The organism is Streptomyces sp. NPDC048565 (assembly GCF_040650935.1).
In the GTDB taxonomy this organism is placed as follows: Bacteria; Actinomycetota; Actinomycetes; order Streptomycetales; family Streptomycetaceae; genus Streptomyces.
Map to the genome: position 1 here is coordinate 228,970 of NZ_JBEZIH010000003.1, position 56,927 is coordinate 285,896.

Genomic DNA, 56,927 nt, shown 5'->3' on the forward strand with positions numbered 1-56,927 from the left:
TCCGCGCTGAGCGACCAGGGCACCGCGGCCGCCGCGTTCATCAACACACAACTGGGCGCGGCGGGCGCCATGGTCACCTGGCCGCTGGTCGAGAAGTGGCGCACCGGCAGGGTGACCACCCTGGGCGTCGTCTCGTCCGCCGTCGCGGGCATGGTCGCCATCACGCCCGCCTGCGGTGAGATCAACACCCTGGGCGCCGTCGTCACCGGGCTCGTCGTGGGCGCGGTCTGCGCCTTCGCGATCACGCTCAAGTACCGCTTCGGGGTGGACGACACGCTCGACGTGGTCGGTGTGCACGGTGTCGGCGGGTTCATCGGACTGATCATGGTCGGCCTCTTCGCCACCGCGCGGATCAGCGGCAAGAAGGGGCTCTTCGAGGGCGGCGGCTGGGCCCTGCTCGGCAAACAGCTCGTCGCGATCGTGTCCGTCATCGCGTTCTCCTTCATCCTGACCTGGATCATCGCGAAGGTCGTCGACATGACCGTCGGCTTCCGCGCGAAGGACGCCTACGACAAGGTGCCCGGCGACGAGCAGGAACGGGCCTACGACTTCCGGACCGCCGACGAGGTCGACGCACTCGTGTCGGGCACCCCGGCGGCCGGTACGTCCGTGAAGAACGACGAGGAAGTCCTCCGGAAGATCACCGAGCTGCTGCGGGCCAGGGGCACACGGCGCTGACCGTACTCGGGGCCGACCGTACGCGGGGTGATGATGGACGGGTGCGATTCGAACCGATCACCTGGGAACGGCTGGCCGAAGCCCTGGCCGAGCACGCCGACGGAACGGCACCGGCCGACGGCGGGCCGTGGCTCAGGATCGGCATCGACGGCGCTCCGGCCGCCCGGCCCGAAGATCCGGCCGGGCACCTCGCCGAGGAGTTGCGGGCCCGCGGGCGCCCGGTGCTCACCGTCTCCACGGGCGGTTTCCTGCGCCCGGCCAGCCTGCGCTACGAATACGGCAAGGAGGACCCGGACTCCTACGCCGACAGCTGGTTCGACACCGGCGCGCTGTGGCGGGAGGTGTTCCGCCCGCTGGAACCCGGCGGCAACGGCCGGGTCCTGCCCGATCTCTGGAACCCCGTGACGGACCGGGCGACCCGAAGCCCGTACCAGGTGCTGCCCGAGGGCGGCGTGCTCATCCTGCACGGTCCGCTGCTCCTCGGGCAGTGGTTCCCGTTCGACCTCGGAGTGCATCTGAGCCTCTCGCCGGGCGCTCTGCGGCGGCGTACGGCGGAGAGCGAGCGGTGGACGCTGCCCGCCTTCGCGCGGTACGAGGACGAGGTCACCCCGGCCGAACGCGCGGACGCGGTCGTACGGGCCGACGACCCTCACCACCCGGCCTGGACCGGGCTCCGCGGCCGGACCGGTCAGGGCACCCAGGGCAGCTAGTGCCAACGCGCCCTAGGGGCGTGTCGCGAAAGTCTGCTTTTCTCTCGGCAGCGCGTTGTCCAGGAGGATCTCCGCCGCTGTCCGCGCATGCCGGCCGTAGTCCGAGTCGCCCAGCACCATGGCGCGGCTGGCGGCACCGTCCGCGAGGGTCACCAGCTGCTCGGCGAGGACCGAGGGCTCGCGACAGCCCAGTTCCGCCACCAGCTCGGCAACCAGCCGCACCATCAGCAGTTTGCTTTCGCGGGCATAGGAGTGAACCGCGTTCTGCGGGTCGGGAAACTCCACGGCGGCATCGATGAACGGGCATCCGCGCACCGGATCCGTGCCGGCCGGGGGCGGGTCGAACAGTGTGAGGATTCGCTCCCTGAGAGGGATGTCCTTCTGCGTCAGCGCGCCTTCCAGCGTGCGCCCCGTCGAGGCGAGGTCCTTGAGGTGGGCGAGGACCAGCTCGTCCTTGGTCCGGAAGTGCGCGTAGAGGGTGCGCTTGGACACCGGCGCCCGCGCCGCGATCTGCTCCATGCCGGTCGCGTTGATCCCCTGAACTGCGAACAGTCCAGCAGCGGCGGCCAGGATGCGCTCCCGTCCTCCGCGCCCCTGCCGTCGAGACGCCGTCGTCACAGTGGTCATGACGTAAGTATACGTTCTCGTTTACTTCGGAGGGGGCCTGGCTGTAGTGTGATTCCAGGTAAACGGTTCCGTTTACTTTGATGAATCCAGGGAGAGTTCCATGAGCGGACCGGTTTTCACTCGGACGCGCACGAACGAGGCGCCGGCCACCGGCGGAACACGGACGGGCGGGACACGGACGTGGGAGTACGCCGAGCAGCTGATACGAGGGCGCCACGCGACCCGCGCCTTCCGCCCCGACCCGGTACCCCAGGAGACTCTGCGCAGGATCTTCTCCCTGGCCGGCGCCGCGCCGTCCAACTCCAACGCGCAGCCGTGGCGGGTCGAGGTCGTCGGCGGCGCGCGGCGAGACCGACTGGCCGACGCCCTGCGAACGGCCCACGCCGAGCGACGCGTCACGGCCGACTACCCGTACTCCGAGGACATGTACGCCCCCGTCCACCAGGAACGGCGGGCCGCCTTCGGCGCCGACCTGTACGGAGCGCTGGGCATCGGCCCCGACGACCACACGGCCCGCGCGGCGTACGACGCGGAGAGTCTGGGCTTCTACGGGGCGCCCCACGCCGCGTTCCTGTTCGTCGCCGGCGATGGCGGGCCGCGACTGGCCGCCGACGCCGGCGCCTACCTGCAGACGCTGCTGCTGGCCATGACCGCCTACGGCGTGGCCAGTTGCCCGCAGGGCCTGCTCAGCTTCCACGCCGACACCGTCCGCGATCAACTCGGAGTGGACCAGGGGAAGCTGCTCGTGGGGGTCTCCTTCGGCTACGCCGACGAGAACGCGCCGGTAAACCGGGTCGCGACCGGCCGGGCGGCTCTGGAGGCAACCACCACATTCCACATCTAGGCTGGTCGCGAAAGTGTCGGTCACAGCCACTCGTTGAGGCCCGCAACCAGCACGGTCGCCTCGTATCGGACGGCGAGTTTGTCGCATCTCGTGGCCACTGCGCGGTGTCGTTTCAGCCGGATGATCCCGCACTCCACCGCGTGGCGTTCCTTGTGGCCGTCCTTGCCGGAGGCCTGTGGCCGACCGCCCCGGGACCCGAGCTTCTCGCGGTCGCGGACCTGGTCGGCCTTCTCCGGGACGGTGCACCCGATCCTGCGCCTGCGCAGGTGTGAGCGGTCCGAACGGGATCCATGGGCTTTGTCGGCTAGAACAGCGGCTGCGGGAGTATCCCCTCGATCGCCAGCAGCTGCCGCTTCGTCTCAAGACCGCCGCCGAACCCGCCCAGCTCTCCGTCGCTCTCCACCACCCGGTGGCACGGGACCACCACCGGCAGCGGGTTGGAGCCCATGGCAGCCCCCACGGCCTGGGCGCCGCCCGGCCTGCCGACCCGGCTCGCCAGGTCCCCGTAGCCCACGACCGTCCCGTACGGCACGCCGGAGGCCAGCTCGCGCAGCACCTCACGGTGGAAGCCGGAGCTCAGCGACCAGTCGAGAGCGAGCGAGAAGTCCCGCAGCTCGCCGGCGAAATACGCGGCGAGCTGACGTATCGGCTCGGCCAGCAGCGCGGAGTCCGGGGCCTCCACCGGCTCCGCGCCGAGCCGCGTCCGCAGCTGCCCGAGCACCTTGTCCCGGACCGCCGGGCGGGCGTGGAAGGCCACGGTCACCAGGCCGGTCCGGGTCGCGGCCAGCAGGAGCGGGCCGATGCCGCTCGGCACGACGGACCACTCCAGAACCTGCTCACTGCTCTCCATGTGGCCCACCGTACGGCCGGCCACTGACAACGCCGGGCGGTCAGCCGCTCAGCGGGTGGCGTCCCTGACGACATCGGGGTTGTTGGTGATGATGCCGTCCACACCGAAGCCGGCCACCTCCACGGCCTTGGCCGCGTCGTTCACCGTCCAGGTGTTCACCTGGAGCGGCTTGCCGTGGGCGCCCTTGAGCTTCTGGACCGCCGCGACGTAGTCCGCGCCGATGTCGGCGTACGCCGGATTGATCTGGTCGGTGAACGCCGCGTACGACGGAAGATCGGCCACCGCCGGGGTGCCGAGGAAGCCTGTCACGACGTCAGGACGCTGCGCGTGGACAGTTTTCACACTCTCTGCACCGAAGCTCTGGACGATCAGCCTGTCCTTGACGTGACCACGATCGAGCCACCCCTGCTGGCGCAGGACGCGCAGGGTCTCCTTCTCGATGCCGGGGTAGATCTCGGGGCTCTTGATCTCCAGGAGCAGGTTCTGGTGGTTGCGCTCGATGCGGCGCAGGTACTCCTTGAACGTCGGCACCCGGGCGCCCGCGAAGTCCTCGCCGAACCAGCTGCCCGCGTCCAGCTTCGCGATCTCCGCCGCGGTGAAGTCCTTGACCGCCCAGGGCGCACGGTCGGGGAAGACCTCCTCGGCGTCGGTGGTCCTGCTGAGACTGGTGTCGTGCACGACGACCAGCACTCCGTCCTTGGTGAGCTGGACGTCGTTCTCCACCCAGTCGATGCCCAGGTCGTCGGCCGCGTCCACGGCGGCCAGGGTGTTCTCCGGGGCGTAGGCCGAGGCGCCCCGGTGGGCGTAGACGACCGGGCTGTCCTGGGCGTCCGATGCCTGGGCCTGGGTGGCGGGCAGCAGGACGCAGGTTCCGAGCAGAGCGGCGACGGCGCCGGAGGTGGTTGCTGTGCGTACGGACACGTGTACTCCTCGCGTCGGGATGCGGACAGCCAGAGAATCGCATCCGATACCCAACGGACGGGAGGGGGATGATGGCCATGTTGTGAACGCCGTGGTGGAAGGCGGATCGCCGGACCGCCCAGAGGCGGATAAAATGCCGCTCTTATGTTTGCTTGCCGGGCCTTGCCCTTTAGGGTCACCCCGAACCCGGGCACACCGCGAAGGGCATACCAGCATGCAGGGCACAGTCGACGGATTCACCTACGGCCTCGTGACGCCCGTCACGGCATTCCTCATGGCGTGCCTCGGCGCCGCGCTCGGTCTTCGGTGCACCACGCGCTCCCTGCGCACACGAGGCGCTTCCAGAGCCGGCTGGCTGGCCCTCGGGGCGACCTCCATCGGGTCGGGTATCTGGACGATGCACTTCATCGCGATGCTGGGCTTCTCCGTCAGGGAGGCGCCGATGAGCTACGACCGGCCCTTGACCTTCGCCAGCCTCGCCGTGGCCATCGTGATGGTCGGGGTCGGCATATTCCTCGTCGGCTACCGGGGCGCCACCCCGATGGCGCTGGTCACCGGCGGGACGATCACCGGCCTCGGGGTGGCCTCCATGCACTACCTCGGCATGGCCGGAGTGAACTTCGCGGGACTGTTCGAATATCAGACGCTCACCGTCGCGCTCTCCGTCGTCATCGCCGTGGTGGCCTCCATCGTGGCGCTGTGGGCGGCCGTCAACATCCACGGCTTCCTCCCCAGCCTGGGCGCGAGTGTGGTCATGGGCGTGGCCGTGAGCGGGATGCACTACACGGGCATGGCCGCGCTCCAGGTGCACCTGCACCCCGACGCGGCACCGGCGGGGCCGGGGGAGGCCCCCACCTCGCTGCTCCTGCCGATGATGATCGGACCCGGCTGCTTCCTGCTGCTCGCCGCGGTGATCGTGATGGTCGACCCCCTGGTGGTGACCGGTGCGCCCCGGGGGACCGGCCCGCTGCCGGGTACCGCGGCCCGGTGCGGTGGGGCGATGAGCTCGATCCCCGCCCAGCGGCGCCCCGCCAGGCCCTACGAGACGGCCTCGCGCAGGGCGTACCGTCAGCCGCGGAGCCGCTGATCCACCGCCGTTGTCAGTGGGGCGCCGTACGGTGGTTGTATGCGGCCAGTCTCGAAGATCGAACGTTCGGTGGCGCCTTTCGAGGTCGTCAGTCCCTACCAGCCCAGCGGTGACCAGCCGGCGGCCATCGCCGAGCTGGAGCGGCGTGTCCGCGCAGGTGAGAAGGATGTCGTCCTGCTCGGCGCGACCGGCACGGGCAAGTCGGCGACGACCGCCTGGATGATCGAGAAGCTGCAGCGGCCCACCCTGGTGATGGCGCCGAACAAGACGCTGGCGGCCCAGCTGGCCAACGAGTTCCGCGAGCTCCTCCCGAACAACGCCGTGGAGTACTTCGTCTCGTACTACGACTACTACCAGCCCGAGGCGTACGTCCCGCAGTCGGACACCTACATCGAGAAGGACTCCTCGATCAACGAGGAGGTCGAGCGGCTGCGGCACTCCGCCACGAATTCGCTGCTCACCCGGCGCGATGTCGTCGTCGTCGCGTCCGTCTCCTGCATCTACGGCCTGGGCACCCCGCAGGAGTACGTGGACCGCATGGTCCAGCTCAAGGTCGGCGACGAGATCGACCGGGACCAGCTGCTGCGCCGCTTCGTGGAGATCCAGTACACCCGCAACGACCTCGCGTTCACCCGCGGCACCTTCCGGGTGCGCGGCGACACCATCGAGATCTTCCCGGTGTACGAGGAGCTCGCCGTCCGCATCGAGATGTTCGGCGACGAGATCGAGGCACTCTCGACCCTCCACCCGCTCACCGGCGAGGTCATCAGCGAGGACACCTCGGTCCACGTCTTCCCGGCCAGCCACTACGTGGCGGGTCCCGAGCGCATGGAGAAGGCGATCGGCGGCATCGAGCAGGAGCTGGAGCAGCGCCTCGCCGAGATGGAGAAGCAGGGCAAGATGCTGGAGGCCCAGCGCCTGCGCATGCGCACCACGTACGACATCGAGATGCTCCGGCAGATCGGCACCTGCTCCGGCGTCGAGAACTACTCCATGCACTTCGACGGCCGCTCGCCCGGTACCGCCCCCAACACCCTCCTCGACTACTTCCCCGAGGACTTCCTCCTCGTCCTGGACGAGTCGCACGTCACCGTCCCGCAGATCGGCGCGATGTACGAGGGCGACGCCTCCCGCAAGCGGACCCTCGTCGACCACGGCTTCAGGCTGCCGTCCGCCCTGGACAACCGCCCGCTGAAGTGGGAGGAGTTCCTGGGTCGTATCGATCAGACGGTCTACCTCTCCGCGACCCCGGGGAAGTACGAGATGTCCCGGGGCGACGGGTACGTCGAGCAGATCATCCGGCCCACCGGGCTCGTCGACCCCGAGGTCGTCGTCAAGCCCACCGAGGGCCAGATCGACGACCTGGTCCACGAGATCCGCAAGCGGACCGAGAAGGACGAGCGCGTCCTGGTCACCACCCTCACCAAGAAGATGTCCGAGGACCTCACGGACTACTTCCTGGAGCTGGGCATCCAGGTCCGCTACCTCCACAGCGACGTCGACACGCTGCGCCGCATCGAGCTGCTGCGCGAGCTGCGCTCCGGTGAGTACGACGTCCTGGTCGGCATCAACCTCCTGCGTGAGGGGCTCGACCTGCCCGAGGTGTCGCTCGTGGCCATCCTTGACGCGGACAAGCAGGGCTTCCTGCGCTCCGGCACGTCGCTGATCCAGACCATCGGACGTGCCGCCCGCAACGTCTCGGGGCAGGTCCATATGTACGCCGACAAGATCACCCCGGCGATGGCGCAGGCCATCGACGAGACCAACCGCCGCCGCGAGAAGCAGATCGCCTACAACACCGAGCGTGGGGTCGACCCGCAGCCGCTCCGTAAGAAGATCAACGACATCGTCGCCTCCATCGCCCGCGAGGAGGTCGACACCGAGCAGCTGCTCGGTACGGGCTACCGGCAGGCCAAGGAGACCAAGACCGCGGTTCCCTCACTGGGCGGCAAGGCGGGCGCCGGAGGCAAGGCGAAGAAGGACGGCGCTGTGGTCACCGACCGGCCGGCGTCGGAGCTCGCGGGGATCATCGAGGAGATGACCGACCGCATGCGGGCCGCCGCCGCCGACCTGCAGTTCGAGGTGGCCGCCCGGCTGCGCGACGAGGTGGGGGAGCTGAAGAAGGAGCTGCGTCAGATGAGGGAGGCGGGGCTGGCCTGACCCCGTGGGGCCCCGGTGTTCCCGGGGACCCCGCAGTGTTGCAGGACCGACACAAAAACGGCCCATGACTCCTTTCCGCCTCCCGGGACTGCGTAGGGTTCGGGGAAACCGCAGACCGACGGCTGCGGGGCAAGCGGAGAGGGGACAGCGCGTGACGGTCAACATGACCAAGGGCCAGGCCATCAGCCTGCAGAAGAGCGACGGGGGGACCCTGACCGCGGTACGGATGGGGCTCGGCTGGCAGGCGGCCCCGCGCCGCGGGCTGTTCGGCTCGCGCACCCGGGAGATCGACCTGGACGCCTCGGCGGTGCTCTTCGCCGACAAGCAGCCCGTGGACGTCGTGTTCTTCCGCCACCTCGTCAGCGACGACGGCTCGGTCACGCACACCGGCGACAACCTGGTCGGCGGCGCGGGCTCCGGAGGCGACGACGAGGCGATCCTGGTCGATCTGCAGCGTGTCCCGGTCCACATCGACCAGATCGTCTTCACGGTGAACTCGTTCACCGGCCAGACGTTCCAGGAGGTGCAGAATGCCTTCTGTCGCATCGTCGACGAGACCAACGGTCAGGAGCTCGCCCGCTACACGCTGGACGGCGGCGGCCAGTACACGGCGCAGATCATGGCCAAGGTGCACCGCGCGGGCGCCGGATGGCAGATGACCGCCCTCGGCAACCCGGCCAACGGCCGCACGTTCCAGGACCTGATGCCGGCGATCCTGCCGCATCTGTAGACACCGCGGGGGGCCGCACCCGGCCCGCGATCCGTACGAGCAGCTCCCGGAGGCACCCGCCGCCGGGAGCTGCGCCCATGGCAGGGCACTCCACCGAACGTCGAGGGGACAGGGCGATGACGGCCGAGCTGGTCCGGGGGCAGAACCACGCCTTGCCCCAGACCCGTCTGGAGATCAGGGTGTCGGCGGGCTCACCCGTCGTGGCCGGGGCCACGCTCGGGGACGAGCGGGGCGTCGTCCGGGGCGCGGAGTGGGTGGCCCACCCCGCGGCGCACCGGGTGTCAGGACTTGAGGTGTCCCGGCAGGCGGCGGCCGACCACCGGCTGGCCGTGGACCTGGACGCCCTGCCCGACGCGGTGCACCGCGTGACCGTGCTCCTCGCCCTTCCCGCGGGGGCCGGGCAGCCGGGCAGATTCGGCGCGGTGGCCGCCCCCTTCGTCGCCGTCACCGGGCTCGACGGCACCGAGATCGCCACGTTCACCCTCACCGGCCTCGACACCGAGTCCGCCGTCTCGGCCCTCGAGCTCTACCGCCGCCAGGGCGCCTGGAAGGTCCGCGCCGTCGGCCAGGGCTATGCCACGGGGCTCGCGGGGATGCTCGCCGACCAGGGGGTGGCCGAGGCGGCGCAGCTGGCCGACTCCATCCAGGAGGCTGTCGCCTCCGGGCTGGCCCGGTCCGTGCCGCCGCCCCGTACCCCCGACGGCGAGCGGGTGCGCCACCCCACAGGTCCCGCGCCCTCCGGAGGCAGCGGGGCGCCGCCTGCCTCAGCGCCGCCCACCTCAGCGCCGCCTGCCTCAGCGCCGGCCGCCACGCCGTCCGGAGAACCCGCGCCCCCGCACCCGGACTCCCCGGGCGGACGCGTCGACTACGCGCATCCGCGCCGGCAGGCCTCGGCGCCGCCCTCTCCTCCGCCGACGGCCCCGCCCGCATCCCCGGGACAGCCCGCGCAGCCCGTCGCGGGTGACGCCACCGGCTGGTCCATGGACGAGCGGCTCCACAACCAGATCTGGGGCATGTTCGAGGACCTGGCCCGCGCGGTCGCCGCCTACCGGAGCGCCGTCGACTTCGCCGGGTCCCGGATGGACCGGGAGCTCGACCAGGCCCTCTCCGACCCGCGCGCCCGCATCGGCGGTGCGGGCGAACGCGCCCGTGACGCGGCCAGGGCCAAGCACGACGAACTCACCGGCCGGGCACGTGAGGCGCTCGACCGTGGTCTCGCCCAGCTCGCCGCCGAGTCCGCCGTCGTGGAACCGGCCCTCCCCGCCGCGTACGCCGGCTGGGACAACCCTGTCTGGCACGGCTACCGCGTCCCGATGGAGAACCCGATGGCCCTGCGCATCGGCGACCTCCGGCTGCCGGAGGACCCGGGCCTGCGCATCCCGCTGCTGGTACGGCTGCCCCTGGAGCGAGGGATCTGGGTCGACAGCGGGCGTACGGCCTCCGACGCGGCCGCCGAGACGGCCGGGGACGAGCTGCGCACCCTGGCCATGGAGACCGCGGTCACCCTGGCCGCGCGGCTGCTCGCCGTCCACCCGGCGAACGAATTCTCCGTGCACGTCATCGACCCCGCCGGTTCAGCCGCGGGTCCGCTCGCGCCCCTGACCGACTCCGGGGTGCTCGCCGGTCCGCCCGCGGCCGGGGCGGAAGGCGTGTCCTCGGTGCTCGCCCACCTCACCCGGCGGGTCGATCTGCTGCAGATGGCGATCAGGGCCGGCGCCGCGGACGCGCTGCCCCCGGACCTCGACGCGGGGGAGCAGCTGCTGATCGTCAACGACTTCCCGCACGGCTTCGACGACAGGACCGTCAACCAGCTGCGCTATCTGGCCGACGAGGGCCCCTCGGTGGGCGTGCATCTGCTGATGGTGGCCGACCGCGAGGACACCCGCGCCTACGGCCCGGTCCTCGACCCCCTGTGGCGGTCCCTGCTGCGGATCACGCCGGTGGCCGATGACCATCTCGCCGACCCCTGGGTGGGCCACGCGTGGACGTACGAGCCGCTGAGGACTCCGCAGGGCAGTCGCGTCCTGGAGCAGGTGCTCGCGCTGGTGGCCGCTGCTCGGCGCGCAACCTACTGACCTGCGCCGACCTGCCCTGACCCACCCTGAACTGGGCTTTTGATCTTTTCTTGGTGGAGACTTTACCTTTTCTTGGTACTTCATGTACTGTTCTTGGTGCGGAGGGGAGTACTCCCGTCGCGGCGTTCCCGTCAATACGGACTGTGGCGGTCCCGGGGCGCCGGCCCGGCGCGCATCCCGCGCTCCCGGGTGGAAGAGACCTCCGGCAGCGACGACGCTGATCCATAGCCCGTAGCGAACTGCCGGAGGCGCAGTGGACGTTTCATGGACCCTCTGGGCGCTGACCATTCTTGGTCTGTGCGCCCTCATCGCCGTCGACTTCTTCATCGGGCGCAAGCCCCATGACGTGTCGACCAAGGAAGCCGGGATCTGGACGGTCGTCTGGATCGCCCTCGCCGTGCTCTTCGGGCTCGGCCTGCTGGTCTTCGGTGAGAGCCGGGCCTCGGGCGAGTTCTTCGCGGGCTTCATCACCGAGAAGTCGCTCAGCGTCGACAACCTCTTCGTCTTCGTCCTGATCATGGCGAAGTTCTCGGTGCCCTCCCACCTCCAGCAGCGAGTCCTGCTCTTCGGTGTGCTGATAGCGCTGGTGCTCCGTGCGATCTTCATCGCGGCCGGGGCCGCGGTCATCGCCAACTTCTCGTGGGTCTTCTACATCTTCGGCGCGTTCCTGATCTACACCGCCTGGAAGCTGATCCAGGAGGCACGGGCCGACGAGGAGGAGGACGAGTTCGAGGAGAACCGTCTGCTGAAGTCGATCGAGCACCGCTTCGGGGTCGCCGACAAGTACCACGGGACCAAGCTCTTCATCCGGAACAACGGCAAGCGCGTCCTGACCCCCCTGATGGTGGTCATGCTCGCCATCGGCACCACCGATGTGCTGTTCGCGCTGGACTCCATCCCGGCGATCTTCGGCCTGACCCAGGACCCGTACATCGTCTTCACCGCCAACGCCTTCGCCCTGATGGGCCTGCGCCAGCTGTACTTCCTCATCGGCGGTCTGCTGAAGAAGCTGGTCCACCTCAGCTACGGGCTCTCGGTGATCCTAGGGTTCATCGGCGTCAAGCTGGTGCTGCACGCCCTGCACGAGTCAGGGGTGCACGTCCCGGAGATCTCCATCCCCTTCTCCCTCACCGTGATCTGCGGCGTCCTGGTGATCACGACGATCACCAGCCTGATCGCCACCAGGAGGCAGGACGCGGCGAAGGGCGAGCGGAAGGACGACAGCGAGAACGTAGGCGCGGAGAAGTAGCGCCGGCGGGACTGTCGGGACTGTGCGGACACACCGACGGCCGGGGCCCACGAGGGGCACCCGGCCGTCGGGCGTTCACCGGTTCACCAGCCGCGCTCGCGCCATGCGGGCAGCTGCGGGCGCTCCGCGCCGAGTGTGGTGTCGTGCCCATGGCCCGGGTAGACCCAGGTCTCGTCCGGCAGCTGGTCGAAGAGCTTGGTCTCCACATCGTGGAGCAGGCTCGCGAACGCCTCCGGGTCCTGGTGCGTGTTGCCCACGCCGCCCGGGAAGAGGCAGTCGCCGGTGAACACGTGCGGGGCGCCGTGCGGGTCGTCGTAGACCAAGGCGATGGACCCGGGGGTGTGGCCGGTCAGATGCCTCGCGGTGAGCGAGACCTCGCCCACCCGGATCGTGCCGTTGTCCTCGACGGGTTCGTCGGTCGGGACGGGGATGCCCTCGGCGTCGTACCGCCCGGCGTACGTCCGCGCGCCGGTGGCGGCCACCACCTCGCCGAGCGCCTGCCAGTGGTCACCGTGCCGGTGCGTCGTGACGACGGACGCGATGCCGTCCTCGCCGATCAGCCGCAGCAGGGTCTCCGCCTCGGCTGCCGCGTCGATCAGCAGCTGCTCGCCGGTAGCCCGGCAGCGCAGCAGATACGCGTTGTTGTTCATCGGCCCGACGGCGACCTTGGAGATCATCAGATCCGTCAGCTCGTGCACATCCGCAGGTCCGCCGACCTTGACCGCTCCGCTGTACGTCATGAGACGCAGCCTATAGCGGGGGCAGCGTGGGAAGACCGCCGCCTTCCACGGTCAGCGCGGAGCCGTCACGGCGTCCGCAGAGCCAGCCGAGGATGCCGACGGCAGTGCCCCGGACGGTCACCGGGGCTCCGTCGGAGCCGCCGCCCGTGGTCCAGCGCCGGCCGTCCGGGGCGACCGCCGTCGTGAGGACGACAGCGGGGTGCCCGGCGAACCGGTCCGCCAGGAAGTCGTTCTCCCGGGTCACGAACTCCTCGGGCAGGTCCTCCAGCTCGTATCCCACCCCCAGGTCGACGTGGTGCAGCTCGACCTCGATCCAGCGGCGGAAGGGGATGCGGGAGGCCGAGTCCGTCACACCGTTGCGCATCGTGACCGTGCGTGACCAGTCGGCGGGTGCGTCGGCCACGGCCAGGAAGGCCGCTCCGCTCGTGCGCAGATCGGCGGTCTGGGCGGCCAGGGGGCGAGGTGCGTCACGTTCGATGTCGGCGTCCCGGGTTTCGCTGTTCGCGTACATCGGGCGCCCCCGGAGAACATTTACGAGCGCGTCGGCGTTACGTGACAGGTGGGCAAGAACATGGCCGCGGCTCCAGCCCGGCAGACGCGACGGCTCGGCAACGATGCCGTCGTCCATGGTGCCCATGGCGCTGAGCAGTCGATCGGTCGCTTCACGTACAGCTTCCAGGTCGCGCGCATGATCAGTCATGGACCGAGCGTAGACCTCACCACTCATTCGGGTGATGGAGTCCTCACTCGACCGTAAATCGAATGCGCGTGCTATACGCTCGGAGTCGAAAGCTTCGTACATCGCTGTGGCGCCCCCCATACCCTGGGAGAGGGGCTCAGTTCCCCCATTTCTCTCCAGAAAGGTGCGGACCGGCGTGGCCGACCGTCTCATCGTCCGTGGCGCGCGCGAGCACAACCTGAAGAACGTCTCGCTCGATCTCCCCCGTGACTCCCTCATCGTCTTCACCGGGCTCTCCGGATCGGGCAAGTCGTCGCTCGCGTTCGACACGATCTTCGCCGAGGGCCAGCGGCGCTACGTGGAGTCGCTCTCCTCGTACGCCCGGCAGTTCCTCGGCCAGATGGACAAGCCGGACGTGGACTTCATCGAAGGCCTCTCGCCCGCCGTCTCCATCGACCAGAAGTCGACCTCGCGCAACCCGCGCTCGACGGTCGGCACCATCACCGAGGTCTACGACTACCTCAGGCTGCTCTTCGCCAGGATCGGCAAGCCGCACTGCCCCGAGTGCGGGCGCCCCATCGCGCGCCAGTCGCCGCAGGCCATCGTCGACAAGGTGCTGGGACTGCCCGAGGGCAGCCGCTTCCAGGTGCTCTCCCCGCTGGTGCGCGAGCGCAAGGGGGAGTTCGTCGACCTCTTCTCCGATCTCCAGACCAAGGGCTACAGCAGGGCCCGGGTCGACGGCGAGACGATCCAGCTGTCCGAGCCGCCCGCGCTGAAGAAGCAGGAGAAGCACACCATCGAGGTGGTCATCGACCGGCTCACGGTGAAGGACAGCGCCAAGCGCCGGCTGACCGACTCCGTCGAGACGGCGCTCGGCCTGTCCGGCGGCATGGTCGTGCTCGACTTCGTCGACCTCGACGAGGACGACCCCGAGCGTGAGCGGATGTACTCCGAGCACCTCTACTGCCCGTACGACGACCTCTCCTTCGAGGAGCTGGAGCCCCGCTCCTTCTCCTTCAACTCCCCCTTCGGTGCCTGCCCCGAATGCACGGGCATCGGCACGCGGATGGAGGTCGACCCGGAGCTGATCGTCCCGGACGAGGACAAGTCCCTGGACGAGGGCGCGATCCACCCCTGGTCGCACGGGCACACCAAGGAGTACTTCGGGCGCCAGATCAGCGCGCTGGCCGACGCCCTCGGATTCCGTACGGACATCCCCTGGGCCGGACTGCCGCAGCGCGCCAAGAAGGCCCTGCTCCACGGCCACAAGATCCAGACCGAGGTCCGCTACCGCAACAGGTACGGACGCGAGCGCGCCTACACCACGCCCCGCTTCGAGGGCGCGGTCCAGTTCGTCAAGCGGCGTCACTCCGAGGCCGAGAGTGACTCCAGCCGTGAGCGCTTCGAGGGCTACATGCGCGAGGTGGCCTGTGCGGCCTGTGAGGGGACCCGGCTCAAGCCGCTGGTCCTCGCCGTGACGGTGATGGAGAAGTCCATCGCCGCGGTCGCCGCGATGTCGATCAGCGAGTGCGCCGAATTCCTCGGCCGGCTCAAGCTGAACGCCCGCGACAAGAAGATCGCCGAGCGGGTGCTCAAGGAGGTCAACGAGCGGCTGAGGTTCCTCGTCGACGTCGGCCTCGACTACCTCTCGCTGAACCGCGCCGCGGGCACCCTGTCCGGCGGCGAGGCCCAGCGCATCCGCCTCGCCACCCAGATCGGCTCCGGACTCGTCGGCGTGCTGTACGTGCTGGACGAGCCGTCCATCGGCTTGCACCAGCGCGACAACCACCGGCTGATCGAGACCCTGGTGCGGCTCCGGGACATGGGCAACACGCTCATCGTCGTCGAGCACGACGAGGACACCATCAAGGTCGCCGACTGGGTCGTCGACATCGGCCCCGGTGCGGGCGAGCACGGCGGCAAGGTGGTCCACTCCGGCTCGCTCGACGAGCTGCTGACCAACAAGGAGTCGATCACCGGCCAGTACCTCGCCGGCAAGAGGGTGATCGAGATGCCGGACATCCGGCGTCCCGTCGACCCCGGGCGCCGGCTCACGGTGCACGGCGCCCGGGAGAACAACCTCCAGGACATCGACGTCTCCTTCCCGCTCGGTGTGCTCACGGCGGTCACCGGTGTCTCGGGCTCGGGGAAGTCGACCCTGGTCAACGACATCCTCTACACCCACCTCGCGCGTGAGCTCAACGGCGCCAAGTCGGTCCCCGGGCGGCACACCAGGGTCGACGGCGACGACCTCGTCGACAAGGTGGTCCACGTCGACCAGTCGCCGATCGGTCGTACGCCCCGCTCCAACCCGGCCACGTACACCGGAGTCTTCGACCATGTCCGCAGGCTGTTCGCCGAGACGATGGAGGCGAAGGTGCGCGGCTACATGCCGGGCCGCTTCTCCTTCAACGTCAAGGGCGGCCGCTGCGAGAACTGCTCGGGTGACGGCACGATCAAGATCGAGATGAACTTCCTGCCCGACGTGTACGTCCCGTGCGAGGTCTGCCACGGTGCGCGCTACAACCGGGAGACCCTGGAGGTCCACTACAAGGGCAAGTCCATCGCCGAGGTGCTGGACATGCCGATCGAGGAGGGCCTGGAGTTCTTCGAGGCCGTCCCCACGATCGCCCGCCACCTGCGCACGCTCAACGAGGTCGGCCTCGGATACGTCCGGCTCGGCCAGTCCGCGCCGACGCTCTCCGGCGGTGAGGCGCAGCGGGTGAAGCTGGCGAGCGAGCTGCAGAAGCGCTCCACGGGCCGCACGGTGTACGTCCTGGACGAGCCGACGACCGGTCTGCACTTCGAGGACATCAGCAAGCTCATCTCGGTCCTCTCGGGCCTGGTCGACAAGGGCAACACGGTGATCGTCATCGAGCACAACCTCGATGTCATCAAGACCGCCGACTGGGTCGTCGACATGGGTCCCGAGGGCGGTAACGGCGGTGGTCTCGTGGTCGCCGAGGGCACCCCGGAGGAGGTCGCCGCGGTGCCGGCCAGCCACACCGGGAAGTTCCTCCAGGATGTCCTGGGCGCCGACCGGGTCGGCCAGGCCGCGGTGCCCCAGGCCCGCAAGGCCCGCAAGGCGCCGGCGAAGAAGGCCGTCGCCGCGAAGGCACCTGGGGCCCGCAGGACCGCCACGGCGCGGACGGCAGGGAAGGCCGCGGCCGAGAAGCCCGCGCCGAAGAAGGCCACCCGCGCGCGGAAGGCCTGACGCCGTCCGGGCGGAGCGGCACCCTCACTCAGGGAGCCGCTCCGCCCGGCCCCGGCCGTCCGCGGTGTCCGGGGCCGGGCGAAGGGCCGTCACCTTCCGCCGGTATGGTCGGGTCTGTCGCTCATGCCTTCAGGTGCGGCCCGTGCCCGGGATCCCCGGCACCCGGTGCCCCGGACGGTGACGGCGGCTCTCTGTCCCCCCGACCAGTGGAGACCGCATGCCCGGCCTGCCCGCCGCCCGCCGTACCGTCCTGAAGGGCGCCGCTCTCGCCGGTGCCGCCGGTCTGGGAGCGGCAGCCTGTTCGACCGAGTCGAAGCTCGGCCACGCGGAGACCCCCACGCCCACCGCGCCCGTGGAGCTCGGCGCTCCGGAGGAGGTCCCGGTCGGCGGGGCGAAGCTCTACCGCGAGCAGCGGGTCGTCGTGAGCTGCCCGGCCGCCGGGCAGTACAAGGCCTTCAGCGCACAGTGCACCCACGCCGGCTGTCTCCTGGACAAGGTCGAGGACAACGAGGGCAACTGCCCCTGCCACGGCAGCCGCTTCGACGTGACCACGGGCAAGGCGGTGCACGGTCCCGCGACCGTGCCGCTGCCCTCCGTCCCGGTCAAGATCGAGGGCGGAAAGCTGATCGCGGGCCCCGGAGCCTGACCCGGCGGTTCTCCCCGTCCTCCTGGACCCCGGATATGCCGCTCTGTCACTGCCCGCAAGTAGGGTGTGAGACATGGCAGACCCCTCCAGCTACCGCCCCAAGCCGGGACAGATCCCCGACTCCCCGGGGGTCTACAAATTCCGCGACGAGCACCGCCGGGTGATCTACGTCGGGAAGGCGAAGAACCTGCGTCAGCGCCTGGCCAACTACTTCCAGGACCTGGCCGGTCTTCACCCGCGTACCCGCACCATGGTCACCACGGCTGCCTCCGTGGAATGGACCGTGGTCTCCACCGAGGTCGAAGCGCTTCAGCTGGAGTACTCCTGGATCAAGGAGTTCGACCCCCGGTTCAACGTCAAGTACCGCGACGACAAGAGCTATCCCTACCTCGCGGTCACGCTCAACGAGGAGTTCCCGCGCGTCCAGGTCATGCGTGGCGCCAAGAAGAAGGGCGTGCGCTACTTCGGCCCGTACGGCCACGCCTGGGCGATCCGCGAGACCGTCGACCTGATGCTCAGGGTCTTCCCCGTGCGCACCTGCTCCGCCGGTGTCTTCAAGAACGCCGAGCGGACCGGCCGCCCGTGCCTCCTCGGCTACATCGGCAAGTGCTCCGCGCCCTGCGTCGGGCGGGTCACCCCCGAGGAACACCGGGATCTGGCCGAGGACTTCTGCGACTTCATGGCAGGCCGCACCGGGACGTACATCCGCCGTCTGGAGAAGGACATGACGGACGCGGCCGAGGAGATGGAGTACGAGCGCGCGGCCAGGCTGCGGGACGACGCGGAGGCGCTGAAGCGGGCCATGGAGAAGAGCGCCGTGGTCCTCGCCGACGCCACCGACGCCGACCTGATCGCCGTCGCCGAGGACGAGCTCGAAGCGGCGGTCCAGATCTTCCACGTCCGTGGCGGAAGGGTGCGGGGTCAGCGCGGCTGGGTCACCGACAAGGTCGAGGCCGTCGACACCTCGGGCCTGGTCGAGCACGCGCTCCAGCAGCTCTACGGGGAGGAGTCCGGTGACTCCGTCCCCAAGGAGGTGCTGGTCCCGGCACTCCCCGAGGACCCCGACTCGGTGTCCCAGTGGCTCGCGGACCGCAGGGGATCCCAGGTCAGCCTGCGTATCCCGCAGCGGGGCGACAAGAAGGACCTGATGGGCACGGTCCAGCGCAATGCCCAGCAGGCGCTGGGGCTGCACAAGACGAAGCGCGCCTCCGACCTCACGACGCGTTCCCGTGCCCTGGAGGAGATCGCCGAGGCACTCGGTCTCGGGACGGCTCCGCTGCGCGTCGAGTGCTTCGACATCTCGCACCTCCAGGGTGACGACGTGGTCGCGTCCATGGTGGTCTTCGAGGACGGCCTCGCACGCAAGAGCGAATACCGCCGGTTCCAGATCAAGGGCTTCGAGGGCCAGGACGACGTCCGCTCGATGCACGAGGTCATCGGCCGCCGCTTCAAGCGCTACCTCCAGGAGAAGGAGCGGACGGGGGAGTGGGAGGAGACCCCCGCGTCCACAGGGCCCGCACCCGCCGGCCCCGCACCCACAGGCGCCCCGCACACCGTCCCCGCACCCGCCGGCCCCGCGCCCATCGGCCCCGCGCCCACCGGGCCCGTACCCGCGGTGCCGGAGGACGTCCCCGGCCGGGAGGAGCCCCGCGAGGACGACGGCCGCCCCAAGCGCTTCGCCTACCCGCCCCAGCTCCTCGTCGTCGACGGCGGGCAGCCCCAGGTCGCCGCCGCCAAGCGCGCCCTGGACGAGCTGGGCATCGACGACATCGCCGTCTGCGGTCTCGCGAAGCGTCTCGAAGAGGTCTGGCTGCCCGATGACGACGACCCGGTGGTCCTGCCCCGCTCCAGCGAGGGCCTCTATCTCCTCCAGCGCATCCGGGACGAGGCCCACCGCTTCGCCATCACCTACCAGCGGGCCAAGCGGGCCAAGCGCATCCGCAGCAGCCCCCTGGACGACGTCCCCGGTCTCGGCGAGACCCGCAAGCAGGCGCTGATCAAGCATTTCGGCTCCGTCAAGAAGCTGCGGCAGGCGACGATCGACCAGATCTGCGAGGTGCCGGGCATAGGGCGCAGGACCGCGGAATCGGTGGCCGCCGCCTTCGCCACGGCCGCCCCGGCCGCGCCCGCCGTGAACACCGCCACCGGAGAGATCATCGAAGAGGACGACGGGGGAAGCAGCACATGACCGAGCACGCGAATGAACACCAGGACGAACGCGGCCGAACAGACGGAGCAGCAGACATGAGTACGGGAAGCACCACGGAGAAGGCCGAGGCCACCGCGCCCGCCATCCCCGAGCTGGTGATCATCTCCGGAATGTCGGGCGCCGGGCGCAGCACCGCCGCCAAGTGTCTGGAGGACCTCGGCTGGTTCGTCGTCGACAACCTGCCGCCCGCGCTGATCCCCACGATGGTGGAGCTCGGCGCCCGGTCCCAGGGCAATGTCGCGCGCATCGCCGTCGTCGTCGACGTGCGGGGCCGGCGGTTCTTCGACAACCTCCGGGAGTCGCTCGCCGACCTGGAGGCCAAGCACGTCACCCGGCGCATCGTCTTCCTGGAGTCGTCGGACGACGCCCTCGTGCGCAGGTTCGAATCGGTCCGCCGTCCGCACCCGCTCCAGGGCGACGGCCGCATCGTCGACGGCATCGCGGCCGAGCGTGACCTGCTGCGTGAGCTGCGCGGCGACGCCGACCTCGTCATCGACACCTCCAGCCTCAACGTGCACGAGCTGCGGGCCAAGATGGACGCCCAGTTCGCCGGCGACGAGGAGCCGGAGCTGCGGGCGACGGTGATGTCGTTCGGCTTCAAGTACGGCCTGCCGGTCGACGCCGACCTCGTCGTCGACTGCCGCTTCCTGCCGAATCCGCACTGGGTCCCGGAGCTCCGCCCCTTCACCGGGCTCAACGAGGAGGTGTCCGACTACGTCTTCGACCAGCCGGGCGCCAAGGAGTTCCTCAACCAGTACACGGAGCTGCTGCAGCTCATCGCCGCCGGATACCGCCGTGAGGGCAAGCGTTACGTCACCATCGCCGTCGGGTGTACGGGCGGCAAGCACCGTTCCGTGGCCATGTCGGAGAAGCTGGCCTCCCGGCTGGCCACGGAGGGGATCGAGACCGTCCTCGTCCACCGGGACATGGGGCGAGAGTGAGCAGTCGCCATCTGCGCCAGCGCCGGCTGAGCAGGGCCACGGCCGCGCTCTCCGGCCGTAAGCGCGGCGCGCAGCCCAAGGTCGTCGCTCTCGGCGGCGGCATGGGGCTGTCGGCCTCGCTCACGGCGCTGCGCCGGATCACCGGCGACCTCACGGCCGTGGTGACCGTCGCCGACGACGGCGGCTCCAGCGGCCGGCTCCGCGAGGAGCTCGGTGTCCTCCCGCCGGGCGACCTGCGCAAAGCGCTCGCCGCGCTCTGCGGCGACGACGAGTGGGGCCAGACCTGGGCCCAGGTCATCCAGCACCGCTTCGAGTCCAAGGGCGACCTCCACGAGCACGCGGTGGGCAATCTGCTCATCGTCGCCCTCTGGGAACAGCTGGGCGACCACGTCCAGGCACTCGACCTGGTCGGCAAGCTGCTCGGCGCGCACGGCAGGGTGCTGCCGATGTCCGCCGTCCCCCTGGAGCTCCAGGCGCTCGTCCGGGGCCATGACCAGGACCGACCCGAGGACATCGTCACCGTGCGCGGGCAGGCGACGGTGGCGCTGACCCCCGGCGAGGTGCAGTCCGTCCATGTCGTGCCCGTCGACCCGCCGGCGGTCCCCGAAGCGGTGGCCGCGGTGCTCGACGCCGACTGGGTGGTGCTCGGCCCGGGCTCCTGGTTCTCGTCGGTGATTCCGCATCTGCTGGTGCCCGAACTGCTCGACGCACTGGTCACCACGAAGGCCCGTAAGGTCCTCTCACTGAACCTCGCACCACAGCCCGGTGAAACAGAAGGCTTCTCACCGCAGCGTCATTTGGAGGTTTTGGGACGACACGCCCCTAAACTCGCCATGGACGTGGTGTTGGCCGACGAGGCCGCCGTGCCCGACCGCGAGTCCCTCGCCGACGCCGCAGAGCGGCTCGGAGCCGCGGTCGAGCTGGCCCCCGTGGCCTCACCCGACGGCGTTCCGATTCACGATCCGGAGCTGTTGGCCGCCGCGTACGACCGTATTTTTCGGATGCATGGAAGGATCGGCCCATGGCGATGACGCCAGCGGTGAAGGACGAAGTCTCTCGGCTTCCCGTGACCCGGACCTGCTGCAGAAAGGCAGAGGTTTCGGCGATTCTTCGGTTCGCGGGCGGGCTGCACCTGGTGAGCGGCCGGATTGTGATCGAGGCCGAGCTGGACACGGCCATGGCGGCCCGCCGGCTCAAGCGGGACATCCTCGAGATCTTCGGGCACAGCTCGGAGCTGATCGTGATGGCTCCCGGCGGACTGCGCAGGGGCTCCCGCTACGTCGTACGGGTGGTGGCGGGCGGCGATCAGCTGGCCCGCCAGACCGGCCTGGTGGACGGCCGCGGCCGTCCCATCCGCGGCCTGCCCCCGCAGGTGGTCTCGGGGGCCACCTGTGACGCGGAGGCGGCCTGGCGCGGCGCTTTCCTGTCGCACGGCTCGCTCACCGAGCCGGGACGCTCCTCGTCGCTCGAGGTGACCTGCCCAGGTCCGGAGGCCGCGCTCGCCCTGGTCGGCGCGGCCCGCAGGCTCTCCATCGCGGCCAAGGCGCGGGAGGTGCGCGGGGTCGACCGAGTCGTCGTCCGTGACGGTGACGCGATCGGTGCCCTGCTGACCCGCCTCGGCGCCCATGAGTCGGTGCTGGCCTGGGAGGAGCGCCGGATGCGGCGCGAGGTCCGCGCCACGGCCAACCGGCTCGCCAACTTCGACGACGCCAACCTCCGCCGCTCCGCCCGCGCGGCGGTCGCCGCCGGCGCCCGGGTGGGACGCGCGCTGGAGATCCTCGGCGAGGAGGTCCCTGAGCACCTCGCGGCGGCCGGACGGCTGCGCATGGAGCACAAGCAGGCCTCTCTGGAGGAGCTGGGAGCGCTCGCCGACCCGCCGCTGACCAAGGACGCGGTCGCCGGACGGATCAGGCGCCTGCTGGCGATGGCCGACAAGCGGGCCCAGGACCTCGGTATCCCGGGCACGGAATCGACCCTCAGCGAGGAGCTGGCCGACGGCCTCGTGAGCTGAGGGCGGCAGGAGAGCCCGGCCGTCCCGGGGCTCGGCGCCCCCGGGGAGCCGGCCTCGCGGGCCGGGCCCCCGGGAGACGGAAGCCGTGCGGTATTCACCTGCCGGGTGCGGAGCCATTCCACGGTCGGCGGGGCGAGGAGTATTTCCGGATGATTTCGAGCGCCACCCCGCACAATTGAGCGGGCGATCTCCGGGGTTCCCTCGATCGTGCGCCCCGAAAGGGTGTACTCGCCTGGCGATTCCATCGAACGAGTGCAAGTCCGCGCAATTGAGCGCGTTCGCTCGGGGTTGACCGCTGCGCACTTCGCCGAATGGGCTGAGGGGGTGGCCGCGGCCGTTTCCCGTGGGTGGAACGCAGGTGGCCGGCCCCGCGTCGGTGACGCCCGGTGATGTTGCCCTGTCGGCCGCCCTCGCGCCGCAAGGCCCCCCGCCCCGGCGGGTGTTGACGCTTGGTGACCGTGCCGTGGACGGTGGTCGCCCCGGTGGTCCACCCGACCGGAATCCCTTACTCCTACTGGGGAGTAAGGGGATCCCTTTTCGCGCCTCCGCTCTCGATGTCACTCCGGGGCCTTCGGAGAGGTAGGGTCGGAGGCGGTCGGGGACATCCCTAATAAAACTCGCCGGCATCGAAACCGGCGTTCCTAACGAGGAGATCGGTTCGTGACGATCCGCGTAGGCATCAACGGCTTTGGCCGCATCGGTCGTAACTACTTCCGCGCGCTGCTGGAGCAGGGTGCGGACATCGAGATCGTGGCTGTCAACGACCTGGGTGACACTGCGACCACGGCTCACCTGCTGAAGTACGACACCATTCTGGGTCGTCTCAAGGCCGAGGTCAGCCACACCGCCGACACCATCACCGTCGACGGTCACACCATCAAGGTGCTCTCGGAGCGCAACCCGGCCGACATCCCCTGGGGTGAGCTGGGCGTCGACGTCGTCATCGAGTCGACCGGCATCTTCACCAAGAAGGCCGACGCCGAGAAGCACATCGCCGGTGGCGCCAAGAAGGTCCTCATCTCGGCTCCGGCCAAGGACGAGGACATCACCATCGTGATGGGCGTCAACCAGGACAAGTACGACGCGGCCAACCACCACGTCATCTCCAACGCCTCCTGCACCACCAACTGTGTGGCGCCGATGGCCAAGGTTCTCGACGAGAACTTCGGCATCGTCAAGGGCCTGATGACGACGGTCCACGCGTACACGAACGACCAGCGCATCCTGGACTTCCCGCACTCGGACCTGCGTCGCGCCCGCGCCGCCGCCGAGAACATCATTCCGACCACGACGGGCGCCGCCAAGGCGACCGCCCTGGTCCTCCCGCAGCTCAAGGGCAAGCTCGACGGCATCGCGATGCGCGTCCCGGTCCCGACCGGTTCCGCCACCGACCTGGTCGTCACGCTGCAGCGCGAGGTCACCAAGGACGAGGTCAACGCCGCGTTCAAGAAGGCCGCGGACGACGGCGACCTCAAGGGCTTCCTGACGTACACCGAGGACCCGATCGTGTCCTCGGACATCGTCGGCGACCCGTCCTCCTGCACCTTCGACTCCTCCCTGACCATGGTCCAGGAGGGCAACTCGGTGAAGATCCTCGGCTGGTACGACAACGAGTGGGGTTACTCCAACCGCCTCGTCGACCTGACCGTCTTCGTCGGCGGCCAGCTCTGATCCTAGGATCGGCAGGCATCCAGGTGTGATGTGAGGGGCTCGGACGGCGCGACGCGGCGCCGTCCGAGCCCCCTCGCATGCTCATCCGTCCTTCCAAGGAGTATGGGAACAGAGATGAAGACGATCGACGAACTTCTCGCCGAAGGGGTCGCGGGTAAGCGGGTATTCGTCCGCGCCGACCTCAACGTGCCGCTTGACGGCACCACGATCACCGACGACGGCCGCATCCGCGCCGTCCAGCCGACGGTCGCCCGGCTCGCCGCAGCCGGTGCGCGGGTCATCGTCGCCTCGCACCTCGGCCGCCCCAAGGGAGCCCCGGACCCGGCCTTCTCGCTGGCCCCCGCCGCCGCGCGCCTCGGTGAACTGCTCGGCACGGAGGTCGCCTTCGCGACCGACACCGTCGGCGAGTCCGCCCGCGCCACGGTCGCCGCCCTCACCGACGGCCAGGTCGCCGTCATCGAGAACCTCCGCTTCAACGCCGGTGAGACCTCGAAGGACGACGCCGAGCGCGGCGCCTTCGCCGACCGTCTCGCCGAGCTGGCCGATGTGTACGTGGGTGACGGCTTCGGCGCCGTCCACCGCAAGCACGCCTCGGTCTACGACCTCCCGGCCCGGCTGCCGCACGCGGCCGGCGGTCTGATCGCCACCGAGGTCGGCGTCCTCAAGAAGCTCACCGAGGACGTCACGCGCCCCTATGTCGTGGTCCTCGGAGGCTCCAAGGTCTCCGACAAGCTCGGCGTGATCGACCACCTGCTGGAGAAGGCCGACCGCATCCTCATCGGCGGCGGAATGGCCTACACCTTCCTCAAGGCCCAGGGTCACGAGGTCGGCAGCTCCCTCCTCCAGGAGGACCAGATCCCGGCGGTGCTCGGATACCTCGAGCGCGCGAAGGAGAGGGGCGTGGAGTTCGTGCTTCCCGTCGACGTCGTCGTCTCGGAGCAGTTCCCCGACCTCAAGGCCAAGACCCCGGGCCACCCCGCCACCGTCGCCGCCGACGCCATTCCGGCCGGTGTGATGGGCCTGGACAACGGCCCGGAGACCAACAAGCTCTACGCATCGAAGCTCGCCGACGCGGCCACCGTCTTCTGGAACGGCCCGATGGGCGTCTTCGAGCACCCCGACTACGCCGAGGGCACCAGGGCGGTCGCCCAGGCCCTCATCGACTCCGATGCCTTCACCGTCGTCGGCGGCGGTGACTCCGCGGCCGCCGTCCGCATCCTGGGCTTCGACGAGAACGCATTCGGCCACATCTCGACCGGTGGCGGCGCCAGCCTCGAATACCTCGAGGGCAAGACGCTTCCCGGCCTCGCCGCACTGGAGGACTGACCTTTCATGACTGCTACCGCACAAGGCCGTACCCCGCTCATGGCGGGCAACTGGAAGATGAACCTCAACCACCTCGAGGCCATCGCCCACGTCCAGAAGCTCGCCTTCGCCCTGGCCGACAAGGACTACGAGGCCGTCGAGGTCGCGGTCCTGCCGCCCTTCACCGACCTGCGCTCCGTGCAGACACTGGTCGACGGCGACAAGCTGAAGATCAAGTACGGCGCCCAGGACATCTCGGCCCAGGACTCCGGCGCGTACACCGGTGAGATCTCCGGCCCGATGCTCGCCAAGCTGAAGTGCGCCTACGTGGCCGTCGGCCACAGCGAGCGCCGCCAGTACCACGGCGAGAGCGACGAGCTCTGCAACGCCAAGGTGAAGGCCGCCTACAAGCACGGCCTGACCCCGATCCTCTGCGTCGGCGAGGGCCTGGACATCCGCAAGGCCGGTGACCAGGTCTCCTACACGCTGGCGCAGCTCGACGGCGCGCTGAAGGACATCCCGGCCGAGCAGGCCGAGTCCATCGTGATCGCCTACGAGCCGGTCTGGGCCATCGGCACAGGCGAGGTCGCCACCCCCGAGGACGCCCAGGAGGTGTGCGGCGCGATCCGCGGCAGGCTCGCCGAGCTGTACTCGCAGGAGCTGGCCGACGCGGTCCGTATCCAGTACGGCGGCTCGGTGAAGTCCGGCAACGTCGCGGCCATCATGGCGCAGCCCGACGTGGACGGCGCCCTCATCGGCGGCGCCGCGCTCGACGCCGACGAGTTCGTCAAGATCGTCCGCTTCCGCGACCAGTGAGTATGCGGTAGCGCGGATCCGTCGTACCCTTGCGGGGGCCGAGGGGGGTCTACCCCCGGGCCCCCGCTGTTCGTACATGCAGTCCAAGGAATTCCGGAAAGTAGGGACCAGCCGTGGTTTTGGCGTTCGAGATCGCCCTGATCGTCTTCAGCCTGCTGCTGATGCTGCTGGTGCTGATGCACAAGGGAAAGGGTGGCGGCCTTTCCGACATGTTCGGTGGTGGAATGCAGTCCTCCGTGGGCGGCTCGTCGGTCGCCGAGCGGAACCTCGACCGCATCACCGTCGTGGTCGGTCTGGCCTGGTTCGCGTGCATTGTCGTCCTTGCTCTGCTCATCAAGCTGGACAGCTGACCGGACGTTCGCGATTCCCGGTGACGGTGTAACTCCTTTCACTGGACGCGCGTTGGGCCTTACGTAGACTGGGGCATCTTCGAGCACCATCACGCAGGGAGTTACGACCGTGGCAAGTGGCAACGCGATCCGGGGAAGCCGGGTCGGAGCGGGGCCGATGGGGGAGGCCGAGCGAGGCGAATCCGCGCCGCGCGCCCGCATCTCCTTCTGGTGCTCGAACGGGCACGAGACGCAGCCGAGCTTCGCCCATGACGCGCAGGTACCGGAGACCTGGGACTGCCCGCGCTGCGGCTTCCCGGCCGGACAGGACAGGGACAGCCCGCCGGCACCGCCGCGCACCGAGCCGTACAAGACGCACCTGGCGTACGTGCGCGAGCGGCGCAGCGACGCGGACGGCGAGGCGATCCTCGCCGAGGCCCTCGCGAAACTCCGTGGCGAGATCTAGGGCCTTTCGTTCGGACGAACGAAAGGCCCTAGGACCCCCGACCTCCCTGACTTTTCACCGGCCGGCCACCCCCTGGGTGCCCGGCCGGAATCCGTATGCCGTCCACCAGCTCGCCGGTGCCCCGCCGTACCCCCCGGATCAATTAGGTTGGAGGGGCAGCGGGGAAGGTTGCAGGTACGAGAGAAGTGGACGATTTCCGGGATGAACGCACAAAGCCGAACCAAGCTCAACCAATTGCCCGAGTGGACGGCCCTCGGCAAGCACCGTGAGGAGTTCGGCGAGACGCGTCTGCGGCAGCTGTTCGCGGATGCGCCGGAGCGTGGGGAGCGCTACACCCTGCGGGTCGGCGACCTCCACATCGACTACTCCAAGCACCTCGTCACCGACGAGACGCTGCGCCTGCTGCGCGAGCTGGCCGCCGCCACGGACGTGGCCGGGCTGCGGGACGCGATGTTCCGCGGCGAGAAGATCAACACCACCGAGGACCGCGCCGTCCTGCACACCGCGCTCCGTGCCCCGCGCGGCGCCGTGATCGAGACCGACGGCGAGAACGTGGTGCCGGCCGTGCACGCCGTCCTCGACAGGATGGCCGCCTTCTCCGACCGGATCCGGTCGGGCGGATGGACCGGGCACACAGGCAAGCCGATCAAGAACATCGTCAACATCGGTATCGGCGGCTCCGACCTCGGACCCGCCATGGCGTACGAGGTGCTGCGCTCCTTCACGGACCGCTCGCTCACCGTCCGCTTCGTGTCGAACGTCGACGGCGCCGACCTCCACGAGGCGGTTCAGGGCCTCGACCCGGCCGAGACGCTCTTCATCGTCGCGTCCAAGACCTTCACCACGATCGAGACCATCACCAACGCCACCTCCGCCCGCGACTGGCTGCTCACCGAGCTGAGGGCCGGTCAGGAGGCCGTCGCCAAGCACTTCGTGGCGCTGTCGACGAACGCGGAGAAGGTCGCGGACTTCGGAATCGACACGGCCAACATGTTCGAGTTCTGGGACTGGGTCGGAGGCCGGTACTCCTTCGACTCGGCGATCGGCCTGTCGCTGATGATCGCCATCGGCCCCGAGCGGTTCCGCGAGATGCTCGACGGCTTCCACCTCGTCGACGAGCACTTCCGCACCGCCCCCGCCGAGGAGAACGCCCCGCTGCTGCTGGGTCTCCTGGGCGTCTGGTACGGCCAGTTCTTCGACGCCCAGTCGCACGCGGTGCTGCCCTACAGCCACTATCTGTCCAAGTTCACCGCGTATCTGCAGCAGCTGGACATGGAGTCCAACGGCAAGTCCGTCGACCGGGACGGCAATCCGGTGGAGTGGGAGACCGGCCCGGTCGTCTGGGGCACCCCCGGTACCAACGGGCAGCACGCCTACTACCAGCTGATCCACCAGGGCACGAAGATCATCCCGGCCGACTTCATCGGCTTCGCCGCACCGGTCCACGACCTGCTGCCCGGGCTGATCGCCCAGCACGACCTGCTGATGGCCAACTTCTTCGCCCAGACCCAGGCCCTGGCCTTCGGCAGGACGCCCGACGAGGTCCGCGCCGAGGGCGTGCCCGAGGAGCTCGTGCCGCACAAGACGTTCCGCGGCAACCACCCGACGACCACGATCCTCGCGGACCGTCTCACCCCGTCGGTGCTCGGCCAGCTGATCGCGCTCTACGAGCACAAGGTCTTCGTCCAGGGCGCCGTCTGGAACATCGACTCCTTCGATCAGTGGGGCGTCGAGCTCGGCAAGGTACTCGCGAAGAAGATCGAGCCGGTCCTCACCGAGGGCACCGGAGGCGAACAGCTCGACAGCTCCACCGCCGCGCTCGTCTCGACGTACCGCTCGCTGCGTGGCCGCTGAGCGATGACCACGGGGGAGGGGGCGGTACGGCTCAGGCCACCGCGCCACCAGCCGGCCCGCAGGGCTGTCGGCTGGTGGCGGGCCCGGTGGGCGCTGCGGACGGCCGCCCCGGTGGCGGTCCTGGGCATCATCGGCGCGTTCGTCGCCCCGGCCAGATTCTGGCTGTGGACGCCCGCCGCCGTGCTCGCGGTCATCGGGCTGTCGTGGGCCGTCCTCTTCCCCCTCTGGTGGTTCCGTACCCACCGCTGGGAGGTCACCGACGAGGCGGTCTACGTACGCACCGGGGTCTTCCTTCGGGAGTGGCGGATCGCGCCGATGTCCCGTATCCAGACCGTGGACACCGTGCGCGGCCCGCTGGAACAGCTCTTCGGGCTGGCCACGGTCACCGTCACCACCGCCTCGGCCAAGGGCGCCGTGAAGATCGAGGGCCTCGGGCACGAGACGGCCGCCGACCTCGTCGAGCGGCTTACCCGGATCACCCAGGACACCCCCGGTGACGCGACATGAGCACCGCCGCCGAAGCGACGGGACCCGGGTGGCTGCGGATCGACCCGCGTACGGTCCTCGTCACCGCCCTCGTCACGGCGGGGGTGGCCTTCGGCGCCGCGGTGCCGGCCGTCGCGGGGCTGTCCGGGCGGCTGGGGTACCCGGCGGCCATCGGCTGGGCCCTGGCCGGAGCCGCGCTGCTCATCGGCTGTGCGGCCGCCGGTGACTACGTGCGCTGGCGGCGCACCCGCTACCGCGTCGGTGGCGAACGGGTCGAGCTGCACACCGGTCTCCTGCTGGTCAAACGGCGTTCGCTGGCCCGCGAGCGGATCCGCAGCGTCGACCTGACGGCCGATCCGCTCCAACGGATGCTCGGTCTTGTCGCGGTACGGATCGGCACAGGCGAGCAGACCGGCGGCGAGTCCACACTGGAGCTCGACCCCGTCACCCGCGCCGAGGGGGAGCGGCTGCGCCGCGAACTCCTCGACCGGATCGCCGACGCGTCCCCGGGCACACACCGCGAGGGCGAGCTGGCCAGGCTCGACCCCCGCTGGATCCGCTACGCACCGGTCTCCTTCGTCGCGCCCATGCTCGGTGGCGCGGCCGCCGGCGGTGTGATGCAGATCAGCGACTGGGTCGGCGCACAGGGGGAGGTGATCGACTGGGTCGCCGACCGCTTCCGCGAGACCCCGCTGGTCTGGGCGATCATCGCCCTGGTCGCGGCGGCACTGGTCGCCGGTGTCGTCGGTGCGCTCGGCCTGTGGATCGAGATGTGGTGGAACTACCGCCTGGAGCGGGAGCCGGGCGGCACCCTGCGGGTGCGGCGCGGGCTGCTGACCGCGCGCTCGCTGTCCGTCGAGGAGCGGCGGCTGCGCGGGGTGGACCTCGTGGAACCCCTGGGCGTGCGGCTGGCGGGCGCCGCCCGGGTGGACGCCATCACCACGGGCCTGGCGAAGGACGAGGAGAGCCAGGGAACCGATCACAACACCCTGCTGCCCGCCACACCGCGCCCCTTCGCCGACGCGATCGCAGCGGAGGTCCTGCGCGAGCCCGTCCCACCGACCGGCGCCCCGCTCACCCCGCACCCTTCGGCCGCCCGTGGCCGGCGGCTGCGATGGAGCGTCGCAGGGGTCCTCGCCCCCGTGGTCGTCCTGGCGGTACTGGGCGTCCTGCTGACACCGGTGCTGCTGTGGATCGCGCTCGGCTGCGCGGTCGTGGGCGCCCCGCTCGCGGTGGCGGGCGCACTCGACGCGTACCGGTCCCTGGGGCACACGCTGAGCGGCACGTACCTCGTCACCCGCTCCGGTTCGCTCCGCCGCTCCACGGCGGCCCTCCAGCGCGAGGGCGTGATCGGCTGGACCGTGAGGCAGTCCTGCTTCCAGCGCAGGGCCGGGCTGCTGAGCGTCACCGCCACGACGGCCGCCGGTGCGGGCGCCTACACGGCGTACGACACGGACGCGTCCGAGGGCCTGGTCTTCGCGGCGGAGGCCGTGCCCGGACTGCTGGAGCCCTTCCTCGACCGGTCCTGACACACGGGGCCGCGCATGGAAACGAGGCCCGGTCCGCCCCCGGGGGGAGCGGACCGGACCTCGTTCCGTACGTGCCTACGCCGAGGCGGGCGGATACAGCGCGCGCGGTAGCCGGGAGGCCGCCGGAGCGTCCAGCAGCCACAGCGTGCGGCTGCGGCCGTAGGCCCCCGCCGCCGGCGCCTGGATCTCCCCGGCACCGGACAGCGCGATCTCGGCCGCCTCCGCCTTGTCCTCACCCGCGGCCAGCAGCCACACCTCGCGCGCCGCCCGGATGGCGGGCAGCGTGAGCGAGACACGGGTGGGCGGCGGCTTGGGAGCGCCGTGCACACCGACGACGGTGCGCTCGGTCTCCCGCACCGCGGGCAGCTCGGGGAAGAGCGAAGCGACATGGGTGTCGGGTCCCACGCCCAGCATCAGCACGTCGAACGCCGGCACGGGTCCGTGGTCCTCGGGGCGGGCAGCCGCGGCGAGTTCCGCCGCGTACCCCGCCGCCGCCGAGTCGGCGTCGCCGCCGTACGGTCCGTCGGACGCGGGCATCGCGTGGACCCGGGTGGGGTCGAGATCCACCATGTCCAGCAGGGCCTCGCGGGCCTGCGTGACATTGCGCTCCGGATCGCCCTCGGGCAGGAACCGCTCGTCGCCCCACCACAGATCGAGCCGCGACCAGTCGATCGCGTCCCGGGCGGGCGAGCCGGCGAGCGCGGCCAGCAGGCCGTTGCCGTTGCGCCCGCCGGTGAGGACCACCGAGGCGGAACCGCGAGCGGCCTGGGCGTCCACGACCTTCGTGATCAGCCTGGCCGCCGCGGCCTGAGCCATCAGCTCCTTGTCGCGGTGCACGACGAGCTGCGGAGCAGTCACTTCGACGCCGCCTTCTTGGCCGCCGCCTTCTTCGCGGCAGGAGCGGCGGAGCCCGCGGGCTCCTGCCTCTTCTGCCCCGTACCGACGGCCGAAGCCTCCGTGGGTCCGCCGAGGCGCTCCACGCCGAACTTCACCGTGGCCTCGTAGATGTTGTCCGGGTCCAGGCGCCGCAGCTCCTCCGCGAGGAGCTCGGCGGTCTCCCGCCGCTTGAGCGCCACCGCGCGGTCCGGCTGCCCGGCCATGCAGAGCGTCGCCAGCGAGCCGTCGGGCCGGTCGAGGACGATCGTGCCGTTCTTGGTCTCCATACGTACGGCCGTCAGACCGGGTCCGCCGGAGAGCGTGCGCTCCACCGGGATCCCGAGCCGGTCCGCGAGCCACATGGCCAGCAGCTCGCAGCTCGGGTTGTCGGACTCGCCCTCGACCGTCGCCGAGACGATCCGCTCGGGCTGCTGGTCGAGCGCCGCCGCCAGCATGGAGCGCCACGGCGTGATGCGCGTCCACGCCAGGTCGGTGTCGCCCGGCCGGTACGTCGCCGCCCGCACCGACAGCTCGTCGAGCGGGTGCTCGGCGGAGTAGGTGTCGGTGATACGACGCTGGGCGAGCGCGCCGAGCGGGTCCTTGGCCGGGTCCGCCGGGGCGTCCTCGGGCCACCACACCACGACCGGGGCGTCCGGCAGCAGCAGCGGCAGGACGACCGACTGGGCGTGGTTGGCCAGCTCACCGTGGAGCCGCAGCACGACGGTCTCGCCCGAGCCCGAGTCGGAACCGACCCGGATCTCGGCGTCGAGCCGTGCGTCGCGCCGGGCGCGCGGGGACTTGCTGACCCGCTTGATCACCGCGATGATCCGCGACGGGTGCTCCCGGGAGGAGTCGCTCGCCGCCCGCATCGCGTCGTAGGCGTTCTCCTCGTCGGTGACGATGACGAGGGTGAGCACCATGCCGACGGCGGGCGAGCCGATGGAACGGCGCGCCGAGACCAGTGACTGGTTGATCTTGCTGGACGTGGTTTCCGTGAGGTCGATCTTCATGGCCGGCGCCAGCTCCGTCCGTCTCGTGCGAGCATCTCGTCGGCCTCGGTCGGTCCCCACGTGCCGGCCGGGTACTGGGCGGGCTTGCCGTGCTTGTCCCAGTACTCCTCGATCGGGTCGAGGATGTTCCAGGAGAGCTCGACCTCCTGGTGGCGCGGGAAGAGGTTGGCGTCGCCGAGCAGCACATCGAGGATGAGCCGCTCGTACGCCTCGGGGCTGGACTCCGTGAAGGACTCGCCGTAGGCGAAGTCCATCGTGACGTCCCGCACCTCCATGGATGTGCCGGGCACCTTGGAGCCGAACCTGACCGTGACCCCCTCGTCGGGCTGCACCCGGATGACCAGGGCGTTGCCGCCGAGCTCCTCCGTCGCGCCGGACTCGAAGGGCAGATAGGGGGCGCGCTTGAAGACGACCGCGATCTCGGTGACCCGGCGGCCGAGGCGCTTGCCGGTACGGAGATAGAACGGCACACCCGCCCAGCGGCGGTTGTTGATCGTCAGCTTGATCGCGGCGAAGGTGTCGGTCTTCGACTTGGGGTCGATACCGTCCTCCTCCAGATAGCCGAGCGCTTCCTCGCCGCCCTGCCAGGCGTGCGCGTACTGACCGCGCACCGTGTGCTTGCCCAGGTCGTCGGGCAGCTCCACCGCCGTGAGCACCTTGAGCTTCTCGGCGACCAGGGCCTTGGGGTGGAAGGAGCCGGGCTCCTCCATCGCCGTCAGCGCCAGCAGCTGGAGCAGGTGGTTCTGGATGACGTCACGGGCGGCGCCGATGCCGTCGTAGTAACCGGCCCGGCCTCCGATGCCGATGTCCTCGGCCATCGTGATCTGGACGTGGTCGACGTAGGACCTGTTCCAGATCGGCTCCCACATCGTGTTGGCGAAGCGCAGCGCCAGGATGTTCTGGACCGTCTCCTTGCCGAGGTAGTGGTCGATACGGAAGACCTCGTTCGGCGGGAAGACGTCGTGCACGAGCTGGTTCAGCTCCTGCGCGCTCTCCAGGTCGTGTCCGAACGGCTTCTCGATGACGGCCCGGCGCCAGCTGCCTTCCTTCTGGTCGGCCAGCCCGTGCTTCTTGAGCTGCTGGACGACCTTGGGGAAGAACTTCGGCGGTACGGAGAGGTAGAAGGCGAAGTTGCCGCCCGTGCCCTGGGCCTTGTCGAGCTCCTCGATCGTGGCGCGGAGGGTCTCGAACGCCACGTCGTCGTCGAAGTTGCCCTGGACGAAACGCATGCCCTGGCTGAGCTGCTGCCAGACCTCTTCGCGGAAGGGGGTGCGGGCATGCTCCTTGACGGCATCGTGGACGACCTGGGCGAAGTCCTCGTCCTCCCAGTCGCGGCGCGCGAAGCCGATGAGCGAGAAGCCCGGTGGCAGCAGGCCGCGGTTGGCCAGGTCATAGACGGCGGGCATCAGCTTTTTACGGGACAAATCGCCCGTGACGCCAAAGATCACCAGGCCCGACGGCCCCGCGATACGCGGGAGCCGTCGGTCCTGGGCGTCACGGAGCGGGTTGGCTCCGGGAACACCAGACAACGTGGTCAGCCCTCCGAAGGGGCGAGGCGCTTGAGCTCCGCCTCGGTCGATTTGAGCAGGTCGGTCCAGGCGGCTTCGAACTTCTCGACGCCCTCGTCCTCCAGTACCTGGACGACATCGTCGTAGCTGACCCCGAGCTTCTTGATCGCGTCGAGGTCGGCACGTGCCTGGTCGTAACCACCGGCCACGGTGTTGCCGGTGATGTCACCATGGTCGGCCACGGCGTCCAGCGTCGCCTCCGGCATGGTGTTGACGGTGTTCGGCGCGACGAGGTCGTCGACGTACAGGGTGTCCTTGAGGGACGGGTCCTTGACGCCGGTGGAGGCCCACAGCGGACGCTGCTTGTTGGCGTGCGCCTTGTCCAGGGCGGCCCAGCGGTCACCCGCGAAGACCTCCTCGTACGCCTCGTAGGCCAGACGGGCGTTGGCGAGGGCGGACTTGCCCTTCGCGGCCTTCGCCGCGTCGCTGCCGACCGCGTCCAGGCGCTTGTCGATCTCGGTGTCCACACGCGACACGAAGAAGGACGCCACGGAGTGGATCAGCGAGAGGTCCAGACCCGCGGTCTTCGCCTTCTCCAGGCCCGCCAGGTAGGCGTCCATGACCTCGCGGTAGCGCTCCAGCGAGAAGATCAGCGTGACGTTGACGCTGATGCCACGCCCGATGGTCTCGGTGATGGCGGGCAGGCCCGCCTTCGTCGCCGGGATCTTGATGAGCGTGTTCGGCCGGTCCACCAGCCACGCGAGCTGCTTCGCCTCGGCGACGGTGGCCCGCGTGTTGTGGGCCAGGCGCGGGTCGACCTCGATGGAGACCCGGCCGTCCTGGCCGCCTGTGGCGTCGAAGACGGGGCGCAGGATGTCGGCCGCGTCGCGTACGTCCGCGGTCGTGATCATGCGGATCGCTTCTTCGACGGTCACCTTGCGGGCGGCGAGATCGGTGAGCTGCTGGTCGTAACCGTCGCCCTGGGAAATCGCCTTCTGGAAGATCGACGGGTTGGTCGTCACACCGACGACATGGCTCTGGTCGATGAGCTCGGCGAGGTTGCCGGAGGTGATCCGCTTGCGCGAGAGGTCGTCCAGCCAGATCGCCACGCCCTCGTCGGAGAGGCGCCTGAGTGCGTCTGTCATGAGAATTGCATCTCCTACTAGTCGTATATCCGCGTCAGCGCGCGGCGGCGGCGAGAGATTCCCGGGCGGCTTCCGCGACGTGCGCGGCGGTGAAGCCGAACTCGCGGAAGAGGACCTTGGCGTCCGCCGACGCACCGAAGTGCTCCAGCGAGACGATCCGGCCCGCGTCGCCCACGTACCGGTACCAGGTGAGGCCGATGCCCGCCTCGACGGCGACCCGGGCCTTCACGGACGGCGGCAGCACGCTGTCCTTGTACGCCTGGTCCTGCTCCTCGAACCACTCGACACACGGCATGGAGACCACACGGGTCGGCACACCCGCCGCCTGGAGCTCGTCGCGGGCCTCGACGGCCAGCTGGACCTCGGAGCCCGTGGCGATCAGAACGGCCTGCGCCTCGCCGTCCTCGGCGTCGAAGAGGACGTAGCCGCCCTTGGCCGCGTTCTCGTTCGCCGGGTAGGTCGGCAGGCCCTGGCGGCTCAGCGCCAGACCGTGCGGGGCGCTCCTGCCGAAGTCCTTCTTGCCGCGCCTGAGGATCTCGCGCCAGGCGATGGCCGTCTCGTTGGCGTCGCCCGGACGGACGACGTTGAGGCCCGGGATCGCGCGCAGCGAGGCGATGTGCTCGACGGGCTGGTGCGTGGGGCCGTCCTCGCCGAGACCGATCGAGTCGTGCGTCCACACGTAGGTCACCGGCAGGTGCATCAGTGCGGAGAGGCGCACGGCGTTGCGCATGTAGTCGGAGAACACCAGGAAGGTGCCGCCGTAGATGCGGGTGTTGCCGTGCAGCGCGATGCCGTTCATGGCGCCGGCCATGGCGTGCTCGCGGATGCCGAAGTGGATCGTCCGGCCGTACGGGTCGGCCTCGGGCAGCGGGTTGCCCGCCGGGAGGAACGACGACGTCTTGTCGATCGTGGTGTTGTTCGATCCCGCGAGGTCGGCGGAGCCGCCCCACAGCTCGGGGATGACACCGCCGAGCGCCTGCAGGACCTTGCCGGACGCGGCACGCGTGGCGATTCCGTGGCCGGCCTCGAAGACGGGGAGCTCGTCCTCCCAGCCCGCGGGCAGCTCGCCCGCGGCGATCCGGTCGAACTCGGCGGCGCGCTCCGGGCTGGCGGTGCGCCAGGCGGCGAAGGACTTCTCCCACTCGGCCTTGGCCTCGCGGCCGCGGTCCAGTGCCTCACGGGTGTGCGCGATGACCTCGTCGGAGACCTCGAAGGTCTTCTCCGGGTCGAAGCCGAGCACCCGCTTCGTGGCCGCGATCTCGTCGTCACCGAGCGCCGAGCCGTGCGCGGCCTCGGTGTTCTGGGCGTTCGGCGCGGGCCAGGCGATGATCGAGCGGGCCGCGATGAAGGACGGGCGCTCCGTCTCGGCCTTGGCGGCCAGCAGCGCGCGGTGCAGACCCTCGGGGTCCAGGTCGCCGCTGGGCAGCTGGTCCACCCGCTGGACGTGCCAGCCGTAGGACTCGTAACGCTTCAGGGTGTCCTCGGAGACCGCGGTCTCCGTGTCACCCTCGATCGAGATGTGGTTGTCGTCCCACAGGAGCACCAGGTTGCCGAGCTTCTGGTGGCCGGCCAGCGAGGACGCCTCGGCCGAGATGCCCTCCTGGAGGCAGCCGTCACCGGCGACGACCCAGACGGTGTGGTCGAACGGGGAGGTGCCGGGGGCCGCCTGCGGGTCGAAGAGACCGCGCTCGTAGCGGGCGGCCATCGCCATGCCCACGGCGTTGGCGACGCCCTGGCCCAGCGGGCCGGTCGTGGTCTCGACACCGGTGGTGTGGCCGTACTCCGGGTGGCCCGGGGTCTTGGAGCCCCAGGTGCGGAACGACTTGAGGTCGTCCAGCTCCAGGCCGTATCCGGCGAGGTAGAGCTGGATGTACAACGTCAGGCTGGAGTGCCCCGCGGACAGTACGAACCGGTCGCGTCCGGTCCAGTCCGCGTCCGCCGGGTCGTGGCGCATCACCTTCTGGAAGAGGGTGTATGCGGCAGGAGCGAGGCTCATCGCCGTGCCCGGGTGGCCGTTTCCGACTTTCTGTACGGCATCCGCGGCGAGGACGCGGACAGTGTCCACGGCCCGCTGGTCCAATTCGGTCCACTGGAGGTCTGTGGTGGTCGGCTTGGTGCTCACCCTGAGTCAGGGCTCCTCTCCACTGTTGTAAACCGGTGACTGGATACCGCACCGGGCATTGCCGAGCCTACCCCCGTCGCACCGCCGTACTTTCGCCCTTTCCGCAGTGCGGGCGACCTGCGGAGTTCGCCTCCCGTATGAGCGCCCGCGTTCACTTCTGCGCCACCTCAACACGACCCCACCCCCGCGAAGAGCGGTGTGTGCCCAACGTCTACAGTGGTCTGGTTCGCGCAAGTCTTTACCGGGCCCTCATGCCTGGAGCTTGCTGGGATTTCTCTGTCAGGGGTGTGCGTGACGGCCGTCGAGTCCCGACCCGCAGGGGTCGCCTTGACTCCGAGCCCAGTGGGCCATCGCCCGTTCGGGGCCCGCATCAAGGCATTCGTGGCTCTTACCAAGCCGCGCATCATCGAGCTGTTGTTGATCACCACCGTTCCGGTGATGTTCCTCGCCGCTCAGGGCGTGCCCGATCTATGGCTCGTAGTGACCACCACCATCGGCGGATATCTCTCCGCCGGCGGTGCCAATGCGCTCAACATGTATATCGACCGTGACATCGACGCGCTGATGGACCGTACGTCCCAGCGTCCGCTGGTCACCGGCATGGTGAGCCCCAGGGAGTGCCTTGCCTTCGGAATCGCCCTCGCGGTGATTTCCACGGTCTGGTTCGGATTCTTCGTCAACTGGCTCTCGTCGGCCCTCGCACTCGCCGCACTTCTGTTCTACGTCGTCATCTACACGATGGTGCTCAAGCGCCGTACCTCGCAGAACATCGTCTGGGGCGGAATCGCCGGCTGCATGCCCGTGCTCATCGGCTGGTCCGCCGTGACCAATTCGATGTCCTGGGCCGCGGTCATTCTTTTCGCCGTCATCTTCTTCTGGACGCCGCCGCACTACTGGCCGCTGTCGATGAAGGTGAAGGAGGACTACGCCCGGGTCGGTGTCCCGATGCTTCCGGTCGTCGCCTCCAACAGGGTGGTCGCCCGCCAGATCGTCATCTACAGCTGGGTGATGGTGGCCGTCTCGCTGCTCCTGACCCCGCTGGGCTACACCGGCTGGTTCTACACGGCGGTGGCGCTGCTGACCGGCGGCTTCTGGCTCTGGGAGGCGCACGGCCTGCAGAACCGGGCGAAGGCCGGCGTGACAGGGGGCAAGCTCAAGGAGATGCGGCTGTTCCACTGGTCCATCACCTATGTCTCGCTCCTCTTCGTCGCCGTCGCGGTCGACCCCTTCCTGAGGTAGCCGCGCTTCTGGGGCGCCCCGCTTCCTGGGCGTCCCCGCACGCACCTGATCTCCGCCGACGGGCGGGGGACGTGGCCGATGCCACGCCCCCCGCCCGTCGCCAGTTGATCTACCCGTCGGTAGCATCCTGTTCATGGCAGAGACGGCAGAGCACCGGACCCAGCAGACGGACGACAGCAAGCAGGCGGCCCGCGCGGAGCGCAAGGCCGCCAGGCTCGCCAAGCAGATCGGTTCCTTCGCCAAGGCGCACGGCGGAGCCGAGGGGCAGCTCGCCCACCTCGGCCAGATGGGCACCCGCATCGTGCTGGTCGGCGAGGACGGCGGCTGGGGCGACCTGGTCGCGCCCTCCTACGCCGTGGCCGAGAGCGCCACGCGGAAGGCGGGCATCACGGTTCATGAGGACTTCGACGGCGACTTCGCGGCCAAGGTCAGGACCGGACCGTACGAATGGTCCCGGATGGCCGGCATCCAGGTCGGCGGGCCGTCCGGCCACAAGCGCTGAGGCACCACGCAGACGGCCCCCGTCCGGAGGGGGCCGTCTGCGTGGTGCGGGCCGTTCAGTGCGCCGCGGCGTGCTCAGGGAGGTCCCCGGCGGCCGGGGCGGGAATGCCCGGGCCGCCCACCGGGCGCTCGCGCAGCGACAGCAGCAGGCGCAGCACCGCGATCCACAGCAGGGCCGAGCCGAGCATGTGGAGTCCGACGAGGAGCTCGGGCACGTCGTTGAAGTACTGCACGTACCCGATGCCGCCCTGGGCCACCAGCACGATCAGCAGGTCACGGGCGCGGGCCCGGGTGTCCGTGGGGGCGTCGACGACGCGCAGGGCGAACCACATCACGACGGCCAGGACGCAGACGACCCAGGCGGCGATGGCGTGGGTGTGCGCGGCGGCGCTCCAGTCCCACGGCATGCGCGGTACGTCGCTGCTGTCGCCGGCGTGCTTGCCGGAGCCGGTCACACTGGTGCCGAGCACTATCAGGACGACGGTCGTGGCGACGATGGCCCAGGAGAGCTGACGCACCGGACGCGGGGCGCGCGGGCGCGTCGCGCCGTCGCCCTCGCCGATCCGGACCCAGGTGATCACGGTCACCGTGAGCAGGCAGTTGGCGAGCAGGAAGTGCCCGGCCACCGACCACGGGTTGAGGCCCGCCCAGACCGTGATCCCTCCGATGACGGCGTTACCCATCACCAGCCAGAACTGCGACCACGCCAGGCGGGTGAGGCCGCGCCTGCGGGGCTTCAGGGAGCGCGCCGCGATGATCGCCCAGCCGACCGCGGCCGACAGGACGTAGGTGAGCATCCGGTTGCCGAACTCGATCGCGCCGTGCAGTCCCTGCTCGGGCGTCGCGAAGAGGCTGTCGTCGGTGCACTTGGGCCAGGTGTCGCAGCCCAGACCGGAACCGGTCAGCCGGACCGCGCCGCCGGTGATGATGATGAACACGCTCATCACCACCGCGGAGAGCGCGGCGCGCTTGGCCGTCCTCACCGACGGTGTCCAGCGCTTGGCGATGTAGGAGATGGGGGTTTCCACGCGCACCATCGTAAGGAACGGCTTGTGCATGTTTTCACGAGGGGTGGGCATTACCGGCTGAGCCCGGACATCTCCGATGCCCCCGGCAGCTCACCCCGGCCGTCGCCCGTCACTCCCAGCGGAAGAACCGCGCCGCCGCGCCCAGCCCCACGACCGACCAGACGGCCAGGATCGCGGCGTCGCCCCAGGGCATCGCCGCGCCGTGCTGAAGGACGTCCCTGAGTCCGTCGGAGAGCGCCGCGATCGGCAGCAGGCCCAGCACCGACTGCGCCGCGTCCGGGAACTTGTCCAGCGGCACGATGACCCCACCGCCGACCAGCAGCAGCAGGAAGACCAGGTTGGCCGCGGCCAGCGTCGCCTCGGCCTTCAGCGTCCCCGCCATCAGCAGCCCCAGCCCGGAGAAGGCCACGGTGCCCAGCACCAGGAGCAGCAGCACCGCGAAGGGGTTGCCCTCGGGCGACCAGCCCAGGGCGAAGGCGATCACCGTCAGCAGGACGATCTGCAGCACCTCCGTGACCAGCACCGAGAGGGTCTTCGCCGTCATCAGGCCCCAGCGCGGCAGGGGCGAGGCTCCCAGCCGCTTGAGCACCCCGTAGCGGCGCTCGAAGCCGGTCGCGATGGCCTGGCCGGTGAAGGCCGTGGACATCACCGCGAGGGCCAGGACGCCGGGCGCCAGGAAGTCGACCGGCTCGGCCGCACCTGTGTCGACGATGTCGACCGCGCTGAACAGCACGAGCAGCAGGGTCGGGATGACCACGGTGAGCAGCAGCTGTTCGCCGTTGCGCAGCAGCATCCGCGTCTCCAGCGCGGCCTGCGCGGCGATCATGCGGGGCAGGGGGGCGGCGCCGGGGCGCGGGGTGTACGTACCGGCACTCATGCGCGCAGCTCCTTGCCGGTCAGTTCCAGGAAGACGTCCTCGAGGGTGTGCCGTTCCACCGCGATGCCGTCCGGCATCACGCCGTGCTGGGCGCACCAGGAGGTGACGGTCGCCAGCAGCTCCGGGTCGATCTGCCCGGTGATGCGGTAGGCGCCGGTGGTGAGCTCGGCCGCCTCGCTGCCGTCGGGCAGCGCCTTCAGCAGCGAGCCGAGGTCCAGGCCGGGGCGGCCGGTGAAGCGCAGGGTGTTCTCGGCGCCCCCGCGGCACAGCTGCTCCGGGCTGCCCTGGGCGATGACCCGTCCCGCGTCGATGACGGCGACGTCGTCGGCGAGCTCCTCGGCCTCGTCCATGAAGTGGGTGGTGAGGACGACCGACACGCCGTCGGCGCGCAGCTCCCGGACCAGGTCCCACGTCGAGCGGCGGGCCTGCGGGTCGAGACCCGCCGTCGGCTCGTCGAGGAAGAGCAGCTCGGGGCGGCCCATGACGGCCATGGCCAGGGCGAGGCGCTGCTGCTGACCGCCGGAGAGCCTGCGGTAGGTGGTCCGGCCGCAGCTGCCGAGTCCGAGGCGCTCGATGAGCGCGCCGACGTCCAGCGGATGGGCGTGCAGCTTGGCCATGTGGCGCAGCATCTCGTCGGCGCGGGCGCCGGAGTAGACGCCGCCGGACTGCAGCATCACGCCGATACGGGGACGCAGCGCCGCGGCCTCGGCGACCGGGTCGAGGCCGAGGACCCGTACGGTCCCCTCATCCGGCCGGCGGTATCCCTCGCAGGTTTCGATCGTGGTGGTCTTGCCGGCGCCGTTGGGGCCGAGGACCGCGGTCACGGCGCCCGCCGCGACCTCCAGATCGAGGCCGTCGACCGCCGCTCGGGTGCCGTACCGCTTGACCAGGCCCCTGGCCTGTACGACGGGCTCGCTGCTCATGGCGGGCAATTCTAGGCTGGTGGGGGAGGGGTCCGACGCGCCGGGTTCCCCACGGGTCCACGGCGTCTTCCGGTGACCTGGCCGTCGGCCGCCCGGAGGGCGCCGACCTGCGACAGCCTGCTTGATCATCCGTTTTCGCAGGTCAACTTAGGTCTGCCTAAGTGATGAAGGGCACCGCGCCCGGCTCCGGGGCGGGTTGTCACGCCCGAAGGAATTACGCAACAATGGCGTTGTGAAATACGATGGCGAGGCTCCTCAGGAGGAACTCGCGACCGGTGAGCGCTCGACGCGCAACCGAGTCGCGCGCTCCATCCTGGACCACGGCCCGTCCACCGTGGCCGATCTGGCCAAGCGCGTCGGTCTGACACAGGCGGCCGTGCGCCGTCACCTCGACGCGCTCGTCTCCGACGATGTGGTCGAAGCCCGCGAACAGCGGGTGTACGGGGCGCGGACCCGGGGCCGTCCGGCCAAGGTGTTCGCCCTCACCGACTGCGGCAGGGACGCCTTCGACCAGTCCTACGACAAGCTCGCCGCCGACGCACTGCGCTGGATCGCCGACACGGCGGGGGACGCGGCGCTCATCGCCTTCGCCCGCGCCAGGATGGCCGCCCAGGCGGAGGTGTACCGCGCGGTGGTCGAGGCCGCCGAACCCGAAGCGCGCACCGAGGCCCTCGCCAGGGCCTTGTCCGCCGACGGGTACGCTGCCACGGCGCGCAGCGCACCGGGTCAGCAGCAGGGCGAGCAGCTCTGCCAGCACCACTGCCCGGTCGCGCACGTAGCCGAGCAGTTCCCGCAGCTGTGCGAGGCGGAGACGGAATTCTTCTCCAGCCTGCTCGGGACCCATGTGCAGCGTCTCGCCACCCTCGCCCACGGCGACGGGGTGTGCACGACGTTCGTTCCGCGCAGCAGCCCCACGGCAGCACAGACTTCACAGAACACCCATTCAGCATCTGCAAGTACGGCCGGGAGGAACCCCGCATGACGCTCCCTACGGAGACTGCCCACCCTGAGCTCGATGGCCTGGGCACGTACGAATTCGGCTGGGCCGACTCCGACGCGGCAGGCGCGGCGGCGAAGCGCGGCCTGTCCGAAGCTGTCGTCCGCGACATCTCGGAGAAGAAGAACGAGCCGGAGTGGATGCTGAAGCTCCGGCTCAAGGGCCTGAAGCTGTTCGGCAAGAAGCCCATGCCGAACTGGGGCTCGGACCTCTCCGGCATCGACTTCGACAACATCAAGTACTTCGTGCGGTCCACGGAGAAGCAGGCGGAGTCCTGGGAGGACCTGCCCGAGGACATCAAGAACACCTACGACAAGCTCGGCATCCCCGAGGCGGAGAAGCAGCGCCTGGTCGCCGGTGTCGCCGCGCAGTACGAGTCCGAGGTGGTCTACCACCAGATCAACGAGGAGCTCGAGTCGCAGGGTGTCATCTTCATGGACACCGACACCGCGCTCAAGGAGCACCCGGAGCTCTTCAAGGAGTACTTCGGCACCGTCATCCCCGTCGGTGACAACAAGTTCGCCTCGCTGAACTCCGCCGTGTGGTCCGGTGGTTCCTTCATCTACGTGCCGAAGGGCGTGCACGTCGAGATCCCGCTCCAGGCCTACTTCCGTATCAACACGGAGAACATGGGCCAGTTCGAGCGGACGCTGATCATCGTCGACGAGGACGCCTACGTCCACTACGTCGAGGGCTGCACCGCGCCGATCTACTCCTCGGACTCGCTGCACTCCGCGGTCGTCGAGATCATCGTGAAGAAGGGCGGCCGCTGCCGCTACACGACCATCCAGAACTGGTCGAACAACGTCTACAACCTGGTCACCAAGCGCGCCGTGGCGTACGAGGGCGCGACCATGGAGTGGGTCGACGGCAACATCGGCTCCAAGGTCACCATGAAGTACCCGGCCGTCTACCTGATGGGCGAGCACGCCAAGGGCGAGACCCTGTCCATCGCCTTCGCGGGCGAGGGCCAGCACCAGGACGCCGGCGCCAAGATGGTCCACATGGCCCCGAACACCTCCTCCAACATCGTCTCCAAGTCGGTGGCGCGAGGCGGCGGCCGTACCTCCTACCGCGGTCTCATCGAGATCGGTGAGGGTGCGCCGGGCGCCAAGTCCAACGTGCTGTGCGACGCGCTGCTCGTGGACACCATCTCGCGCTCGGACACCTACCCGTACGTCGACGTCCGCGAGGACGACGTGTCCATGGGTCACGAGGCGACCGTCTCCAAGGTCTCCGAGGACCAGCTCTTCTACCTGATGAGCCGCGGGATGACCGAGTTCGAGGCCATGGCGATGATCGTGCGCGGCTTCGTAGAGCCGATCGCGAAGGAGCTCCCCATGGAGTACGCCCTGGAGCTCAACCGGCTGATCGAGCTGCAGATGGAGGGTTCGGTCGGCTAGCAGGCCCGCCGACCGGATCCCGAAGAGTTCTTGACTGAGAAAGCGAGCACTACGACAGCCATGGCTGAGGCTCAGATTTCCCCGGTGGGCTCCACCACCGCCGGTTCCATCGCGGTGGCGGCCGAGTCCACCGTCGCCACGCGCATGAGCGCGCCCCCGTCCTTCGACGTCGCGGACTTCCCGGTCCCGCACGGCCGGGAGGAGGAATGGCGGTTCACCCCGCTGGAGCGGCTGCGCGGTCTGCACGACGGCACCGCCGTCGCCACCGGTGACGGGGTCAAGGTCGTCGTCGAGGCGCCCTCCGGCGTCACCGTCGAGACCGTCGGCCGGGACGACGCCCGGCTCGGCAAGGCGGGCACCCCGGTGGACCGCGTCGCCGCCCAGGCGTACTCCTCCTTCCAGCACGCCTCGGTCGTCACGGTCGAGAAGGAGGCCGTGCTCAGCGAGCCGGTCCGGATCACCGTGCACGGCGAGGGCGGCGTGGCCTACGGCCACCAGGTCATCGAGCTGGGCGCCTTCGCCGAGGCCGTCGTCGTCATCGACCACACCGGCGACGCCGTTCTCGCGGCCAACGTCGACTACGTCCTGGGTGACGGCGCCAAGCTGACCGTCGTCTCCGTGCAGGACTGGGCCGACACGGCCGTCCACGTCGGCCAGCACAACGCGCTGGTCGGGCGTGACGCGTCCTTCAAGTCGATCATCGTCACCTTCGGTGGGGACCTCGTCCGTCTTCACCCCCGGGTCGCCTACGCCGCCCCCGGCGGCGAGGCCGAGCTCTTCGGTCTGTACTTCACCGACAAGGGCCAGCACCAGGAGCACCGCCTCCTGGTCGACCACAACACCCCGCACTGCAAGTCCAACGCGGTGTACAAGGGCGCGCTCCAGGGCGACGACGCCCACGCCGTCTGGATCGGTGACGTGCTCATCCAGGCCGCTGCCGAGGGCACCGACACCTACGAGATGAACCGGAACCTGGTTCTCACCGACGGTGCCCGTGTCGACTCCGTACCGAACCTGGAGATCGAGACCGGCGAGATCGTCGGCGCGGGCCACGCCTCGGCGACCGGCCGCTTCGACGACGAGCAGCTGTTCTACCTGCAGTCCCGTGGTATCCCCGCCGAGGAGGCCCGCCGTCTCGTCGTGCGCGGCTTCTTCGCGGAGCTGGTCCAGCAGATCGGTCTGCCGGACGTCGAGGCCCGTCTGCTCGACAAGATCGAGACCGAGCTGAAGGCGTCGGTCTGATGGCCTTCGTCAAAGCCTGTGCGCTGAGTGAGCTGGAGGACGACACCCCGAAGCGGGTGGAGCTCGACGGCACGCCGGTATCCGTCGTCCGCACCGAGGGTGAGGTGTTCGCGATCAACGACATCTGCTCGCACGCGAACGTCTCGCTCTCGGAGGGCGAGGTGGAGGACTGCTCGATCGAGTGCTGGCTGCACGGATCGAGTTTCGACCTGCGCACAGGCAAGCCGTCCGGCCTTCCCGCGACGCGCCCCGTCCCCGTATACCCCGTAAAGATCGAAGGGGACGATGTGCTCGTCTCCGTCACCCAGGAGTCCTGAGTCACCCATGGCAACGCTTGAAATCCGCGACCTGCACGTCTCCGTCGAGGCCGACAACGCCACGAAGGAGATCCTCAAGGGCGTCGACCTGACCGTGAAGCAGGGCGAGACCCACGCCATCATGGGCCCGAACGGGTCCGGCAAGTCCACCCTCGCGTACTCGCTCGCGGGTCACCCCAAGTACACGATCACGAGTGGCACGGTGACCCTCGACGGCGAGGACGTCCTGGAGATGTCCGTGGACGAGCGGGCCCGCGCCGGCCTGTTCCTCGCCATGCAGTACCCGGTCGAGATCCCCGGCGTCTCGGTCTCCAACTTCCTGCGCACCTCCGCCACCGCCGTCCGCGGTGAGGCCCCCAAGCTGCGTACCTGGGTGAAGGAGGTCAAGGAGGCGATGTCCGACCTCCAGATGGACCCGGCCTTCGCCGAGCGCAACGTCAACGAGGGCTTCTCCGGCGGTGAGAAGAAGCGCCACGAGATCCTTCAGCTGGAGCTCCTCAAGCCGAAGATCGCGATCCTCGACGAGACCGACTCCGGTCTGGACGTCGACGCGCTGAAGACCGTCTCCGAAGGCGTCAACCGGGTCCGTGAGTCCGGCGAGGTCGGCACCCTGCTGATCACGCACTACACGCGCATCCTCAAGTACATCAAGCCCGACTTCGTGCATGTCTTCGCCAACGGCCGCATCGCCGCGTCCGGCGGTGCCGAGCTCGCCGACACGCTGGAGAACGAGGGCTACGAGGCCTACACGAAGGGTGGCCCCGTGAGCGGAGCGAACTCAGGAGGGGAAGTCGCGTGACTGACGCCCGACCGGGGCTCTCCGGCCTCCTCGACACGGAGGCGATCCGTAAGGACTTCCCGATCCTGGACCGCGCGGTCCACGACGGCAAGAAGATCGTGTACCTGGACAACGCGGCGACCTCGCAGAAGCCGCGCCAGGTGCTCGACGCCCTCAACGAGTACTACGAGCGGCACAACGCCAACGTCCACCGTGGGGTGCACGTGCTCGCGGAGGAGGCCACGGCGCTCTACGAGGGCGCTCGCGACAAGGTCGCGGCCTTCATCAACGCACCCAGCCGCAACGAGGTGATCTTCACCAAGAACGCCTCGGAGTCGCTGAACCTCGTCGCCAACATGCTCGGGTGGGCGGACGAGCCCTATCGGGTCGACAGCGACACCGAGATCGTCACCACGGAGATGGAGCACCACTCCAACATCGTTCCGTGGCAGCTGCTCTCGCAGCGCACCGGTGCGAAGCTGAAGTGGTTCGGCATCACGGACGACGGCCGTCTCGACCTGTCCGACATCGACGAGATCATCACCGAGAAGACGAAGATCGTCTCCTTCACCCTCGTCTCCAACATCATGGGCACGATCAACCCGGTCGAGAAGATCATCCGCCGCGCCCAGCAGGTCGGCGCGCTGGTCTGCATCGACGCCTCGCAGGCGGCGCCGCACATGGTGCTCGACGTGCAGGCGCTGCAGGCCGACTTCGTGGCCTTCACCGGCCACAAGATGGTCGGCCCGACCGGCATCGGCGTGCTCTGGGGACGGCAGGAGCTCCTGGAGGACCTGCCGCCGTTCCTCGGTGGCGGCGAGATGATCGAGACCGTGTCGATGCACTCGTCGACGTACGCCCCCGCGCCGCACAAGTTCGAGGCGGGCACGCCCCCGATCGCGCAGGCCGTCGGCCTCGGCGCGGCCGTGGACTACCTCTCCTCGATCGGCATGGAGAACATCCACCGCCATGAGCAGGCCATCACGCAGTACGCGGTGAGGCGGCTCCTGGAGGTGCCCGATCTCAGGATCATCGGCCCGGCGACGGCCGAGGACCGCGGTGCGACGATCTCCTTCACGCTCGGCGACATCCACCCCCACGACGTGGGCCAGGTACTCGACGAGCAGGGCATCGCCGTCCGCGTCGGGCACCACTGCGCACGGCCCGTCTGCCTGAGGTACGGAATTCCTGCGACGACGCGAGCGTCGTTCTATCTGTACTCCACGCCTGCCGAGGTCGATGCTCTGGTGGACGGTCTTGAGTATGTGCGGAACTTTTTCGGTTAGACGGCAGAGGGTTGACTGGTGAAGCTTGATTCCATGTACCAGGAAGTGATCCTGGACCACTACAAGCACCCCCACGGGCGTGGCCTGCGGGACGGCGACGCCGAGGTGCACCACGTCAACCCGACGTGCGGCGACGAGATCACGCTCCGCGTGAAGTACGACGGCGACACCATCGCCGACGTCAGTTACGAGGGCCAGGGCTGCTCCATCAGCCAGGCCAGCGCCTCCGTGCTCAACGAGCTGCTGGTGGGCAAGCAGCTCGGCGAGGCGCAGAAGATCCAGGAGTCGTTCCTGGAACTGATGCAGTCCAAGGGCCAGCTGGAGCCGGACGACGCGATGGAGGAGGTGCTGGAGGACGCGGTCGCGTTCGCCGGTGTCTCCAAGTATCCGGCCCGGGTCAAGTGCGCGCTGCTGAGCTGGATGGCGTGGAAGGACGCGACGGCGCAGGCGCTGTCCGAAGGGAAGACCACATGAGCGACAACGAGACTCTCACCACCAAGCCGGCCTCCGAGGAGGAGGTCCGCGAGGCGCTGTACGACGTGGTCGACCCCGAGCTGGGGATCGACGTCGTCAACCTGGGCCTGATCTACGGCATCCACATCGACGACGCCAACATCGCCACCCTCGACATGACGCTGACGTCCGCGGCCTGCCCGCTGACCGATGTCATCGAGGATCAGGCGAAGTCCGCGACGGACGGCATCGTCAACGAGCTCCGGATCAACTGGGTCTGGATGCCGCCGTGGGGACCGGACAAGATCACCGACGACGGTCGCGAGCAGCTTCGCGCGCTCGGCTTCAACGTCTGATCCATGGCGGCCCGGGGTTCCTGAGGTCCTGGGCTTTCTGCACTTTGTGAACGGCTCCCGGCACCGGCCGGGGGCCGTTTTCGTATGCCCACCCGCTGCGTCGGGCCGGGGGCTTGGAGGCTATGGGGAATCGTTCTTCTGCTCATGTGAGCCACAGGCCGCACGCTTGGCGACTTATCAATATCCGGTCACTGCGAAAAGGGTGAGCAGTGGGGAAGGTCAACGGCGTGCGCGACGGCGGGCATGCTGAACTGCTCTCATGAGTCGAGAGACGAACCGGACCCGCCAGCTGCCGCAGTTCGAACTCCGTTGCGGCGGACTGCACTTGACCCTTCAGCGCGTTCCTGGATGGCTGGTGGCAGCGCTCACGACCACCGCCGGTAGCGTGCTCGCGGCGTGGCTCACGTCGCGGTGAACTTCTCGAAGACCCTGGGTGCGGGACCGTCCGATCGCCATCAGCCGTCGCTGGCGAGGCGGTTGAGCCATTCCCCCAGGAGATGCCGCTCCGCGCTGCTGAGGGGTGAATCTTCGGGCAGCAGGGCACGCAGGGCGCGGGCGGCGCCCGCCGGGCCCCCGCCCCGCACGGCCGGCTCCTGATTGGTGACGGCGGTGACCATGGACTCCCGCAGCGTGGTGAACAGTGCGGGGTCGCGCCGGTCCTCCGGCAGGGACAGCCAGGTGAGCACAGCGCCGCGCGCCGTGGCGTGGATGGTCTGGGCGGCGAGCTCCTCACCGACACGCAGCCAGCCACCGGCGGCCAGACGCTTGACCCGGCCCATCAGGATCTCCAGGCCGGTCCTGAAGGCCGCCGAATCGGTCCTGGTGGGATCGGTGTACATCAGTGTGAACAGTGCGGGATTCGCCAGACCGAACTCGATCGCGACGTCCCAGCCGGCTCTCAGGTCCTCTATGGGGTCCCGCGGCTCGGGGTCGATGTGCTTCGTGGCGAGGAACGCGGCGAAGCCGTGCTCGGCCACCGCGTCGAGCAGCCCGTCCTTGTCGCCGAACAGCCGGTAGATGGCGGGCGGCTGAAGGCCCGCGGCATCGGCGACCGCGCGCGTGGTGACCGCGTCGCGCCCCCCGCGTGTCAGCAGATCGATGGCGGCCTCGATGACCCGCTGCCGGGTCTGCTCCCGGCCCGGGGATGCGGTGTCGGCCTTGACGGTGGTGCCGTCCCTGCCGCGTGAAGGTGTGGGCATGGATCGATGATACCGCGTCGGTGGTTCCGGTGTTAGTATCGGTGGTAACGTGAAGACGATTCCATTGGAAACCGGGTTGGAGTCACCGGAACCACGGAGCAGGGCCACAGCTGTGCCCGTACGGAGGAGCGCATCATGATCATCGTTACCGGAGCCACCGGGCAGTTGGGCCGTCTGATCGTCGAGAGCCTGCTCAGGCGGGTACCGGCGGACCAGGTCGGCGTCAGTGTCCGCGACCCGCGAAAGGCGCAGGCGTTCGCCGACCGGGGCGTGCGGGTGCGGCAGGGCAGCTTCACCGACCCCGCCGGTCTCGCCCATGCCTTCGAGGGCGCCTCCCAGGTCCTCATCGTCTCCGTCGACAAGATGGGCGACGAGTGCGTCGAGCAGCACCGCACCGCGATCGAGGGAGCCGTCGCGGCCGGTGCCCGCCGCATCCTCTACACCAGCCAGATGGGGGCCGGTGCGTCCTCGCACTTCCAGTCCTGCCGCGACCACGACGCCACCGAGAAGGTGCTCAGCGCCAGTGGTGTGCCGTGGACCTCGCTGCGTAACGGCTTCTATGCCGCCAGCGCGGCGCTGTTCCTCGGGCAGGCACTGGAATCCGGCCGGATCGTGCTCCCCGCGGACGGGCCGGTCAGCTGGACCGCGCACGCCGACCTCGCGGACGCGGCCGCCGCCGTCCTGGCCGACGAGGGGCGTTTCGACGGCCCCACGCCGCCGCTCGCCGGGGCGCAGGCGCTCACCTTCGACGACATCGCCGCCCTCGCGACCGAGATCACCGGCCGCCCCGTCGCGCGGGTCACCGCGCCCGACGACCAGTTTCTGGAGCAGACAGTGGGCCGGGGTGTCCCCCCGGAGGTGGCGAGTCACCTGCTGGGCATATTCGCCGCCGCCCGTGCAGGGGAGTTCTCAGCCGTCGACCCGACGCTGGCCACCCTGATCGGCCGCGAACCCGCCACCCTGGAAGCGGTGTTGCGCGAGCGGCTGTCCCCGGCCCGCGCCTGTCCGCGCGTGGCAGTGCGACGGGAGCCGGCGGGCCGCGTCCGAGGTCACCACTGCGGGGCGCCGCCTCCGTAGGGCGGAGGGACCGGTCCGTACGGCGGAGGAACAGGGCCCTGCGGGGGGACGCCCGCGGCCTCGGCCAGGGCCGGGCCCAGGTTCTCCGTCCGTATCCGCCGGTCGACATAGAGCAGACCGGTCACCAGCTGCGGGAAGGTCGTGGAGAAGATCTGGCTCACGAGCTGGCCCAGCAGGCTCGCGACCAGATAGCCGCTCACCGCGACCATCACGGCTGTGGGACTGGGGTCGTTGTCCAGTGACGCGGTCCCGACCATGCCGGGGAACAGTCCGAGGAAGGAGAACGGGAGCTGGACGACATAGCCGGCCACCCCCGCTATCAGGCCGGCCAGCAGGGTGATGCCGAAGATCCGCCACCAGTCGCCGTGCACCAGTTCGGAGGAGCGGCGCAGTGCGGCGAAGGGGCGCCGGCCCTCGAAGACCACGGCCGCCGGTGCCAGGCAGACCTTTATCCAGAGCCAGACCGCCAGCGGCCCGGTCACCAGCACGCCGATGACGCCCAGCGACATGGCGACGGCAGCCCCGCCGCCACCGTCCAGAGTGATGAGGGAGATGACCGCCGCGACGAAGACCGCCAGGACGAGCAGCGCCGGCACGATCGCGAACAGGGAGGTGATGATCAGGGTGCCGATCACGGGGGCGACGTGGCTCCAGGCCTTGCGCCACAGCGCCGCGAAGGCGACGGGCCTGCCCAGGACCGCCTCCTGGAGCACGGCCGGCACCACCGCGTACATCAGGCCGGAGACGATCGCCATGGTGGCGATACCCAGCAGTGCCAGGACGCCGCCCGCCGTCACGAGCGCGGCGATGTCCTCGGAGGAAGCGCTCTCGCCGTAGTCGAGGGAGACCACCCGGTCCAGGTGGTCGGAGACGGCGGAATAGGCGACGGCCACCGCCGTCGTCATCAGAAGCGCGGCGCCGCCGTAGAGCGTGGCGGCCATGCCGAGCAGCTGCTTCCAGTACCTGCCTATCGTGGCGAACGCCCCGCCCAGCACGTCCCCCAGCCTCAGCGGGGCGAGTGGTATCACCCCCGGCTTCGGCGGGGGCGTCCAGCCGCCCCATCCCGGTGGCCCCCCGTAGGGACTTCCGCCGTACGCCGCGCCCCCGTAGGCGCCCCCGCCCCACCCTGCGTCCTGCGCCACCACTGCTCCGTTGTTCGTGTCGTGTGTTCGGTGCCGTCCGGGCGTCATCCGGCCGTTGCCCGGTCTCCGGCCGGGCCGTTGTCCGGTCTCCGTCCGGGCCTGTCGGTGCGGACACCGTAGCGTCCCGTGGTCCCGGCCCCCCGCATCGGTTCCTGATCCCTTCCCAGCCGGTCACGATATGGGTGTTCCGTTGTTGTGTACGCCCGTACGCAACGCTGTGTACGCTCGTACGTATGGGATACGGAATGCTGGCCGCGGCGATAGCGGCGGAGGTGGCCGGGACGACCGCCATGAAGTACAGCGAGGGGTTCACCCGGCTGTGGCCCTCGCTCATCACCGTCGTCGGCTACGTGCTGGCGTTCGCTCTGCTGGCCCAGACCCTCAAGACCCTCTCGATCGGCACCGCCTATGCCATCTGGGCGGGGACGGGCACGGCCGCCGTCGCTGCCATCGGCATTCTCTGGATGGGCGAAACCGCGGGCCTCGCCAAGCTGGCGGGCATCGCACTGGTCATCGCGGGGGTCGTCGTCCTCAATCTGGGAGGAGCGCACTGATGGTCCGCCGGTACGACCCCGAGCGGCGCGAACGGATCATCGATGCGGCCATGCGCGTCGTCGCTGAGCAGGGCATCGGTGGGCTCAGCCACCGCACGGTGGCCGCCGAGGCCGATGTGCCGCTGGGCTCGACGACCTATCACTTCGCCTCCCTCGACGAACTGCTGGTCGCCGCGTTGCGCCGGTGCAACGAGAGCTTCGCCCGGACGGTGCGCGAGAGCCCGTACATCTCCGACCCCGCGGTCCCGTTGGCCGACGAGCTGACCCGGCTGCTGGGGGAGTGGTTCGGGGCAGGCCGCGGACCGCTGACACTTGAGTACGAGCTCTACCTCGCGGCCCTGCGCAGGCCCGCCCTGCAGCCGGTCGCCGCCGAGTGGGCCGACGCACTGGCCGTGCTGATCGCCCACCGCACCGACCGGGCGACCGCGCGGGCACTCACGGCCCTGCTGGACGGGATCAGCCTCCAAGTGCTGCTCACCGGGGGTGACTTCGACCCGGAGTACACCAGGGAGATGCTGGCCAGGGTGGTGGACGGAGCGGCCCGCTGAGCCCGGTCAGGCGGTGTCCCGGCGGACGGCGGCCCGACCCGATGCTTCCGGTAAAGCCGGACGTCCGAACGGCTCCGGCAGCTGAGACCGGTTCGCCCGGGCGGGGCTCGGGCGGTTAGGTTCTGTTCATGACCGACACGACTTCCCAGGGCTCCGCCCGCACCACCGGCGCCGTCGCCGCCGGCCTCGCCACCATCGCCGGTGACGGCACCGTCCTCGACACCTGGTTCCCCGCCCCCGAGCTCTCCGCCGAGCCCGGCCCGGCCGGGACGCAGCGCCTCAGCCCCGAGGAGGCGGTGAACCGTCTCGGCGAGGGCGCGGCCAAGGCCATCGGTGTGGACGCGCGCCGTGGGGTGGAGGTCGTCGCCGTGTCCACGGTCATCTCCTCTCTCGACGACAAGCCGCTCGACGCGCACGACACCTACCTGCGGCTGCATCTGCTCTCGCACCGCCTCGTCCAGCCGCACGGCCAGAGCCTCGACGGGATGTTCGGCTTCCTCGCCAACGTCGCCTGGACCTCGCTCGGCCCGGTGGCCGTCGACGACCTGGAGACGGTCCGGCTCAACGCCCGTGCCGAGGGACTGCACCTCCAGGTCACCTCGGTGGACAAGTTCCCCCGGATGACGGACTACGTCGCGCCCAAGGGCGTGCGGATCGCCGACGCCGACCGGGTGCGGCTCGGGGCGCACCTGGCCTCGGGCACCACCGTGATGCACGAGGGCTTCGTCAACTTCAACGCCGGCACGCTCGGCACCTCCATGGTCGAGGGCCGCATCTCCGCGGGCGTCGTCGTCGGCAACGGCTCCGACGTCGGCGGTGGCGCGTCCACCATGGGCACGCTGTCCGGCGGCGGCAAGGAGCGCATCGTCATCGGGGAGCGCTGCCTGATCGGTGCCGAGGCCGGCATCGGGATCGCGCTCGGCGACGAGTGCGTCGTCGAGGCCGGGCTGTACATCACGGCCGGCACCCGGGTCACCATGCCGGACGGACAGGTCGTCAAGGCCCGCGAGCTCTCCGGCGCCTCGAACATCCTCTTCCGCCGCAACTCGGTCACCGGCGCCGTCGAGGCCCGCCCGAACAACGCGGTCTGGGACGGCCTCAACGACGTGCTGCACAGCCACAACTAGGCAGTAGCCGCCAGAAGCTCCTCGTACGCCGCACGCAGCCCGTCGACCGCCTCGCGGTCGGCGGGCTGCAGCGGTTCGCGGACCGGGCCGGCGTCGAGCAGCGCCTTCACCGTGACCGTGCCCGGCAGGCCCCTGGCCATCAGGGCCTCGACCAGAGGGGCGGTGAGCCCGTTGAGACGGGCCGCCCCGGTGGTGTCACCGGCGTCGAACGCGTCCAGCACGGCCCGCATCCGACGCGGGATCACATTGGCGACCGTACTGACATAGCCGGCCCCGCCAAGCGCGTACAGCGGGAGGTTCAGCTCCTCGCAGCCCGAGTAGTACGCCAGCGAGGTCCGCGTCATCACCTTGGTGGCCGCCGACAGATCGTACGAACAGTCCTTGACCGCCACCACGCGTGGATGTTCCGCCAGGCGCAGCAACGTCGCGGGCTCGATCCTCGTACCGGTGCGGCCGGGGATGTCGTACAGCATCAGCCCGATGCCCGTGGCCTCCGCGACGCGGAGGAAGTGCGCCTCGACGGCGGTCTGCGGGGGGCGGCTGTAGTACGGGGTCACCACCAGCAGCCCGTCCGCCCCCGCGGCCTCGGCCTCCTGCGCGAGCCGGACCGTGTGCCGGGTGTCGGCACTGCCGACACCCGCGACGAGCGGGACCGAGTCGCCGACCGCCTCCCGGACGGCCCGTAGCAGCGCCGTCTTCTCCGCGTCCGTCGTGGTCGGCGACTCGCCTGTGGTGCCGCTGAGCACGAGGCCGTCGCAGCCGTCGGCGACGAGCCCCGTGGCATGGCGGCGGGCGGCGTCCAGGTCCAGGTCACCGGAGGCGCTGAACGGGGTGATCATGGCGCAGAGGGCGCGGCCGAAAGGCCTGGTGGTGTGGGATGTCATGTTCGCAGTCTCGATGCCCGGTCCGTGCCGGTCCACTTAGTTTTGCTTGGGGTGACGGGCAAGAGATGCTGAAGGATCGAGGACGGGGAAGGGCCAGGCCGGCCTTGACCTCAAGCGCGCTTGACGTACGAGGGTGATGATCGAGGGCGCACCGCAGGGGCGCGCCCGGAGAGGATCACGCCATGTCGCCGTCCGTACGCTTCACCTCCCGTCCCGCACTCACCCCTTCCGGTACGGGGATCGTCAAGGTCAGCACCTGGAACGTCGGCACCCCCGAACGGCAGCGCCGCACGGTCGAGGCCGTCCGCGCCGCCTGGGGGTCCCGGGACTGGCCGCACCCCGGGCTGCTCTCGTACGGCGTCCTGGCCGGCGATGACGGGAAGAGCCTGCTCAACTACAGCCGGTGGGCCGACGAGGCCGCCCACCGGGAGTTCGCCCGCACCGGCCGTGACGAGCGGGTCGCCGAGATCGACGCGGCGGTGCCCGGCATCGAGCGGGTCGGGCTGCGTGCGTTCGAGCTGTACCGCTCCGGTGCGAAGGAGGACGACAGCCGGGAGACCGGCTGCGTCGTCAGCGTCGACGTCGAGTTCGACGGACCTGACCCGGCCCGCCAACGGGCCTGGGTGGACGCCGTGTTCGAGGCGCTCGACTCCGACCCCGCCCCGGCACCCGGCGGCATCGCGGCGCATTTCCACGTCAGTACGGACGGGACCCGGGTCTTCAACTACGCCGAGTGGGAGAGCGCACAGGCCCACATCGACGCCCTCGGCGCCTCGGGCGACGGGGTCGGCTCGACGACACCGCAGTGGCACCGGGTCCAGAACTACCCCGGTCTGAAGGGCAGTACCGTGCGCCGCTGGACCCCCGCGCTCGGCATCGAACCGGGACCGCGGTAGTTCCGGGCGGCTCGGGGTGAAATGCGTCTACGCTTGGGCCGCGGCCAAGGCCCCGTACGCACCGGGCCGGGCCCGTCCGCACAGCCGTACGCCCCGAGGAGAACCCCCTGATGTCCGCAGAGCGCCCCTCCCTGCCGCCTGTGCGGCTGCACACCGAGGCCGAGCTGGCACGGGACGCGCTGGCCGCTCCGCTGCTCGCGCGTGCCGTCCGCCTCGCCCGCTGGGCGGGTCCCACGACCCGGGTCGGCGCGGGCGGGGAGCTCGTCGAGGCACAGCTGCCGGAGGCCGCCGGCCACCTGGGGCTCGGCGACGACGAGGACGGCGCCGCGTACGCCAGTGAAGCGTGGCGCCTCGCCGTCGACACCGGGCTCGTCGACTTCGAGGACCCGCAGGACGCGGACGAGGGCGGATCCGAGGATGCGGCCGAGGGCGCCGGAGCGGAGGGCGGCGAGGAGGGCACCGTCACGGTCGGTGAGAATCTGGCCCTGCTGACCTCCGGATCCCCCGGGGACGTCCTCGCGATCTGGCTCGACGGTCTGGAGGCCGTGCACGCGGACGCCACCGCCCCCGCCTTCGACGACTTCGCCGACCTCATCGGCGAGGACGGCAGTG

General features: G+C 69.9%; 54 protein-coding genes (2 of these 54 only partly in view). 38 read left to right on the forward strand and 16 right to left on the reverse strand.

Translation table 11 applies throughout. The features are described 5' to 3' along the window. Both AB0C75_RS05415 and AB0C75_RS05420 read left to right on the forward strand, forming a co-directional pair. Positions 1-678, forward strand: partial view of an ammonium transporter gene (locus tag AB0C75_RS05415; RefSeq protein WP_362887298.1) — the 3' end only. Its footprint begins 687 nt before the window's first position; the window shows 678 of its 1,365 coding nt (coding positions 688-1,365); its start codon lies off the left edge, out of view; the stop codon is at positions 676-678. A 41-nt stretch (positions 679-719) separates the two neighbouring features. After that, positions 720-1,388: a uridine kinase gene (locus tag AB0C75_RS05420; protein ID WP_362887300.1), complete on the forward strand. Its 669-nt coding sequence runs from the start codon at positions 720-722 to the stop codon at positions 1,386-1,388. A 12-nt stretch (positions 1,389-1,400) separates the two neighbouring features. Here the strand turns inward: AB0C75_RS05420 and AB0C75_RS05425 are convergent, their stop codons facing one another. Beyond that, positions 1,401-2,015, reverse strand: a complete 615-nt coding sequence (locus AB0C75_RS05425) for a TetR family transcriptional regulator (RefSeq protein WP_362887301.1) — start codon at positions 2,013-2,015, stop codon at positions 1,401-1,403. 100 nt (positions 2,016-2,115) lie between these two features. Here AB0C75_RS05425 and AB0C75_RS05430 point away from each other — a divergent pair, with 100 nt between their 5' ends. After that, a complete protein-coding gene (locus tag AB0C75_RS05430; RefSeq protein WP_362887303.1) occupies positions 2,116-2,859 on the forward strand; it encodes a nitroreductase in 744 nt (247 codons plus the stop codon). Positions 2,860-3,163: 304 nt separating this feature from the next. Here the strand turns inward: AB0C75_RS05430 and AB0C75_RS05435 are convergent, their stop codons facing one another. Then, positions 3,164-3,709, reverse strand: a complete 546-nt coding sequence (locus AB0C75_RS05435) for a methylated-DNA--[protein]-cysteine S-methyltransferase (protein ID WP_362887305.1) — start codon at positions 3,707-3,709, stop codon at positions 3,164-3,166. Positions 3,710-3,757: 48 nt separating this feature from the next. Further along, positions 3,758-4,630, reverse strand: a complete 873-nt coding sequence (locus AB0C75_RS05440) for a glycerophosphodiester phosphodiesterase family protein (protein WP_362887307.1) — start codon at positions 4,628-4,630, stop codon at positions 3,758-3,760. 214 nt (positions 4,631-4,844) lie between these two features. On the opposite strand from AB0C75_RS05440, the gene AB0C75_RS05445 reads away from it, so the two are divergent. From AB0C75_RS05445 to AB0C75_RS05465, 5 genes are all read left to right on the forward strand, one after another. Then, the gene (locus AB0C75_RS05445) at positions 4,845-5,717 is read left to right on the forward strand and encodes an MHYT domain-containing protein (RefSeq protein WP_362887309.1); all 873 of its coding nucleotides are present in this window, start codon (positions 4,845-4,847) and stop codon (positions 5,715-5,717) included. Between the two features lie 39 nt (positions 5,718-5,756). After that, positions 5,757-7,877 (forward strand): excinuclease ABC subunit UvrB, encoded by a 2,121-nt coding sequence (uvrB, locus tag AB0C75_RS05450; RefSeq protein WP_362887311.1) that lies wholly within the window; start codon positions 5,757-5,759, stop codon positions 7,875-7,877. Between the two features lie 151 nt (positions 7,878-8,028). Beyond that, the gene (locus AB0C75_RS05455; RefSeq protein WP_362887313.1) at positions 8,029-8,607 is read left to right on the forward strand and encodes a TerD family protein; all 579 of its coding nucleotides are present in this window, start codon (positions 8,029-8,031) and stop codon (positions 8,605-8,607) included. 116 nt (positions 8,608-8,723) lie between these two features. Beyond that, positions 8,724-10,682: a TerD family protein gene (locus tag AB0C75_RS05460; protein ID WP_362887611.1), complete on the forward strand. Its 1,959-nt coding sequence runs from the start codon at positions 8,724-8,726 to the stop codon at positions 10,680-10,682. A 253-nt stretch (positions 10,683-10,935) separates the two neighbouring features. After that, positions 10,936-11,931 (forward strand): TerC family protein, encoded by a 996-nt coding sequence (locus tag AB0C75_RS05465; protein ID WP_362887315.1) that lies wholly within the window; start codon positions 10,936-10,938, stop codon positions 11,929-11,931. An 83-nt stretch (positions 11,932-12,014) separates the two neighbouring features. Here the strand turns inward: AB0C75_RS05465 and AB0C75_RS05470 are convergent, their stop codons facing one another. Together AB0C75_RS05470 and AB0C75_RS05475 are read right to left on the reverse strand one after the other, a co-directional pair. Next, the gene (locus AB0C75_RS05470) at positions 12,015-12,671 is read right to left on the reverse strand and encodes an MBL fold metallo-hydrolase (protein ID WP_362887317.1); all 657 of its coding nucleotides are present in this window, start codon (positions 12,669-12,671) and stop codon (positions 12,015-12,017) included. 10 nt (positions 12,672-12,681) lie between these two features. Then, positions 12,682-13,371 carry a maleylpyruvate isomerase family mycothiol-dependent enzyme gene (locus AB0C75_RS05475; RefSeq protein WP_362887319.1) on the reverse strand — a complete coding sequence of 230 codons (690 nt, stop codon included), beginning with the start codon at positions 13,369-13,371 and terminating at the stop codon, positions 12,682-12,684. 175 nt (positions 13,372-13,546) lie between these two features. Between AB0C75_RS05475 and uvrA the strand changes: the two genes are divergently transcribed. From uvrA to AB0C75_RS05545, 14 genes are all read left to right on the forward strand, one after another. Next, entirely contained in the window at positions 13,547-16,564 is a 3,018-nt protein-coding gene (gene uvrA, locus AB0C75_RS05480; protein ID WP_362887321.1) for an excinuclease ABC subunit UvrA, read from the forward strand. Between the two features lie 217 nt (positions 16,565-16,781). Beyond that, entirely contained in the window at positions 16,782-17,210 is a 429-nt protein-coding gene (locus AB0C75_RS05485) for a Rieske (2Fe-2S) protein (protein WP_362887323.1), read from the forward strand. A 73-nt stretch (positions 17,211-17,283) separates the two neighbouring features. Continuing rightward, on the forward strand, positions 17,284-19,398 hold the full coding sequence (uvrC, locus tag AB0C75_RS05490) for an excinuclease ABC subunit UvrC (protein ID WP_362887324.1): 2,115 nt from the start codon (positions 17,284-17,286) through the stop codon (positions 19,396-19,398). Continuing rightward, positions 19,395-20,360 (forward strand): RNase adapter RapZ, encoded by a 966-nt coding sequence (gene rapZ / locus AB0C75_RS05495; protein ID WP_362887326.1) that lies wholly within the window; start codon positions 19,395-19,397, stop codon positions 20,358-20,360. The genes uvrC and rapZ overlap by 4 nt, the downstream gene beginning before the upstream one ends. Beyond that, positions 20,357-21,391, forward strand: a complete 1,035-nt coding sequence (gene yvcK, locus AB0C75_RS05500) for a uridine diphosphate-N-acetylglucosamine-binding protein YvcK (protein ID WP_362887328.1) — start codon at positions 20,357-20,359, stop codon at positions 21,389-21,391. The genes rapZ and yvcK overlap by 4 nt, the downstream gene beginning before the upstream one ends. Next, positions 21,382-22,371 (forward strand): DNA-binding protein WhiA, encoded by a 990-nt coding sequence (whiA, locus tag AB0C75_RS05505; RefSeq protein ID WP_362887330.1) that lies wholly within the window; start codon positions 21,382-21,384, stop codon positions 22,369-22,371. The genes yvcK and whiA overlap by 10 nt, the downstream gene beginning before the upstream one ends. 660 nt (positions 22,372-23,031) lie before the next feature. Further along, positions 23,032-24,042, forward strand: coding sequence for a type I glyceraldehyde-3-phosphate dehydrogenase (gap, locus tag AB0C75_RS05510; protein WP_362887332.1), 1,011 nt, complete (start codon positions 23,032-23,034; stop codon positions 24,040-24,042). 114 nt (positions 24,043-24,156) lie between these two features. Further along, on the forward strand, positions 24,157-25,368 hold the full coding sequence (locus tag AB0C75_RS05515; protein ID WP_362887334.1) for a phosphoglycerate kinase: 1,212 nt from the start codon (positions 24,157-24,159) through the stop codon (positions 25,366-25,368). 6 nt (positions 25,369-25,374) lie between these two features. Next, a complete protein-coding gene (tpiA, locus tag AB0C75_RS05520; RefSeq protein ID WP_362887336.1) occupies positions 25,375-26,163 on the forward strand; it encodes a triose-phosphate isomerase in 789 nt (262 codons plus the stop codon). Between the two features lie 113 nt (positions 26,164-26,276). Next, on the forward strand, positions 26,277-26,513 hold the full coding sequence (secG, locus tag AB0C75_RS05525) for a preprotein translocase subunit SecG (protein WP_014156893.1): 237 nt from the start codon (positions 26,277-26,279) through the stop codon (positions 26,511-26,513). Between the two features lie 109 nt (positions 26,514-26,622). Next, positions 26,623-26,958 (forward strand): RNA polymerase-binding protein RbpA, encoded by a 336-nt coding sequence (locus AB0C75_RS05530; RefSeq protein WP_099176117.1) that lies wholly within the window; start codon positions 26,623-26,625, stop codon positions 26,956-26,958. Positions 26,959-27,159: 201 nt separating this feature from the next. After that, positions 27,160-28,812: a glucose-6-phosphate isomerase gene (gene pgi / locus AB0C75_RS05535; protein WP_362887338.1), complete on the forward strand. Its 1,653-nt coding sequence runs from the start codon at positions 27,160-27,162 to the stop codon at positions 28,810-28,812. Between the two features lie 3 nt (positions 28,813-28,815). Further along, positions 28,816-29,319 (forward strand): PH domain-containing protein, encoded by a 504-nt coding sequence (locus AB0C75_RS05540; RefSeq protein WP_362887340.1) that lies wholly within the window; start codon positions 28,816-28,818, stop codon positions 29,317-29,319. Further along, on the forward strand, positions 29,316-30,827 hold the full coding sequence (locus tag AB0C75_RS05545) for a PH domain-containing protein (RefSeq protein WP_362887342.1): 1,512 nt from the start codon (positions 29,316-29,318) through the stop codon (positions 30,825-30,827). The genes AB0C75_RS05540 and AB0C75_RS05545 overlap by 4 nt, the downstream gene beginning before the upstream one ends. 75 nt (positions 30,828-30,902) lie before the next feature. Here AB0C75_RS05545 and pgl read toward each other — a convergent pair whose 3' ends face one another. Genes pgl through tkt form a run of 5 tightly spaced genes read right to left on the reverse strand, consistent with a single transcriptional unit; the run spans position 30,903 to position 37,488 of the window. Further along, on the reverse strand, positions 30,903-31,685 hold the full coding sequence (gene pgl / locus AB0C75_RS05550; RefSeq protein WP_362887344.1) for a 6-phosphogluconolactonase: 783 nt from the start codon (positions 31,683-31,685) through the stop codon (positions 30,903-30,905). Continuing rightward, a complete protein-coding gene (gene opcA / locus AB0C75_RS05555; protein ID WP_362887346.1) occupies positions 31,682-32,713 on the reverse strand; it encodes a glucose-6-phosphate dehydrogenase assembly protein OpcA in 1,032 nt (343 codons plus the stop codon). Before opcA ends, pgl begins: the two co-directional genes overlap by 4 nt. Beyond that, positions 32,710-34,242, reverse strand: a complete 1,533-nt coding sequence (gene zwf / locus AB0C75_RS05560; RefSeq protein ID WP_362887348.1) for a glucose-6-phosphate dehydrogenase — start codon at positions 34,240-34,242, stop codon at positions 32,710-32,712. The genes opcA and zwf overlap by 4 nt, the downstream gene beginning before the upstream one ends. Positions 34,243-34,247: 5 nt before the next feature. Then, positions 34,248-35,366, reverse strand: a complete 1,119-nt coding sequence (tal, locus tag AB0C75_RS05565) for a transaldolase (RefSeq protein ID WP_362887350.1) — start codon at positions 35,364-35,366, stop codon at positions 34,248-34,250. A 34-nt stretch (positions 35,367-35,400) separates the two neighbouring features. Next, positions 35,401-37,488, reverse strand: coding sequence for a transketolase (gene tkt, locus AB0C75_RS05570; protein WP_362887352.1), 2,088 nt, complete (start codon positions 37,486-37,488; stop codon positions 35,401-35,403). Positions 37,489-37,773: 285 nt separating this feature from the next. Between tkt and AB0C75_RS05575 the strand changes: the two genes are divergently transcribed. Both AB0C75_RS05575 and AB0C75_RS05580 read left to right on the forward strand, forming a co-directional pair. Next, entirely contained in the window at positions 37,774-38,727 is a 954-nt protein-coding gene (locus AB0C75_RS05575; RefSeq protein WP_362887354.1) for a heme o synthase, read from the forward strand. A 133-nt stretch (positions 38,728-38,860) separates the two neighbouring features. Beyond that, on the forward strand, positions 38,861-39,229 hold the full coding sequence (locus AB0C75_RS05580; RefSeq protein ID WP_362887357.1) for a hypothetical protein: 369 nt from the start codon (positions 38,861-38,863) through the stop codon (positions 39,227-39,229). A 55-nt stretch (positions 39,230-39,284) separates the two neighbouring features. On the opposite strand, the gene AB0C75_RS05585 is transcribed toward AB0C75_RS05580, so the two are convergent. The 3 genes from AB0C75_RS05585 to AB0C75_RS05595 form a co-directional block, all read right to left on the reverse strand. After that, positions 39,285-40,265 (reverse strand): COX15/CtaA family protein, encoded by a 981-nt coding sequence (locus AB0C75_RS05585; RefSeq protein WP_362887359.1) that lies wholly within the window; start codon positions 40,263-40,265, stop codon positions 39,285-39,287. Positions 40,266-40,365: 100 nt separating this feature from the next. Further along, positions 40,366-41,133, reverse strand: a complete 768-nt coding sequence (locus AB0C75_RS05590) for an ABC transporter permease (RefSeq protein ID WP_362887361.1) — start codon at positions 41,131-41,133, stop codon at positions 40,366-40,368. Continuing rightward, entirely contained in the window at positions 41,130-42,056 is a 927-nt protein-coding gene (locus AB0C75_RS05595; RefSeq protein WP_362887363.1) for an ABC transporter ATP-binding protein, read from the reverse strand. The genes AB0C75_RS05590 and AB0C75_RS05595 overlap by 4 nt, the downstream gene beginning before the upstream one ends. A gap of 232 nt (positions 42,057-42,288) precedes the next feature. On the opposite strand from AB0C75_RS05595, the gene AB0C75_RS05600 reads away from it, so the two are divergent. From AB0C75_RS05600 to AB0C75_RS05635, 8 genes are read left to right on the forward strand one after another with little or no spacing between them, the layout of a single operon-like run. Then, positions 42,289-43,038 (forward strand): metalloregulator ArsR/SmtB family transcription factor, encoded by a 750-nt coding sequence (locus AB0C75_RS05600; RefSeq protein WP_362887365.1) that lies wholly within the window; start codon positions 42,289-42,291, stop codon positions 43,036-43,038. Next, complete coding sequence (sufB, locus tag AB0C75_RS05605; RefSeq protein ID WP_103514278.1) at positions 43,035-44,456, forward strand: Fe-S cluster assembly protein SufB; 1,422 nt, start codon at positions 43,035-43,037, stop codon at positions 44,454-44,456. Before AB0C75_RS05600 ends, sufB begins: the two co-directional genes overlap by 4 nt. A gap of 60 nt (positions 44,457-44,516) precedes the next feature. Then, positions 44,517-45,698: a Fe-S cluster assembly protein SufD gene (gene sufD, locus AB0C75_RS05610; RefSeq protein WP_362887367.1), complete on the forward strand. Its 1,182-nt coding sequence runs from the start codon at positions 44,517-44,519 to the stop codon at positions 45,696-45,698. Next, the gene (locus AB0C75_RS05615; RefSeq protein ID WP_018555702.1) at positions 45,698-46,015 is read left to right on the forward strand and encodes a bifunctional 3-phenylpropionate/cinnamic acid dioxygenase ferredoxin subunit; all 318 of its coding nucleotides are present in this window, start codon (positions 45,698-45,700) and stop codon (positions 46,013-46,015) included. Before sufD ends, AB0C75_RS05615 begins: the two co-directional genes overlap by 1 nt. Before the next feature lie 7 nt (positions 46,016-46,022). Then, positions 46,023-46,814 carry a Fe-S cluster assembly ATPase SufC gene (sufC, locus tag AB0C75_RS05620; protein WP_362887369.1) on the forward strand — a complete coding sequence of 264 codons (792 nt, stop codon included), beginning with the start codon at positions 46,023-46,025 and terminating at the stop codon, positions 46,812-46,814. After that, entirely contained in the window at positions 46,811-48,079 is a 1,269-nt protein-coding gene (locus AB0C75_RS05625) for a cysteine desulfurase (protein WP_362887371.1), read from the forward strand. The genes sufC and AB0C75_RS05625 overlap by 4 nt, the downstream gene beginning before the upstream one ends. A gap of 18 nt (positions 48,080-48,097) precedes the next feature. Then, on the forward strand, positions 48,098-48,553 hold the full coding sequence (gene sufU / locus AB0C75_RS05630; RefSeq protein ID WP_362887373.1) for a Fe-S cluster assembly sulfur transfer protein SufU: 456 nt from the start codon (positions 48,098-48,100) through the stop codon (positions 48,551-48,553). Continuing rightward, on the forward strand, positions 48,550-48,888 hold the full coding sequence (locus AB0C75_RS05635; RefSeq protein WP_093539690.1) for a metal-sulfur cluster assembly factor: 339 nt from the start codon (positions 48,550-48,552) through the stop codon (positions 48,886-48,888). Before sufU ends, AB0C75_RS05635 begins: the two co-directional genes overlap by 4 nt. Before the next feature lie 455 nt (positions 48,889-49,343). Here the strand turns inward: AB0C75_RS05635 and AB0C75_RS05640 are convergent, their stop codons facing one another. After that, complete coding sequence (locus AB0C75_RS05640; RefSeq protein ID WP_362887375.1) at positions 49,344-50,087, reverse strand: TetR/AcrR family transcriptional regulator; 744 nt, start codon at positions 50,085-50,087, stop codon at positions 49,344-49,346. A 135-nt stretch (positions 50,088-50,222) separates the two neighbouring features. Here AB0C75_RS05640 and AB0C75_RS05645 point away from each other — a divergent pair, with 135 nt between their 5' ends. Beyond that, positions 50,223-51,164, forward strand: coding sequence for an SDR family oxidoreductase (locus tag AB0C75_RS05645; protein ID WP_362887377.1), 942 nt, complete (start codon positions 50,223-50,225; stop codon positions 51,162-51,164). Here the strand turns inward: AB0C75_RS05645 and AB0C75_RS05650 are convergent. Then, positions 51,137-52,306 carry a hypothetical protein gene (locus AB0C75_RS05650; protein WP_362887379.1) on the reverse strand — a complete coding sequence of 390 codons (1,170 nt, stop codon included), beginning with the start codon at positions 52,304-52,306 and terminating at the stop codon, positions 51,137-51,139. The two genes, AB0C75_RS05645 and AB0C75_RS05650, sit on opposite strands and share 28 nt — an antisense overlap. Before the next feature lie 233 nt (positions 52,307-52,539). Between AB0C75_RS05650 and AB0C75_RS05655 the strand changes: the two genes are divergently transcribed. From AB0C75_RS05655 to dapD, 3 genes are all read left to right on the forward strand, one after another. Further along, positions 52,540-52,860 (forward strand): multidrug efflux SMR transporter, encoded by a 321-nt coding sequence (locus AB0C75_RS05655; RefSeq protein ID WP_362887381.1) that lies wholly within the window; start codon positions 52,540-52,542, stop codon positions 52,858-52,860. Next, entirely contained in the window at positions 52,860-53,408 is a 549-nt protein-coding gene (locus AB0C75_RS05660; RefSeq protein WP_362887383.1) for a TetR family transcriptional regulator, read from the forward strand. The genes AB0C75_RS05655 and AB0C75_RS05660 overlap by 1 nt, the downstream gene beginning before the upstream one ends. A gap of 128 nt (positions 53,409-53,536) precedes the next feature. After that, on the forward strand, positions 53,537-54,535 hold the full coding sequence (gene dapD, locus AB0C75_RS05665) for a 2,3,4,5-tetrahydropyridine-2,6-dicarboxylate N-succinyltransferase (RefSeq protein WP_362887385.1): 999 nt from the start codon (positions 53,537-53,539) through the stop codon (positions 54,533-54,535). Here the strand turns inward: dapD and dapA are convergent. Next, the gene (gene dapA / locus AB0C75_RS05670) at positions 54,532-55,419 is read right to left on the reverse strand and encodes a 4-hydroxy-tetrahydrodipicolinate synthase (RefSeq protein WP_362887387.1); all 888 of its coding nucleotides are present in this window, start codon (positions 55,417-55,419) and stop codon (positions 54,532-54,534) included. The two genes, dapD and dapA, sit on opposite strands and share 4 nt — an antisense overlap. Before the next feature lie 182 nt (positions 55,420-55,601). Here dapA and AB0C75_RS05675 point away from each other — a divergent pair, with 182 nt between their 5' ends. Next, positions 55,602-56,315: an antibiotic biosynthesis monooxygenase gene (locus tag AB0C75_RS05675; RefSeq protein ID WP_362887389.1), complete on the forward strand. Its 714-nt coding sequence runs from the start codon at positions 55,602-55,604 to the stop codon at positions 56,313-56,315. Positions 56,316-56,425: 110 nt separating this feature from the next. Next, on the forward strand, positions 56,426-56,927 hold the 5' end (the start) of the coding sequence (locus tag AB0C75_RS05680; RefSeq protein WP_362887391.1) for a hypothetical protein. 1,001 nt of this gene lie beyond the right edge of the window; only the first 502 of its 1,503 coding nucleotides appear in the window; its start codon is at positions 56,426-56,428; its stop codon lies beyond the right edge, outside the window.

Coding starts and splice junctions, on each gene's coding strand:
- AB0C75_RS05425 (WP_362887301.1), bottom strand. CDS start 2,015: ATGACCACTGTGACGACGGCGTCTCGACGGCAGGGGCGCGGAGGACGG.
- AB0C75_RS05430 (WP_362887303.1), top strand. CDS start 2,116: ATGAGCGGACCGGTTTTCACTCGGACGCGCACGAACGAGGCGCCGGCC.
- AB0C75_RS05435 (WP_362887305.1), bottom strand. CDS start 3,709: ATGGAGAGCAGTGAGCAGGTTCTGGAGTGGTCCGTCGTGCCGAGCGGC.
- AB0C75_RS05445 (WP_362887309.1), top strand. CDS start 4,845: ATGCAGGGCACAGTCGACGGATTCACCTACGGCCTCGTGACGCCCGTC.
- uvrB (WP_362887311.1), top strand. CDS start 5,757: ATGCGGCCAGTCTCGAAGATCGAACGTTCGGTGGCGCCTTTCGAGGTC.
- AB0C75_RS05460 (WP_362887611.1), top strand. CDS start 8,724: ATGACGGCCGAGCTGGTCCGGGGGCAGAACCACGCCTTGCCCCAGACC.
- AB0C75_RS05470 (WP_362887317.1), bottom strand. CDS start 12,671: ATGACGTACAGCGGAGCGGTCAAGGTCGGCGGACCTGCGGATGTGCAC.
- AB0C75_RS05475 (WP_362887319.1), bottom strand. CDS start 13,371: ATGACTGATCATGCGCGCGACCTGGAAGCTGTACGTGAAGCGACCGAT.
- AB0C75_RS05485 (WP_362887323.1), top strand. CDS start 16,782: ATGCCCGGCCTGCCCGCCGCCCGCCGTACCGTCCTGAAGGGCGCCGCT.
- uvrC (WP_362887324.1), top strand. CDS start 17,284: ATGGCAGACCCCTCCAGCTACCGCCCCAAGCCGGGACAGATCCCCGAC.
- rapZ (WP_362887326.1), top strand. CDS start 19,395: ATGACCGAGCACGCGAATGAACACCAGGACGAACGCGGCCGAACAGAC.
- whiA (WP_362887330.1), top strand. CDS start 21,382: ATGGCGATGACGCCAGCGGTGAAGGACGAAGTCTCTCGGCTTCCCGTG.
- AB0C75_RS05515 (WP_362887334.1), top strand. CDS start 24,157: ATGAAGACGATCGACGAACTTCTCGCCGAAGGGGTCGCGGGTAAGCGG.
- tpiA (WP_362887336.1), top strand. CDS start 25,375: ATGACTGCTACCGCACAAGGCCGTACCCCGCTCATGGCGGGCAACTGG.
- pgi (WP_362887338.1), top strand. CDS start 27,160: ATGAACGCACAAAGCCGAACCAAGCTCAACCAATTGCCCGAGTGGACG.
- AB0C75_RS05540 (WP_362887340.1), top strand. CDS start 28,816: ATGACCACGGGGGAGGGGGCGGTACGGCTCAGGCCACCGCGCCACCAG.
- AB0C75_RS05545 (WP_362887342.1), top strand. CDS start 29,316: ATGAGCACCGCCGCCGAAGCGACGGGACCCGGGTGGCTGCGGATCGAC.
- opcA (WP_362887346.1), bottom strand. CDS start 32,713: ATGAAGATCGACCTCACGGAAACCACGTCCAGCAAGATCAACCAGTCA.
- tal (WP_362887350.1), bottom strand. CDS start 35,366: ATGACAGACGCACTCAGGCGCCTCTCCGACGAGGGCGTGGCGATCTGG.
- AB0C75_RS05580 (WP_362887357.1), top strand. CDS start 38,861: ATGGCAGAGACGGCAGAGCACCGGACCCAGCAGACGGACGACAGCAAG.
- AB0C75_RS05585 (WP_362887359.1), bottom strand. CDS start 40,265: ATGGTGCGCGTGGAAACCCCCATCTCCTACATCGCCAAGCGCTGGACA.
- AB0C75_RS05590 (WP_362887361.1), bottom strand. CDS start 41,133: ATGAGTGCCGGTACGTACACCCCGCGCCCCGGCGCCGCCCCCCTGCCC.
- AB0C75_RS05595 (WP_362887363.1), bottom strand. CDS start 42,056: ATGAGCAGCGAGCCCGTCGTACAGGCCAGGGGCCTGGTCAAGCGGTAC.
- sufB (WP_103514278.1), top strand. CDS start 43,035: ATGACGCTCCCTACGGAGACTGCCCACCCTGAGCTCGATGGCCTGGGC.
- sufD (WP_362887367.1), top strand. CDS start 44,517: ATGGCTGAGGCTCAGATTTCCCCGGTGGGCTCCACCACCGCCGGTTCC.
- AB0C75_RS05615 (WP_018555702.1), top strand. CDS start 45,698: ATGGCCTTCGTCAAAGCCTGTGCGCTGAGTGAGCTGGAGGACGACACC.
- sufC (WP_362887369.1), top strand. CDS start 46,023: ATGGCAACGCTTGAAATCCGCGACCTGCACGTCTCCGTCGAGGCCGAC.
- AB0C75_RS05635 (WP_093539690.1), top strand. CDS start 48,550: ATGAGCGACAACGAGACTCTCACCACCAAGCCGGCCTCCGAGGAGGAG.
- AB0C75_RS05640 (WP_362887375.1), bottom strand. CDS start 50,087: ATGCCCACACCTTCACGCGGCAGGGACGGCACCACCGTCAAGGCCGAC.
- AB0C75_RS05645 (WP_362887377.1), top strand. CDS start 50,223: ATGATCATCGTTACCGGAGCCACCGGGCAGTTGGGCCGTCTGATCGTC.
- AB0C75_RS05655 (WP_362887381.1), top strand. CDS start 52,540: ATGGGATACGGAATGCTGGCCGCGGCGATAGCGGCGGAGGTGGCCGGG.
- AB0C75_RS05660 (WP_362887383.1), top strand. CDS start 52,860: ATGGTCCGCCGGTACGACCCCGAGCGGCGCGAACGGATCATCGATGCG.
- dapD (WP_362887385.1), top strand. CDS start 53,537: ATGACCGACACGACTTCCCAGGGCTCCGCCCGCACCACCGGCGCCGTC.
- dapA (WP_362887387.1), bottom strand. CDS start 55,419: ATGACATCCCACACCACCAGGCCTTTCGGCCGCGCCCTCTGCGCCATG.
- AB0C75_RS05675 (WP_362887389.1), top strand. CDS start 55,602: ATGTCGCCGTCCGTACGCTTCACCTCCCGTCCCGCACTCACCCCTTCC.